The following is a 41,494-nucleotide window of genomic DNA, read 5'->3' on the forward strand; positions in this document are numbered from 1 at the left end:
ACGACTTTGGCCGCTCTATCCACGACTTTGACGATTCTATCCGTCACTTCGGCTCTTCTTTCCGTCGCTCTGACTGGTCTTTCCGTCACTCCGGCTCTTCTTTCCGTCGCTCTGACTTCTTTCCGTCGCTCTAGCTCTGCTATCCGTCACTCTGACTCCGCTTTCCGTCGCTCTGATTTCTTTCCGTCACTCCGGCTCTGCTATCCGTCGCTTTGACTGGTCTTTCCGTCACTTCGGCTCTTCTTTCCGTCGCTCTGATTTCTTCCCGTCGCTCTAGCTCTGCTATCCACCTCTTTGACTGGTCTTTCTGTCACTCCGGCTCTACTATCCGTCGCTCTGACTCTTCTTTCCGTAGCTCTGGCTCTTCTTTCTGTCGCTCTGATTTTTTTCTGCCGCTCTAGCTACCCTAATAAAACAAAAAAAGGGCATGAATTCAATATTACTATTGATTCATGCCCTTAAAATATTAATACGCTAAGCCGAATAGCGCTTTAATGTGTGTAAGATAGCGAATGTTAGACGCTTCTTTCATAAGTGTTGCTGGAAGACCTTTAAGTTGTGTGTTGCTAGCACCGATAGTCGCAACAGCGTCTTTACGGCCTAAGCTTGCAAGTGTACCCGAATTAATTGCAGAGAAAGGTTTCATCTCTTGGTTTTTGTATTGTGCGAATAGGTTGTAACCAGCGCACTCACCCATTTGCCATGCAACTTGAGCAGTTGGTGCGTATAGCGGACGTCCGCCATCAGCTGGTAATGCTACAGATGCATCACCGATTACGAATACATCATTATGAGATGTAGATTGTAAAAACTCGTTAATCGTAGCTTTACCGCGGTCAGCAGCAAGGCCCGACTCACCTACGATTGGAAGCGGAGCTACCCCACCTGTCCAAATAAGTGTATTGGCAACGATTGATTCGCGATCTTTAAGAGAGATGACGTTACCATCAACACCTGTTACAGGAGTACCAGTGATGAATTCAACACCACGTTTTGTTAAGCTTTCAGTAGCACGTTGGATAAGTACATCTGGAAGTACTGGTAAGATTTTTGGACCAGCTTCAACAAGCTTGATTTTAAGGTCAGCAAAGTTAACACCGTGTTTTGCTGCGATTTTCGGGAAGTTGTCCACGATTTCACCAACAAGCTCTACACCTGTTAAACCGCCACCACCGATAACGATCGTTGCATCTGCTTCGTCTTTTGTTTGTGCATATGCTTTAATACGGTCTTCGATATGTTTGTTAATTTTGTTTGCTTCGTTCACTGATTTAAGTACCATTGAGTTTTCTTCTAATCCAGGGATACCGAAGAATCCAGTTTGGCTACCTAAAGATACTACTAAAGTATCGTAATTTAAAGTATAACCATTGTCTAGGTCCACTTTTTTAGTGTCTACATTGAATTTTGTTACTTTAGCAATTTGTAAATCAATATCTAAACCTTTAAAGATTTTTTTTAGTGGTAAAGCAACAGCACCTTCTGCAATAGTACCACCAGCTAAACGGTGAAGTTCAGTGATGATTTGGTGTGTTGGGAATTGGTTTACAACAGTAATTTTAGCTTCATCAGCTGATAAATACTTGCGTGCAGTTAATGCAGTTAAAACGCCAGCGTAACCAGCACCTAAGATGACGATTTCTTTTGACATGATTAATTAATCCTCCGTCCTTACGTTTTGAATATATCTCAAGTCGATTCTTATTTAGCTTTACGTTCAGCGCTTACTTGTAAGAAAGCATTAACAAAACGGAAAACACCTTGAACTTGTGGGTCTTTTAACATTTTCATAAGACCGAATAAACCAATTACTTCTTGGCTTTCAGACGCACGGTCTTTCGCTTCAATTGCAGTAGCTGCAAGGTTTTTAGCTGAGCCTACTACTGGGCCTGCCATTTCCGTTACCGCACCAACAGTATCATTTTTCAGTACTTCGTCAGTTGCAACAGCTTGAGCAAACTCATATGATTTTGTTAATAACGTCATCATTTCAGTTAACTTAGGTAATTGTTCAACTAAAGTTGTAAGTGATTCCTGAACCTCAGGCTTTAATAATTGATCTAGCACATCCAATTGTTCTTGACTCACAGTTAATTGTTCAGACTGTGTTTGGTTATTCGTTTCTGACATTTTGAACTCTCCTTTGCCATCACTATCACTATTTTAATTTTATTGCTTCCATGTAAAAAAGACCATTAAGGCACTTCTTAACAGTCGTTACAGCGCGTATATCTTACAAATCACCAGTCTCAAGAGCTGGATAGCAATTTGTATAATTTGTTATTACAATGTTAACTTTATTTCGCAAAAAGTGCATCATAATTCCATCCTTATCTTGTCTTGGTGACGTTACAACCTCCATTATAAGGTTGTTTGTACATTATTTCAATGAGCTAAATCACAATTTCGACAATCTTTTCAAAATTCATTGATTTGTAACTATATATCGTAGTTAAGTTTACTTTTTGTCCCTACTGTTTAAAAATATAATATATATTTTTGAGCTCGAAGGATCATTACCATAACGTGTGGTTGATTTCCATTCCGACTGGGCGCTTTGTTGTTGCTGACGCTTCGCTTTCGCACAGAGCAAAGCTTCCTGGGGGCATCGGATGAGCCGCTTCGCTCCAGGGTCTCGGGCCAACAGATGTTTTTGCGCAAAAGCGAAGCGGCAGCGATGTTGGTCACGAAGGCGTTATCACAGGATGTGTTGGTTTTAGCCTTCGTTCCTCTATTGCTAATCCCCAACCTCCACCCCAATCAACTTATATGAGGCGTACTTTTTAACAAATGTCATCCACCATTTTAAATATCTCTGTATAACACTTTATTTTTATTTGGTCTGTTTAAACTTCCCCTTCATCCTGCATGTAATACTCAATAAGTAAAAATTTATCGCCTACATTTTTTGATTTATCGACCAACTTTTTAAGTTTATTGACTACTAATTACGATTTATCACCCAAATTGCCTCATTTATCGATAAATCATATAAAAGACCTGTTAGAAGAAAAATTCTACTAACAGGTCTATATATCAAAATTATTTAGTTGGTTTTTTCATATCCATAGAAGCCGCTGAGCTTTCAATTTTTACACGTTTTAGGAAGAAGGCAAGCACTAGCGCAAGGACTGTAACACAAGCTGCTATTAAGAATGAGTGTGTAATACCATCTAATAAAGCAGTTTGTGTAATCTGATCCTGCATTTGTTGCATTTGTTCTGGCGTTGCTGCAACACCTGATTGCGCTGCATTGGCTTTTGCTTCTGCAATTAAATCTTCGGCTGTTGCTTTTGTACGGTTATTCATGAACGTTACCATCACAGCACTACCAATCGCCCCTGCCACTTGCTGTAAAGTATTATTAATAGCTGTACCATGTGGGTTCATCATTTGTGGTAATTGGTTTAAACCGTTTGTCATAATTGGCATCATAACCATTGACATACCGAACATACGAATTGTGTACATAGACACGATAAATGTATAGCTTGAATCTAATTCTAACTTTGTTAAACCGAATGTCGCAATTGTTGTAATCGTTAAACCGATAACCGCTAGTAGACGCGGTCCAAATTTATCAAAAAGTTTCCCTGTAATCGGCGACATAATCCCCATTACAAGTGCCCCAGGAAGCATCATTAAGCCTGCTTTAAATGGATCAATTCCTCGAATCGATTGTACATAAGCAGGTGTCAAAATCATACCCGAGAACATAGCCATTGACACGATAACCGAGATAGCTGATCCCAATGCAAACATTGGATATTTATAAATACGTAATTCTAGTAAAGGCTGATCCATACGTAGTTGTTTAAATATGAAGATGATTAAAGCAAGAAGGCCAACTGAAATTGTGCCATATACCCAAGGACTTGACCAGCCCTTATCCCCTGCAGTACTGAAACCATATAGAATACCACCGAACGCAACTGTTGATAATAGTACTGATGGGAAATCTAACTGAACTTTGCGTGTCTCCATCACGTTTTCTAATTTCCAAATACCAAATAATAAACTAATAACCGCAAACGGAATAATCATTTGGAATAGCATGCGCCAATCATGGTGCTCAACAATATATCCTGATAATGTAGGACCAATCGCTGGTGCAGAAATCATAACTAAACCGAAAATCCCCATCGCTGCCCCACGTTTTTCTTTTGGGAAGCTAATTAACATTACATTCATTAGAAGTGGTGACATACTTGCGGCACCTGCTGCTTGCACCATACGACCTGCAAGTAACATACCGAAGTTAGGTGCAAAGCCAGCCATAATTGTACCGATTGTAAAGACTGACATCGCTACAATAAATAAATGTCTATTTTTAAAGCGTGTTACGAAGAATGCTGAAGCAGGTACTAAAATACCACTTACAAGCATATAACCTGTTGCTAGCCATTGTACCTTTGAATACGTTATGTCAAAATCTTTCATGATTGTTGGTAACGCAACGTTTAACAATGTGTTATTAAGAAAAGCAACAAAAGCACCCACAAATAAAATACCAATCATGCCATAGGGGGGCTTTTGCAGTGTTTGACCACTATTCATTTATATCCCTCAATTCTTTCTTGTTTTTTTCGATAAAACTTATTTTATACTCGCAGTCTACTTTTTTCAAGAATTAAGATTATATTTTTTAAAAACATTGATATATAGGCGTTTTATCTATAGAATAAGAGTATAATATTTTAAAAAAGGTGAGGTTATGAACAAAAGAAAAAGACAAATCATTACTGCTGCTCGTGCTCTTTTTATTGAAAAAGGATTCGTGGATGCGTCGATTAACGACATCATTAGTGCAGCTAAAATTTCAAAAGGTACATTTTATAATCATTTTTCTTCTAAAAATGAATGCTTAATCGCCATATTAGATGAAGGGCGTGAGGAGGCAAGTAATCGCCGCCACGAACTTCTTTACGGCAAAGATCCTACTGATTTGGAAGTATTAACACAGCAAGTTGCGGTACTCATGTATGTCAATCGAGAACATAATTTAATTCAAATTTTTGAATCGGTTTTCCATTCTCGTGATAATGAACTGAAAAAAATTATTTTAAACTATCATTTACAAGAACTGGAGTGGCTTGCCAATCGACTTGTTCAAGTTTTCGGAGAAGAAGTTAGTCCAATTAGCTACGAATGTGCTGTGCAAACACTTGGTATGATTAACCTTTCAATACGTGCTGTCTTAATTGCTGATTATAAATATATAAATCGCGAAGCCATTGTACGTGTAGCATTACGCAATATTAGCGTAATTATACCCGTTATGCTTGAATCAAAAGAAATCCTCATTAGTACGGAAATGATCAACACGATACAAAACGTCGCGAACTATAAAACTGTAGATAAGGGAACGGTCATCGAGCAATTAACAGGCTTTAAAAAAGGATTGTCTAAGAATGAAACAGCGGAAGGCTTAGAGTATGTGGAATTCTTATTAGAGGAACTACAGCGCGAAAAGCCAAAGCTCTTTATCATCGAATCACTTCTTACACCTTTCCGTAAAGCATTCGTTGGAACCGAACACGCAGAAGAGGCACGTGATATCGCTAATAGCTTATGGCGCTATGTAAAAATTGAGCGACCATCAGAGCGTTGCATCAAGTAAATTAACCACATAAACAAAAGGAGCTATATAGAAAGTCAAACACTCACGACTATCCATATAGCCCCTTTTTTTGAGCTTCTATCCTATTTAATTAATACGATAAAACAGACTCCTTAGGATTAGCGTCTGCAATTACTTAACTTGACGATCTTTCGGTCCTATCCAAAAACCAATCACAATGCTAATAGCTACTACAAGAAAAGGTGCGTACAAAATAATAAATTGATTCATTATAGTTCCCCCTATGCATGGTGATCATGTTTACCGCAAGCATAATCACGATCAAACACAAACCATTTCATTACTAAATAAAGTGAAGGTATGAGTAGAACCAATCCTCCAACAAACGCTATCACTAATGCAATTGCCATTGTTTCATTTGTAAAGCTATCATAGACTGATATATACGGATACAGTAAATACGGATAATGTGAAATACCATAACCGAAGAATGCAAATCCAAATTGGGCAACCATTAAAAAGACAGCTATGCCATAGTTTTTCTTTTTAAATAAAAGAATTAGCGTTATAAGAAATAGCACACCTGAAACCGCGAAAAGCCACCACAGATCTAACATATTTTCGTAATGCTCAGGCACATGTCCCTTTAACTCCACCATAATCCCTATTACACTTATTATGAGCGGCAAAGACCAACCGAGTGCATACTTTCTCATTAAATTAGAAGCATGTTCATCTCGCGCTCTTTTCCCATACCATGTTAGGAAAACAGCTGAAATATACAAAACTGCCACTACACTTAATAGCACAATAGACCACGTTAACGGACTGGTGAAAAGTTTAGCAATTTGTAAATGAGGTTCTTCGTTTACGATTTTTACGAACCCTCCCTCAGATATCGTTAATACAATAGATAGGGATGCAGGTATAAATAAACCAGTAATTCCGTACATCATAGTATATCCGATATGTCCGCCTTTTCCACCGTAGGATTCAAATGCATAATAACTCCCTCTAATTGCAATTAATATTAATGAGATACTGACTGGCACTAGCAAAATTGTGCCATAATAATAAGCCGTTTGAGGAAAGAAGCCTACCGTTCCAACAAAGAAAAATACAAGGAAGACATTTGTAATTTCCCACACCGGAGATAAATAGCGCTTAATAACATTTGCTAATATATGATCTTTACCAATTAAGACACTATAAGCATTAAAGAAGCCCGCTCCAAAGTCTATGGACGCAACAATGACATAGCCGAATAGAAATAACCACAGTACCGAAATTCCTAATATCTCTAAGCTCATTGCCCTGCACATCCTTCCACTTGTTGATGTTCTTCAATTTCACGTTCAATCGGATTGTTACGGAACATACGAATAAGTACTACGATACTTCCTACCGCTAATACAATGTACAGCCCTGCAAATAGTATTAGCATAGTATCGACTTGGCCACTTGTTGTAGCACCTTCCGCCGTTTTCATATAACCACGAAGTATCCAAGGCTGACGCCCTACTTCGGCAAACCACCAGCCTGCCTCAACAGCAATAAGCGATAATGGACCACCTGCCACTACTATTCTCTTAAAACTTTTTGAAGAAATAAACTTCCACCCTCGCAACTTACCTAGCACATAAATAGCTGCAACGACAATTAGTAAAGTTCCGATAACTACCATGACGTCAAACAAATAATGGATATAAAGTGGCGGCTGTTCGTCCTCAGGAAATTGATCTAAACCTTTTACTTCTGCAAAAGGATTATTATGCGCCAATACACTCAATGCGTACGGTATTTTGATAGCATATTTTACCTCTTCTCCATCTAATACTCCAAATAACATAAGCGAAGCATCCTCTTTTGTTTCAAAATGCCATTCAGCAGCAGCTAATTTTTCTGGTTGATATTCCGCTAAATACTTCCCAGAAAAGTCACCTACAATCAGTGCTGCTAGCGAAAATACTAGTCCAAGTTTCAATAAAAGATGTAATGCTTTTTTATGATACACATGCTTCGATCCTCGTAGCATACGATAAGCAGCAATAGAAGCTAATAAAAATGCTGACGTCATATAAGATGTTACTAATACATGCGCTACCTTCGTTGGCATTGCAGGATTTAGCATTGCTAATACTGGTTGAATATTTACAAGCTCTCCATCTACAAGATCAAAGCCCTGCGGTGCATTCATAAAGGCATTCACAATCGTAATAAAAACGGCCGACATAGAAGCACCAATAGCTACTGGGACCAATAATAATAGATGTCTCTTTGGATTTTTGAATCGGTCCCATGTATATAAATAAAGCCCTAAGAAAATCGCTTCAACAAAGAACGCAAATGTTTCCATAAACAATGGTAATGCGATCACCTGTCCAGCCAACTCCATAAAGCTTGGCCATAGTAGTGATAGCTGCAATCCTATCGCAGTACCAGTGACAACCCCGATTGCCACAGTAATCACAAACCCTCTTGCCCATCTTCTTGCTAGTAATAAATAGTGCTCGTCATTATTTTTTAATCCAACCCATTGAGCAATCATGATCATTAAAGGTATACCGACGCCAATTGTTGCGTAAACGATATGGAATGACAATGTTAACTCTGTTAAGGCACGACTCCACATTACAGCTGAATCATTCATTTTATTTCATCTCCTAGGTACCAAAAATTCTTCCAATGATTGAAAGAAACATTATCCCCGCTACTAAAAAACTTATAATTATTAGCTTTTTTTCATGTGACTTATAGGCAACCACTTTTTGTTTTTTCATCATAATAGATCAACCCAAATTTTAATCGCTGTCGCTAAGATGAGTACGGCCAAAATACTTTGCAAAATTTTCGTATTCATTTTTTTACCTACTTTTGCCCCAAGAGGAGCCGCCAGTAAACTTGCCACTATCATAATACCTGCGGAATAGTACTCGACTTGTCCTGTCATTAACTTACCGATTGTTCCACCAATCGATGAGATAAACGTAATAGCTAAGCTAGTGGCAATCGTCATGCGCGTTGGAATCCCAAGTACTACAAGCATTATCGGTACAAGCAAGAAACCACCTGCAGCACCAACGATCCCTGAACCAATCCCAACAATAAATGCTAAAATTGCAGCTAAAGGCTTGTTGAAAGTTACTTCATTCATTGACTTATCATCAATTTGTTTCTTAGGAATAAACATCATCACAGCTGCAATCAAGGCTAAAATACCGTATACGACATTCACACCGTTTTCAGATAAAAACTGTGATCCGTAGCTCCCAACAAAGCTACCGGCTAAAATTGCTCCTCCCATATAAATAATGAGGGGCTTGTTAAGGTAACCACCTTTTCGATATGCCCAAACGCCTGCAATCGACGCAAAAAACACTTGTACTGCACTGATTCCTGAAACTTCATGTGCTGAAAATGCTGCTAAACCAAAAAGTGGCGGTATATATAGTAGCATTGGGTATTTAATGATTGAACCGCCGATGCCCAACATACCGGACACAAATGAGCCAACGAATCCAATCAGGAAAATCACAATTATAAATGTAATATCCATCGTTCTTGCATCTCCTTTTATTCATGTGCTTTCAGTATAGTCCTGCTGCAATTTCAGACATATAGGGGTTTTCCACTATTAGCTTACTCACTGTGACAATATTAAAAATTATCTCTAAAAAATAAAAAAAGATCACTCATATTTCAAGTGATCTTAGCTTGTCGGCAAAGGAATAATTATAAAAAATGTGTATCCATCAATTTCACCTTGGCGTAATTCTAGTCGTCGCTTTGCTTGCACTCCAAGGTCTCATCGGACGCCCCCAGGAAGCTTTGCTCTGTGCGAAAGCGAAGCGGCAGCGACAAATGTTTTATCTGCGCGAAAGCGAAGCGGCAGCGACAAATGTTTTTTGTAGCGAAAGCAAAGCGGCAGCGACAAAGCGCCTAGCCGGAACATAAATCAACCCTTCATTTTGCCGAAGAGCCATATTTCAATTACATATTGCACAGCAACAAGTTGTTACATATAGTTATTTGCAAGCCCATACTGAATAAGCTCAGCTTTATTACTTAAATTGAGCTTTTGCATAATATTTGATTTATGATTTTCAACCGTTTTACTACTAATATATAGCTGCCCAGCAATTTGGATATTCGTATACCCTAGAACTGTTAACCTCATTATCTCCTGCTCACGCACAGTTAAAATGCATTGATCTTCATGCCCCTTATGTTCAAATAATTTATCCATCTGCTCTTGAGGAATACCAACGTTGTAATATATGCGACCACTATATACGGCATGGATAGCCTCGTAGAGAATTCCACCTTGACTATTTTTTAAAATATAGCCATGGGCTTCAACAGCAATCGCTTTTTGAATATAAGCAACTTCATTGTGCATTGTTAACATAATAATTTTCACGTTAGGCATTTGCTTATGAATTTCTTGAGTAGCCGTAAATCCATCTAACCCATTCGGAATGGATACGTCCATTAAAATGACATCTGGGTTTAATGAAATTGCCTGAGTGATTGCCTCCGCTCCATCACTCGCTTCACCTACAACCTCTATATCTATATAATTTTCCAATAAAAGAACAATCCCTTTACGGATTAGCACATGATCATCTACTACTAAAACACGAATCATCTAAAGTCATCCTTCCAATTAGGTACTTGAATGCTAATTTGTGTACCTTTATTGTGAGCCGAAGTAATATTAAAAAATCCGCCTAATAGTGTAATTCGCTCCTCCATATGCTTTAAACCGAGCCCTTCTTTTTTCAAGTACTGCAGATCAAACCCTACGCCATTATCTTCTATATAGAGTGATAAATTTGTAGCTTTCTTTTCGAGTCGAATGACGACTTTAGAAGCTTTTGCATATTTAATAATATTGTGTAAAGCCTCCTGCACGACGCGATAAATATTGATTTCTACAGATGGATGACAACGTTCTTCAAAATCTGTTTCTAACGATATAGCAATATCAGGATGTACCTTTTGCACTGAATCGACAAGGGTGTCTAATGTAGGTGAAATCCCTAACTGATCTATGCTATGGGGGCGAAGCTGATAGGAATACAATTTAATATCATTCATTACTTGCTCTAGCTCATTGCGTACTTCTTCGATATACGTATTTAGTTTTTCATTGTCTTTGACATAAGATTCTATCGCTTGCAATGCAACAGATATTGTATACAATGACTGACCAACGCCATCATGTAATTCTTGCGCAAGCCTTTTATGTTCTTCCTCTTTTGCCTCAATTAGCTTTTTTATAATTAGCTTTGAAATGCGAGCCTCTTCTTCCTTTAACTGAAGGGTCTGATCGCGCAATACAAGAAGAAATTCTTGCTCGTTTGTTTTACTATCTGTATACATCAGCGCCGTGCTCATTTCAACGTCTATTTTACTCCCATGATACGTCGGCATTTTCGATAAAAAATAGGGAACCTCATTATGCTCTATTAAATAACATGTATGTTCTTTTGGAGATTTTTGACGATTTTCACAAAATGAACAAAAGGGCACTCGATCTCCTATTTCCCATCCCGATAACCGCTTCGCTGAGGGATTCATCATTAAAATTTCACGGTTGTGATTCATTATGATGATGCCATCTTGAATATATTGAAATATTTGCTGTAAATATTTATTTTTCAGCTGTTCTTTCTCCAATCTAAACACACTCCTAGTATTAATTATACCTCGGCATAATTACGTCCGGAGGCTTTAGGTTTACTTGTTACTAATCCGCATACTTTGCCCTATACTTTTTCTTCCATCATGCTATAACTCTTCACTTCATGCCCCGCTTTACGAATGATACGAACACTCATATTTTTTTCTAGCTGTGTTGACGCAATAATATGAAGGGGCTTTTTGGGTAGTTCATGCATGTGACGTACTAAATAGGCAATTGGTAAATTTAATGCATTTGGTGTAGGTGATTTGTAAGAATCATTATAATCACGTACATCTACTATCACCATTCCCACTTTCAACTCTTGTAGTAAACACTCCTGTATTTGACGCACCGGGATATGCCGTTTATAAATAATTCTACCAATAAAAAGAAGGAATATACTCAAACTTACAATAATCATTTTTTAACCCCTTTTACCGAGAAAAAAGGTTGTCTAAATCCGTTTAACTTTCCATTGACGAATCTCACAACGCCTTACTAAAATCTTTGATTTAAAATGACGATTTCCACTCATCATCTTCAAAAGATGCCTCTCGGAAGTACTAAGCAAAGAAAAAAAATAGCAGACTAGACTTACTAGTATGCTATTTTTCTTTTAGAACAACCTCATTTATTTAGTCACTACCTCTTGTTGCCAAGCCATATAGCCCCCCGTTAAATTTACAATGTCATGAATGCCATTTGCTTTTAGTACACTTACAGCAATTGCAGAACGAGCACCACCTTGGCATTGAACAACAATTTTTTTAGTTGTTTGCAATTCATCTAAACGTCTAGCTAGTGTACCAACCATAATATGTTGAGCATTTTCAATATGCCCTGCATCATATTCTGTTTGATTGCGCACATCAAGCACATGGACTTTTTCACTTTCAATTAACTGCTTTGCTTCTAAAGGAGTTATATTTTCATAACTATCTAGAGAAGTAGCCTCTTCCAATACTTTCGTCACATCTCCATAGCCAACAACATTGTCGATACCTATAGAACGTAATGCTATTAAAATATCATCTAGTTGGGAAGGATTAATTAGTAAATATAATGGCTTTGTATAAGCTACTAGCCAACCAGCCCAATTTGTCATTGAATTATTGTAAGGGATGTTTAGTGTACCTGCGATAAATCCTTGCGAGAAATCTTCCGCCGATCTAGTATCAATCACTTGCTTCCCATCTGCAAGAAGTTGAGTAATCTCTTCATAGCTTGACACGAGCTTCACCGGTGGTAAGTTCTTAATAAGCTCTATTCCTACTTTATTGACACGCTTCATAACAGCGAAATAATAAGGAGGTTCCGGTTGACCATCTAGTAACGCGTCAATAAATTTTTGTTCATCATCAAATTGCATAGCCCAGCTGAATTGCTTCTCATACCCAACTGTCGAAGATGGTACAGCTCCTAATGCTTTACCACAAGCACTACCTGCTCCATGAGCCGGCCATATTTGCATGTAATCTGGTAAAGCCTTAAAACGTTCTAATGATAAAAACATCGCTTTTGCACCAGATAGTGATGTACCCTGAATACCAGCAGCCTTTTCTAACAAATCAGGGCGTCCGATATCACCTACAAAGACAAAGTCACCTGTAAAAATCCCCATTGGCTTATCTGCTACACCGCCACGATCCGTTAATAAGAAGGAGATACTTTCTGGCGTATGTCCTGGTGTATGCATGACTTTAAAAATAAGATTACCTATAGTAAATTCATCACCGTCTTTTAATAATTGATGAGGAATACCTTCTAGATTTTGATACTTCCAATCAGCATCCCCTTCGTCGGAAATATACATCTTTGTTCCAACACGGTCTGCTAACTCACGAGACCCTGCTACAAAATCCGCATGGATATGCGTTTCTAACGCTCCAACAATTTGCATCTTCTCTTTTTCTGCTAATGCAAGATAGGGTTCAATGTTACGCATCGGATCAACGATAACCATTTCTCCCTTCGCCTGACATCCCACAACATAAGAAGCGTGCGCTAATTTTTCATCGTAAAAATATCGTAATAACATGTGTAAAACTCCCCTTTATACTTAGTTTTTTTCTTTTAAAATATCTAATGCAGATTGGACATAATTAAGTGATTTTTGAACAGAAGGATCTTTCATCCATTTAACAATTGAAAAAACATTAATATGCTGAGGCTTTTCTTCTGCTCTTTGCTGTACCATTTTTAAGAAATCCAAACCTGTCTTTCCTTTTTCAACATATGGATCGGCATAGCTCTTTAAATTATTCATTGTATAGTCTGTCGTTTGTTTATCCTGAAGTACTGCTGTAACAAAATCAACGATGTTTTCTAACTGATGAATGATTTGAACAAGCTTTGGCAATTTTTCCATTAGCTGCACAATAGCCGTTATCGTTTCTGAGCCTACATTATAAGTAGAGACAAATTGCTCGTATCGATTTAATGTCTTTTCATCTGTTAGTACTGCTTTCCCAAAATCCACAACATTTTCTGCTGAGTCTATCGTTTGCTCTACATTCGGTAATTTTTCCAACAATCGTTGTAAAGAGTGTCGAACTTCTGGTTTTTCAAGCGTTTCGAGTAATTGATATAATTCCTCGCTCATACTTACCGTTGCATTAGCCACGCCTGTCGCCTCCCTTCATTCGTAATTACATAGTGCCTTTCAGCATCCCATCCCAGTACATAACAGGTAGTAAATCCTTTTTCATGAAATACATACTGGATCTTTCCACTGCCTGGTTGAAAGGCATAGATTCGACAGGCTCTTTATTGTAATCAAACTCCGCCAATATTAGTTTGTTGTAGCCTGTTACAATTGGGCAAGAAGAGTAGCCATCATACATTTGCGCCATTGGTTGTTGTCTCATTAAAGCAATAAGATTTTGTGCAACGATAGGAGCTTGCTTGCGAATAGCTGCACCCGTTTTTGATGTTGGTAGATTGGCATTGTCACCTATCCCAAACACATTGCCAAACTTTTTATGCTGCAAAGTAAATTTATCAACATCTACCCAGCCACATTCGTCTGCTAATGCACTTGTTCGTATAAACTCAGGTGAACACATATAAGGTGTCACATGAATCATGTCGTATTTAATTTCTTCTACTGTGCCAGTATCTAAATTTTCAAAAATAGCTATTTTTTCATCAGCCTTAATTTCAATCAAATTACGACGGAATCGAGTATCAATATTTTTCCGCTCTATTACCTTTTCAAGTGCTTCACGATATTTCAAAACATCGAAAATAGCTGGATTGGCCGAACCAAAAATAACGTTAATATTGTCGCGAACATTGACTCTATTAAAATGGTCTTCTGCTAAATGCATAATTTTTTGTGGAGCACCACCACATTTTACTGGCGAATTCGGATGTGTAAATAACGCTGTTCCCTCTTTAAAATTGCGGATCGTTTCCCACGTATAATCCACATGCTTAAAAGAATAATTACTGCATACACTTTTAGTTCCTAGTGCCTCTTTCAGCCCTTTAATAGCTCCCCAGTTTATTTCTATCCCACCAGCGACTACTAAAAAATCATACGTGTATGTTGTACCATCTAGTGTGATTACCTGGTTTTGATTGGGGTAAAAACTACTAACAGCCTCTTTTAACCAAACAGCTCCTTCAGGGATAACAGAAAGCATCTCACGTTCAGAGTCCCATTTATTTGCTGCACCACCTCCCACCAATGTCCAGAGTGGTTGATAATAATGTTTTTCTGCAGGATCTATGATGGCAATCTCCCCTTGAAGCGAATGAGATTGACGAAGTAAGCGTGCCGCTACTGAAATACCAGCAGTTCCTCCTCCAACGATGACTACTTTAAAAGAAGTCTTCATGTGTATATCCTCCTTATCATGCTGTCTTTCGTATACACCTTTTACACCTTAATAATAGTTTTAAGAGAGAGCCGTTCATATAGGGGTAATCCCCTAAAAACTTACACTTCAATGGTCAACATTACAAAAAGGGCAGTACAAGGTGAATGTTTCATCACTTGTACTGCCCAAATTAACAGTGTTTTACTTTACTTCTTCAATAAAAAACTAGCCATTGCCATAACGTGGAGTTGATTTCCGTTCCGACTGGGCGTTTTGCCGCTGACGCTTCGCTTTCGCGCAGATAAAACAATTGTAGCTGACGCTTTGCTTTCGCTACAGAAAACATTTGTTGTTGCTGTCGCTACGCTTTCGCACAGAAAACATCCGCTGCGCTCCAGGGTCTCGGGCCAACACGATGCTGGTCACGAAGGCGTTATCACAGGATGTGATGGTTTTAGCCTTCGTTCCTCTATCGCTGATCCCCAAGGAGTCGTCCAGTCTCCACTCCAATCAACTTATATACATGGCATTCATTTTCACAAATGCCCCCCAATTTTTGATGATATGCAAAAACCTACTACTTACATTTAAACTTTATTACAAAGACTGTACCTTCCGCTCCTGATTGGACACTAATGGTACCATCATGTAAATCTATTAACTGCTTAGTAATAGCCAATCCCAGACCTGTACCCGTTGCATCGTCCGTAGTATTAGTACCTCGATAATATCGCTCGAAGAGGTTATCGAGCTCCTCTTGAGGAATTCCTGGACCTTGGTCGGCGATTGTCAGCATAATCTCCTGGCCTATATTTTGCGCTTCTACGTTTACCTTTGTACCTTCAGGAGTATATTTTTTAGCATTGGTTATTAGATTATCTAAAATACGCTTTAATAAAAGCTCGTCCGCTTCAAGCATGACATCCCCATAAACTTTTACAGACACTTGCTCATCTGCAAATTGAGGTAACCATACGTTGAGTGGTAACAGCACTTTTTCAAGCTGTATCGCTTTATTTTTTAATTGATACGTATATGTTAAGTCTTGTATAAGAGCATCCATATACGTCGCCTTCTCCTGCATCGTAGTTGCAAAGACGCGCATTTCTTCCTTTGTCCACTCATAGTCCTCGGAAGCTAGCATTGTGGAATAACCATAAATAGAGCTTAGCGGTGTCTTTAAATCATGGGATAAGCCAGTTATCCATTCCTCCCGTAATTGCTCTGCATGCTTAATTTGCCTTTCATTGGAGGAAAGGCGTTTTGATAAATTATTTATCGATTCATCGACTGGCTGAAATAATTTAAATTTCCTCTTTAACTTCCCTGTCTTCCGATGATGGATACTTTTATCTCTTACTTTCCTGTAGTCGAACTGAGCTAGTAGCTCGATACGAGATATTACATAAACAAGCGGGCGAACAAATTGACGGGAAATGCTAACCGATAAAAAGATAATCCCTATTAACAATATAATATGTCCACCAAAGAAGACGGAAACAAATAAAACCATCGCTTTATTAAACGGCTCGTCAAACGGCTTATATGATGGGTTGGGCATCCGTACAACTAGTGTCGAGCCATCCTCTAAAGAAGCATTTTGCGAAAGCTCTTTATACTCAAAAATATCGTAATTCTCTTCCAGCAATTGAGGCTTATGGAGCTTTTTATAGCGCTCACCAATGACTTCTACACGATCCCACTGCTCATTATAGATTTCAACCGAGGCCTTCTTATCCTGTAAACGCTGGAGCAGTTCTAAAGAAACCTCTCCTTTATCCTTCCAATCCCGAACTACTTCCTCAAAAAGCGGCTGAACAGGTAAAGCCGGGAGGAATAACAAATGATATTTAGGAATCTCCCACGTGTGCATTCCTGGCCGTTTAAGAGCCATTTTTTCGTTATCTGTCATACTACATAGTTCACATGTGTCTCCCGTGTAATCAACAATGTCCATCGATTGATTGAACAAATATAATTGCCCTAAGTTCTCCCCTGCTCGCTTTACTAAATAATCAGCAATCTTAATAGATTCCCCTTTTTCTACGACAGCATCATCTTTAATTTCAGAGGAACTCATTATATGAATATCGTCACCAACATGACGATTGATAAAGATTGCAAAAAACACCAAACTTATAATAAAGCCTGTAATGATTAGTAAATAAAAAATGATGAAATAAGATACAAAACGAAGCGTTAATCTTCTAGCTGGCTTCATGAAGAAACATCTCCAGCAAGTTTATAACCAATACCCCTCACAGTAATAATGCAGGTTGGCTTACCTGGATTCTTTTCTATTTTTTCTCGCAGTTTTCGAATATGCACCATCACAGTATTATCATCAAACAAACAGTCACCCCATACGCGCTCGTAAATTTGCTCCTTCGATAACACTTGCCCTGCATTTTCACATAAATATTTCAATAAATAAAATAGCCTACCGCTAATAATTTCCTTTGTGCCATTTACAGTCACCTCTGCCGCATCGATATCGAATGTAAATCGACTGCATGAAAATAAATGACTTTCGGGTACATCTTTTCTCTTTATATATCTTGTAAGCTGGACCTTCACCCTCGCAACAAGCTCAAGTGGATTAAACGGCTTCGTAATATAATCGTCTGCTCCGTTCATAAAACCACGAAGCTTATCTGCATCACTAGCTTTTGCAGTTAAAAAGAATATAGGTGCTTCACTTTGCTCTCGAATCATATTCGCCATATCAAGTCCGCTACCATCTGGGAGCATAATATCTAATAGATAAAAATCAAAAACCTTCATTTCTATTTTCTTTTTTGCTTCTTGAACAGATTCGCAGAGAGTAATGTTTAAAAACCCTTCTTTTCTTAAAATAATTTCTATCATTTCTGCAATTGCACGTTCATCCTCTAATACTAAAATTGACGCATCTTGCATGCTATCACCTTCTTTTAAGATTTCTTTAAGGTAGTCATCATTTCATCATAAGCTTTACCAACTACACTATGTATAAGATAACCAATTGAGGAGATGAATTGCAATGACGACTAACCGCGTTACTTTCATAGATACAATCCGTGGATTTAGTTTATTTGGCATCTTAATGGCAAATCTGTTGATTTTCCAATTTGGCATGTATGGCAAAGATGAACTAAAAGATCTATCCGCCCTCGATAATGGAGCCTGGTATTTTGTGAAAATCTTTATAGAAGGATCATTTATGCCGATTTTCACCATTTTATTCGGCTTCTCTCTTATTAAACTTATAGAATCTATTCGTAGAAAAAAAGATAAGAGTCGATGGTCCATTTTTCGCCGCGCAACAGGGCTAATTGCTTTAGGTTTACTACATTCAATGTTTTTATGGGAAGGCGATATTTTATTTGCCTACGGCATTATGATATTGTTTTTAATCCCATTTATTAATCGTAAACCGAAAACTTTATTCATTTGGGCTGGTATCTTCTTATTACTTATTACTAGCTTATCATTTAGTTCCACAGAAAAAACTAAAAAAGAACAGCAAGAGTTAGCAACCTATGTAGAAAAAGCCGACAATGTATACGCTAACGGGAGCTACTTAGACATTTATAAATTCCGTGCAAATGATCTACCTCCGGGCATGGATGATGCAGGATTAGTCTTTTTCTTATTAGTTTTCCTTGCACCAATGTATACCTCTGCATTGACCCTTTTCGGCATGGGGCTTGCTAAAAAGCAAGCTTTTGTGAATATGGAAGATGAAAAAAAATGGTATAAGCTCGGCGCTCTGCTTGTTCCAATAGGACTAGCTTGTAAGAGTCTGAGTTTTATTATAGAAAGCAATTTTTCCGGAATGCTGTTAACAGGTGGGTCTGAATTATTAGCAGTTGGCTATGTCTGCCTTGCAGCTTTAATATATAAAACCCGCCCTGTACAACGTCTCGCTCCTGCCTTTGAGAGTGTCGGTAAACTATCATTAACTAATTATCTAATGCAAACCATTATTTGTACAACAGTATTTTATGGATACGGTCTAGGCTTATACGGCAAGTTAGGCGTGTTTGGCGGTATTTTATTTGGAATCGTCGTGTATAGCTTGCAATGTGTTTTCAGCCTTGCCTACTTCAAGAAATTTAAACGCGGACCATTTGAATCTGTACTGCGTGTATGGACGAATTGGTCTTGGAATGGACAGATCAAAATAAAACAGAAAGGAAGTACTTTACATGAATAGTGACGCCAAAGAGGACTTTACAGATACATGGTGGTTTTTAGGAATCTGCACTGCCGTAGCTGCTGTTTTAACACTATTTGCTTTTTAATATAACAATCAACTTTACTTGGGAACAACTATACAACAATATCTCGGAATTCGTTTTCATTCGCCCCCTACTGTATACTATGACTACACATACTATACAGCTTAGGGGGCGTTTTTTTGCTACAGCGAATTATTATTACTGGCTATAGACCACACGAATTAGGCATTTTTAATGACAAGCACCCGGGCATTGCCATCATAAAAAAAGCACTCGAAAACCGTCTGCGTATATTGATCGATGAAGGTTTAGAATGGGTCATTATTAGTGGCCAGCAAGGTGTAGAAACATGGGGTGCTGAGGTTATTCTTATGTTAAGAAAGGAATTCCCTCATTTAAAATATTCTGTTATCACTCCTTTTTTAGAGCAGGAGAAAAATTGGCAGGAACATAAAAAAGAAAAATATCAGGCATTAGTAGCTCAAGCGGACTTCGTAACGAGTGTAACGAAAAAACCATACGAGGCTCCGTGGCAATTTATCGAAAAAGACAAATTCATAATTCAAAATACAGATGGTCTGCTGCTTATTTATGATGAAGAAAATGAAGGCTCCCCGAAATATATGAAACGTCTAGCAGAAAAATATATGGAAACACACGAATATACACTTTTGATGATTACCGCTTATGATTTACAAGTAGTGGCAGAAGAAATACAGCAACAAGATTGGTAGGGAAAATATTGATATAATTTTCTGATAATTATATACTTGAACTATATTAGTCATAGACTCATGGCTCATCAAAATAGCGTGTGGTTGATCTCTGTTCCGACTGGGCGCTTTGTTGCTGACGCTTCGCTTTCGCACAGAGCAAAGCTTCCTGGGGGCGACCAGTCTCCACTCTAATCAACTTAAATTAAAATGGTATTCCTTTTAACATATATCATCCCTAACTTTAGGTGATAAATATTAAGAATTAGGTCAATGCTTTTAAAAGTATTCAAGTCTTTTTTCTACCCTTTGGTGCTAATTTTAAAAAAGGAGCTGCTAATATTTGAGTAAAAAAATCGAAATGGTTCTTGAGTCGCCGCCGGTGAATGTTTCTCATGATACGTACCGCAGAGAGTGCAGATATACACGTGGGATTCATATTGAAGAACAAGAGTTTAAAGCAATTTTGGATGCAATGTGCCACGATTCTCGCTTGTATTTTGATTTCCATAATCCACGTAGGGAGATTAAAAAAGGAACATATTTAAATGGGCACTCTGGGTTAGCGCATAATATTTATAATTACTATAAAACAAATCACAACATTGAACTGCCCGAGATTATAAACGGTAAAGATTTTTATGTAAAAATAATATAAAAATTTCATATTATTAAAGTGGGTTGTTTCTTACATAACAACCCACTTTTATGTCCGTAAAAAAGAGCTACCCTCTATATGAGAGTAGCTCTGTCTTTTTATAAATCAGATACTTGAGCACCTAATTCTTTATTATTGTACATTTCAGTGTCCAATTCTTTTGTAATACGTGCTGTTGTCACACCAGCAGTCATTGAACCACTTACATTAAGTGCAGTACGGCCCATGTCAATTAACGGCTCAACAGAGATTAATATACCTGCAAGCGCAATCGGTAAATCAAGTGCTGATAATACAAGAATTGCTGCGAATGTCGCACCACCACCGACACCAGCTACACCAAATGAGCTGACTGCTACAACTGCAATAACTGTAATGATAAACACTGGATCAAGTGGATTAATCCCAACTGTCGGTGCAATCATAATCGCTAGCATTGCAGGATAAACACCAGCACAGCCATTTTGACCAATAGATAGACCAAATGAGCCCGAGAAGTTTGCAATACCCTCAGGTACACCAAGACGACCTGTTTGTGTTTTAATGTTCATTGGTAAAGCACCTGCACTTGAACGTGAAGTGAAGGCAAATAATAATGTTTCCGCAGATTTCTTTAAGTACGTAAATGGATTTAAACCACTTAAAGTAAGAATTAGTAAGTGTACTATAAACACGATCATTAGCGCTACATAAGACGCTACAACAAACTTACCTAGGTTATAGATTGCCCCGAAATCAGATGTCGCAACTGTACGTGCCATAATTGCTAAAATACCATACGGTGTTAAACGTAAGACAATCGTTACAACGCCCATTACTAATGCATAGATGGCATCCAAGCCCTTTTTAATAGTAGCTGCAGTATCTCCATCCTTACGTGCTACACGTAAATAAGCAAAACCTAAGAATGCTGAAAAAATTACAACAGCAATTGTTGATGTAGAACGAGCACCTGTTAAATCTAAGAATGGATTTGCTGGGAATAACTCAATAATTTGAGTTGGTAAATCCGGCGCAGTTAATCCAGAAGTTTTTTCCTCTAAATACGCCCCACGCTCAGTTTCTGCAGCACCTTGCATAATATGAGAAGCATCTAAATCGAATACTGTTGCTGAAAAAATACCAACAGCAGCTGATACAGCAGTTGTACCGATTAAAATGGCTAAAATAAGAGCTGCCATTCTTCCGAAGTTTTTACCAACCTTCATTTTCGTAAAGGCAATTAAGATAGAAATAAAAATTAATGGCATCGCAACCATTTGTAGTAATTTAACATAGCCAGTACCAATAATATTGTACCAACTTGTTGTTTTAGTTAACACATCTGAATCAATACCATAAATTAAATGCAGTCCAAGACCAAGTACAATACCTAAGCCTAGAGCCGTAAATACACGATTTGAAAACTTAACGTGCTTTTTATTCATAAAATATAAAATTCCAACGAATACGAGCAAGACAGCAACGTTAAGAATAATTTGTAATGTAGACAATGAAAAGCCTCCTAAGAAGTTTAATTATAATGTAATCGAATTATATACCTATAATCCCTATAATTCAAGTATGTTTTATTTAGATTAATAATTTCCTAAAGTAAAGCGGCTTATTTCTTTTGATTATGCCCTAAAAACCAAATTTAATAAGAAATGCTTACGGAACATGTGAGCTTCTTCGCGGAAAGCGTCCGTTATGAAAAAAAGACTGTGGGCGAGCTTGCCCACAGTCTGACCTACTTCGTCTAATGAACGAGGTAGGTTTCTTTCCCATTGTCATTAACGAGATAACAACTTCCCGAAATTTTTTTACATTGTTTTTTTACACGTGTCACCGCATCTGACAATCGGTCAACAGATTCAAATTGCTGATATTGATTAGTAATAACCGCAATGGATAGCGTAGTACAAGATAGAGGCTCTAATTTACCAGCTCTATTTTGTACTTGTAAGTATGTTAAATCCTCTACATCATAAAAGCTTAAAATAAATGCATCAAATTCATCAATAATTCTTTGACAGATCATGGCAGCCTCATAATGCGGAAGAATCGCAACGAAATCGTCTCCACCAATATGTCCTAAAAAATCTTCTGTACCTACTATATTTCTTTTCAAAATATCAGTTAAATACAGTAAAATTTTATCCCCTTTATTAAAACCATACGTATCATTGTAAGATTTAAAATGGTCTAAATCAAAATATATTAAACTATATTGCGGTAGCTTTAGTGCCTCTTCTAGTTTTTCATCTATTAATTTATTGCCAGGAAGACTACTTAAAGGATTTAAAAAGCTAGCAATAGCTACTTGTGTGTCTACGAGCTTTAACAGTAGCTCCCGAATACTTACTACACCGTAATACAAGTCATTCCTTGTTACAATCACATCATCATATAGATCCTCTGAAGGTCTAGACATCGCTAATGTACTGACCTCTGTTATAGGTATATTGCGATCTACAATTAAAGGATTCTCTTTTATAATCAGCTGATTATGTCGCCCCATAAACAAATTATAGCCATAGCGTGTGCCAATTTTTTGATAGAAATGCGTACGTGTAATATGCCCAATTGGTTTGTCATCTCGAACAACGACAACACTACGTAAAGACGGATTACTTGTAAAAAGTGAATCCACCTCTATATTTTTCACAAATTCATCAATACAAGGAACATTTTCTATGACTTCCCCTATCTTCATGGTCACCCATCCTTATTTTCCCCAAATGTAATTCCTTTGCGGGTTTCCCTACCGCATAGCCTTGTGCGTAGTGGATTCCAATAGTATGTAAATAATCAAGTTCTTCCTGGCGTTCAATACCTTCTGCAATAATTTTCGTTTCAGCTTGCTCTGCGTATCTCATCAGCAATGTAACGAGCTGCTGCTGCTCGCTGTTTTTATCAATAAATTGTATTAAAGAACGGTCTAGTTTAATAAACTCTGGCTTTAAGTAAATAAGAGTTTTCAAACTATTATAGCCTGAACCCACATCATCCACTGCAATTCGATAGCCCTGTGATCGATAATGCGATAATACACGTTCAAACTCCACAAAATCTACCACTGCACTACGTTCGGTTAGCTCAAACACTACTTGCTGTGGTTTTATGCCAAGGTCCTTTAATAGCTGCAAGGTTTCACCACTATGGTAACTCTTATCTAGTAAAACATTAGGATGTATATTGACAAATACTAAAAAATTTCTGTCCATCCATTCCCCGTGTAGTCGTTCTTTGAAACGCTGTAATGAAAGATTACGACAAAAGCATTCAAATAAAAATACGCAGTCCGTTTGCCCAACAAATTCATAAAACTGATCGACACTATGAAACAATTCTGAAGGCTCTGGACGATTCAGTGCCTCAAAACCAACTGTCTGCCTCGTCTGTAAATCGACGATAGGTTGAAAATAAGTATGTAAACTCTTGTCCTGAATAATTTGCTTCAATGCTTTTAAACGTTTTATATAGAGAGTATTGTTTTGATGCTGCCCGTATAAATACTTTAAATAAGAAAATAAATTACTTGTTTTTATGCTTTGTCTCACAATAGACTCCATTCTCGCACCTCTTAAATTGGTTATTAAGATTTATTGTACGCTTTCATTGTAAAAGCACTGTGAATTTTATGTAAAAACAAGTGTCTCTAGCACTAGAAATCCTTTTCAATAGTTGACATTGCTCTATTCAAAGTAATCTTAATTACTTGATAGAGTAGTATATTTTTCATAATATATGATATATTCAATCAATTGGTTGATATATATCGTGAATAGTGTATGCTTGTAATAATAGTATTTTATTACCTTTTATAGAAATTTATTATTTTTATAGTAAAATAATAACCCATCTCCTTAAACTAAGGATGCTAATTGTAAAAACACTCATAGCGTCACAGATAACCCGATGCGCAAATCTCATCTCCAACGAAGTGCCTAGTCGGAACAAAAAATACCTCATGTTATGGCGATGATTTTTTATAATTGAAGATCTGTTCTTTATAGGGAAGCCTATTTAGATAAAAACTATTTTCAAGGGAGGATCCTGTTAATGAGTTTGTCAATTCAACAATTATTGGAGAATAAAGGAATTACACCAAAATCTGAACACCTTGAACTTCTAAAAGCACGGTGGGAAGGTATGCAATCCCTTCGTGGTAATTTAGAAGGCATCGCTATTGATGATGCTGATATCGCTATCCGTAGCATCCCTGGAGGTGACCACATTGACAACTGATTTACACTTAAAATCTGTTGAAGAATTAGCACCATTACTTGAAACTAAAAAACTCTCTCCTGTCGAGTTGACGAAAGCAATTTTAGATTTTGCTGAAGAAAGTCAGCCTAAAATTAATTCATACATGGCTTTTTATCGTGAAGAAGCCCTAGCACAAGCACAAGTGGTAGAAAAAGAAATTTTGAATGGACAGTATCGAGGAATATATCACGGGATTCCTATGGCATTAAAAGATAATTTGTACTTTAAAGATAAGATAACAACGATGTCATCAAAGATTCATAAGGACTTCGTTTCAAATTATGATGCGACGGTTGTAGAAAAGCTTCGTAATGCCGGTGTTATTTTCACAGGTAAATTAAGCATGCATGAGTACGCATGGGGCATCACGAATAATAACCCTCATTACGGACCCGTTCGAAATCCATGGGATTTAGATAAAATCCCTGGTGGTTCTAGTGGAGGCTCTGGCGCAGCAGTTGCAGCAGGGGCAAGCGTCGCATCATTAGGTACAGATACTGCTGGCTCTATTCGAATCCCTTCATCAGCCTGTGGGATTGTCGGCTTAAAGCCTACTCATGGGCGCGTAAGTAAATATGGCTGCTACCCTCTTGCTTGGAGCTTAGACCATATTGGTCCAATGACAAAGACAGTAAAAGACGCAGCCGGCTTACTTGAGATTATTTCTGGATTTGACCATAGAGACCCTACCTGTACAGACGTTCCAACAGAGAATTATGTACAGCAAATTTCGGGTAATGTGAAGGATTTAGTCATCGGCATCAACGAAGAGTATTTCTTTAACAGAGTAGATTCCGATGTGGAGAAGGCTGTTCGGGCAAGTATTCAAAGCTTAGTGGATCAAGGAGCAAAAGTTGAAATCGTTCGAATTCCATCCTTGCAATATGCAGAGTGGGCAGAGCTCGTTACTTCCCTTTCGGAGGCAGCTGCAATCCATCATTCCGATTTACAGAAAAGACCACAGGATTTCGGAGATGATATTCGTCTGTTATTTGAACTAGGTGAAATACCATCTGCCGTTGATTACCTACAGGCTCAACAGGTGCGACGACAAATCAAGCAAGAATTTACACAGATTTTTAATCAGGTTGATGTGCTTATTACGCCTACATTACCTGTAGTGGCAAGTACTATTGGTGATGACTTTGCATATTTAAATGGTGAAAAAGTTGATTTAATTGATAATATCATTCGTTTTACAGGCCCAAGTAACCTAACAGGGTTACCTGCCCTTTCCGTTCCTTGTGGCTTTAAAGGTAATTTACCAGTTGGCCTCCAAATTATTGGTCCAGCCTTTAAGGAAGGTCGTATTCTTAACGTTGGTTACGCCATTGAACAAACGAATCCAATGAAAAATAGAAAACCTAATATTTTCGCTAATATCTAAACTTAATAATGTGGAAGAATCTGCTTGCTTTACGGACTTAGTCTGTAGAACATCAGCAGATTCTTTTTAATTGGTTGGTTTATCAGCGATTCGAATTGCCTTATCAGCTTTTTCACTGGGCTTATCAGTTATAATAAGTAATAGAAGCTCAATCACAAGAAAGGTTGTTTGATAGCCTAATGAACGTAGAGAACTTTTTACAACTGCCAATTACAAAAGATTTTACAGTCGTTGCTGGTCGCAATGGTTTACATAAGCCCGTTCAAAATGTGGAAATTCTAGACTTTGAATTTTCACCCGATATTCAGACTGTGAGAGAAACGATTTTCACACCGAATAGTGTTGTTTTAAGCAGCTTATTATTCGCAAAGCAAAAACCAGAATATTTATGGAATGCCGTGAAAAGCCTTATTGAGCTAGGAGCAAGTGCTCTAGCTTATAAACCTGTTATCTATGAGGATTTGCCTGAGGAAGTGATCGTCTATGCAGATGAACAAAATTTCCCGATATTGCGATTTGGCGGAGATGAATTTTTTGAAAAGATTATTTTAGAAACGATGGCCTATGCAAAAACGCAGGATTATTCATTCTTTTTAGATACGATTATGCGACGTATCATGGAGGAAGAAGTAACTGATGAACAAATAAAGTTTATTTTACAACAAATCAATAAGCCCTTTGAAAAATATGTATTTGTTGCTAATATTCAAATGCAAGATCATGCAAATAGTCAATGGATGCAATCCCTTTTCCAATTAGAGCCTCTATTGAAATCTGGTATGATTTGTAGCTATAAAAAGAGCCTCTTTATTGTAATGACCCATCCATCACAGCAATTTCAATTCGAAAAACTTCTAAATGAATGGTTGACGATGTATGCAATCTCAACAGAATCAATGACCTTTGGCTATAGTCGTTGTCATGTAACACAAACCGAACTCCCTATTGCTGTTCGTGAAGCCTTTTACGCACGCATCATGGCTGAAATTGAAACGGCTCCTATATGCCATTATGAGAACCTTGCTTCCGATTCGTTATTAATTGAATTGCATCGTAAGGACGCTACATTCGCTATGGACTATGTAAATAGCTATCTCGGTCCCTTATTTGAGGAAAAGATTGATCCGGACTTAATGAAAACAGCCATCACCTATGTCGTAAAACGAGGAAATATTAAAGAAGTAGCCGTTGCTCATTTCTGCCATCCAAACACAATCCGTTATCGTATGTCAAAAATACGTCAGCTAGTAGCACCTTTAGAAAATGATTATGTTTTTTATGAGCATATAGCTGCAGCCGTTAAATTGTACTTATTACATAGCAAAACGAATGTTGAATGACAGCTTTGGAATAAGTACAAAAAAACGCCTGAATTTTTAGAATTAAAATCAAACTATTTTCTCCCATCTCATGCTATTCTATTGAAGTTAGGAGGAGGAATGATGAAACAATACATAGCTGATGGTATGCTATTAGTCACTGCAATCGTTTGGGGTAGCGGTTTTGTCATAACGGCTATTGCATTAGAATATTTAACAGCCTATCAAGTAATGGCAGGTAGGTTCTTATTAGCTTCAATTATACTGACAGTCTTATTTGGATATAAATTAAAAAAAGCTTCAAAATCAGTTATCTGGAAAGGTATTTTGTTAGGGACCATTTTGTATATCGCCTTTGCCCTTCAAACAGTAGGACTACAATATACAACACCATCTAAAAATGCATTTTTAACCGCTGTAAATGTCATTATTGTTCCACTAATTGCCTTTGCGGTTTACAAGCGTCGTATAGATGGCTATGAGATGATTGGTTCGATTATAGCTATTGTTGGTATTGGTTTTCTATCTTTGCAGGGCTCGCTAACAATGAACATCGGAGATGCGCTTTCCTTAGCATGCGCTGTCGCCTTCGCTTTTGATATTTTTTGTACGAACCTTTTTGTCCAAAAGGAAGATGCCATTGCTCTGACGATTATTCAATTTATCACAGCATCTTTTTTAGGTGTCTTGGTCTTAGTCAGTCAAGGCGATATCCCGTCCACTCTTGAAAAAGAAGCAATCTATTCAATCGTTTATTTAGCCATTTTTTCAACTACCCTTGCCTACCTTTTTCAAAATATTGCGAATCAATATACGTCTGCTACAAAGGCTGCGATTATCCTGTCTACAGAATCCTTCTTCGGCATGGTATTATCCGTTATATTCTTACATGAGGTATTAACAAGTCGTATGGTTGTAGGGGCAATACTGATTTTACTCGCCATATTAATTGCAGAAGTGAAGCCTGCACATCCTAAAAAGCGAATGATGAAGAGCTCTCGATAACGATTTTCGAAATAGTTTCAGTCCTACTGAAGCTATTTTTTATTAAACACGGCTAGTCATGATACTTGTAGTAATCCCTGCTACCAAAATTGTAATAATAGAAAGCAATAATGTACTAGAAGATAATAGCAGCCCCCCTATGACAATGACGATTGAATCTATCATAAAAATAAGTATCCCGACATTAATTCCGGTTTTATCACTTAAAAATTGGGCAATCAAATCTGTACCGCCAGTGCTTGTCTGAAATCTAAGCATCAAACCAACACCAAAACCCATAAGTGCCCCTCCAAATATGGCGCTATAGATGGCATCTACATGAATAAGATTCCGGACGGGCTTTAGTAAATCGATACTAAGAGAATATGCGAATAATCCATGGATACTATTGTAAAAATACGCTCTGTATTTATACCAAGAAATAACGAAAATTGGAATACTAATAATGATGATCATTAAACCTATTTTAAGCTTATATATATAGTGTAAAATAAGCGCTATTCCTACAACGCCCCCATCTAAAATTTGATAGGGTGTTAAGAATAAGTTTATCCCTAATGCTACCGCGGTACTTCCTATAAGAATGACCAAGCCTTTCGTAAAAAAATACATACAACACCCCTCCGAGACTTGCATGTTTTTATAGTATGAAAAAATCGATTTGAACATGTTATTGTTCACGTCTGTCGGTATAATAGTAGTAATATTTTTTATCGAGCTTGGTCGCTAAATTTCTCTATAAATTGTGTGAATACAAAAAATGGATCATCACCAAAACGTGTGGTTGATTTCCGTTCCGACTGGGCGCTTTCCTGGGGGCGTCCGTTGAGCCGCTTCACTCGCGATGCTCGCTCCAGGGTCTCATCTGTGACGCTAATCCCCAAGGAGTCGCCCAGCCTCCACTCCAATCAACTTATTTACATAATAGACGTTTTAACAAAGTCATCCACAACTTTTGGTGAGAACCCCAAAATGCCCTTCTGTATATAAACGGAAGGGCAATATTAGGGGAAAACTATTTGTTTTTGGCCTTCATTCGATCCAGCAAAAATCCACCTTTAAATGATTTAGGCTCGTACGAAATAATAAAAGCATTCGGTTCATAATGCTCAACAATTTGGAACAATTCCGGCTCACGGTTTCTCTTTGTTAATATTTCATATTTATAGCGGTTACTATCTCGCCCCTCACCAATGTAAATCGTGACCGCAAACCCTTCATTCCGAAGAAATTTCACAAGTTCCTCATTCTTATTTTGCGTATTAATGGTCGTATAAACATAGCCAATCGCTAATTTACGTTCAATTTTGGCCCCTAAAAATATACCTAACCCAAAGCCAACTGCATAAAAAACCATAGCTAACATACTTTGCTTCCCACTAAAAACGAGTGAAAGGCCAAATACATACACTAACATCTCCAGCATACCGAATATGGCGGCAAGGAAAGTAACATTCTTCACTAAAAGTATTGTACGTAACGTTAAAAAAGGCACATAAATTAATTGAAGTATTAAAATCAGAAATATACTTTGCATTTGTAAGAGACCTTTCAAAAGTAGTTTTATATATTTTAAATGTATGTTGAGACATCGACTTGCATTCTATTAAGATGTATTTATTTTCTAGATTCCCTAACAATTTAAATTTAAACATCTACTTTTCATAAAAAAATGTCACCTACTATAGAAGTAGATGACATTGTGTATATTATAGAAATCCTTTAAGTCTCAGTCTTCCCGATGCTTTGGCCAAATACTAATTGGGTGGGGTACTTTGCAGTGGTGGGTATTTAAAGGACACCTCCAAAAAGAAGTGCCCCATAACTACTTTTTTAAATGACTAGCAATCCGAATTCATCGGTACTTTATTTTTTATTAGTTCGTCTATGTAATACTCTTTTAACCAAACTTCTAATTTCATTCTTTCTTCTTGACACATATGTGAATTCATAGTTACTTGTAGTTCTTCAATAACTTCTTTAGCAGTTTTTAAACTCATTTATAACCAACCTTTCCATAAGATTCATGATATTCCATACCAATTTGGATTACAATACCTAATTTTCCCCTTTTATAAATATATGGACATCAAAAACAAAAATAGTGTAAAATTACACACAAAGTGCAAGATGGTATTATTTGTAGGTTTAATATCTACTTGATTTCGTAGTTTTGACAGACTTTACTAACGATAGGAGATTAAAGGAAGTAATTATATTGAGAAATACGATGGTGTTCATTCTACTGATAGTTAGCTTAAGCGTAAATTTATATATATTTGGGAAGTGGTTTCTGATTGACCAATGGTATGAAGCTACTTCAGAAGAAAAGATTATTTTAAGTGAAATGGTTCAAAAAACAGTGGATAGTGAAGATTATAAAAAGTTAGCCGAACAAGAAAAGGTCATTGCTATTGATACAAGTATTAATAAAAATAAAGGCGGTGCCTTCCCCTACTATTTTCAGGTCAGTGTTCGTACAGATGAACAGACCTACTTGTTTTCTTGTAATAATAAGCAATGTATGAAGATGGAAAACTACGGATGGACTTATTCTATATATAAAGACGAAAATCCACGACTTCCATTTAAAGAAGCTAATATTCCCCAGTAATAAAGATAAAAAAGAATAAACCTACCCAAAGCAACCCAAATAAAAATAGCAATATTCTTTTTAACTTTATTGATGAAAAATTATTAGGTAGCCCTCTTTCCGCATAAAAAAATGTCACCTACTATGGAAGCAGATGACATTTTGTATAGATTTCCTTTAAGCTTCACCATGCATAGGGTCTTCCTTACGTTGCGGCCCAATCATGTTAAATAAAATATTAAGGATAATCGCAGTGACAGAACCACAGACGATACCGTTAGATGTTAGAAGAGATACACTCTCTGGCAGTGCATCAAAAATCCCAGGTACAACTGATACACCGACACCAAGGCTGACTGCAATTGCTGCAATCATGGCGTTTTCCGCTGATTCATTCATAACAGGTACTAGCATGCCCATACCTTGTGTAATAACCATACCGAACATCGCTAGCATTGCCGCACCAAGTACTGGTGTTGGAATAATCGTTGTTAATGCTGCGATTTTTGGAAGGAAACCAAGTGCTACTAGTAAACCACCTGTGATGTAAATGACTTTACGGTTTTTTACGCCTGACATACGTGTAAGTCCCACGTTTTGTGAGAATGTTGTATATGGGAAAGCGTTGAAAATACCGCCGATAACAGAGGCTAGACCTTCTGAACGGTACCCACGTGATAAATCTTTTGAATCTAATTTTTTATTACAAATATCACTTAGTGCAAAATAAACCCCTGATGATTCTACTAAAGAAACCATTGCTACAAGCGTCATTGTAATGATTGCAGATAAATTAAATGTTGGGACCCCAAAATAGAATGGCTGAACCATGTGTAATACGGCAGCATCTGATACTGGGCTAAAATCAACCTTCCCCATAAATACTCCTAGGATTGACCCTGCGACTAATCCGATTAAAATGGAAATAGCACGAATGAAACCTGTAGAAAAACGATAAACGACTAAAATAATAACCAATGTAATAAACGCTAAAGTTACATTAGAACCAGATGCAAAATCTGCCGCATCTTGTCCACCTGCCATATTGTTTAAAGCTACTGGTAGTAAAGAGATACCGATAATCGACACAACCGAGCCTGTAACAACTGGTGGGAAGAATTTTACTAACTTACCGAAAAAACCTGCAATAATCATAACGATTATACCTGATGCAATAATAGATCCATAAATATCAGTAATTCCTTGTTCAGGATTTGTACCGATTGCAATAATTGGACTAACTGCTGTAAATGTACAGCCTAGTACTACTGGCAAACCAATACCGATCATTTTACCTGAATACACTTGTAAAAGCGTTGCGATCCCACACATCATAATGTCAATCGCTACTAAATACGTCATTTGTGTTGAATCAAAGCCGATTGCCCCACCGATAATCAGTGGTACTAAAATGGCTCCTGCATACATCGCAAGTAAATGTTGAATAGCTAGCGTCGTCGATTTAACGGTATTCATTACGCATTAGCCTCCGTAGCAAATGTTACTTTGCCATCCTCAAGAGAATCTACAATTGCTAATGATTCTACGCGAACCCCTTGCTGGCGTAATAATTTCCCACCGTCTTGGAAGCCTTTTTCAATAACAATGCCTACACCTACAACATTTGCACCAGCTTGTGCTGCGATATCAAGCAAACCTTTGACAGCTTCCCCATTAGCTAAGAAATCGTCAACAATTAGAATGTTATCATCTTCATTTAAGAAACTACGTGAAACTGAAATATCGTTCGTTTCATTTTTTGTGAAAGAATGTACTTTTGAATTATAAAGATTATCTGATAGTGTTAATGATTTACGTTTACGTGCAAACACTACAGGAGCACCGATTTCAAGCCCTAGCATCACAGATGGTGCGATACCTGAAGATTCGATCGTTAATATTTTTGTAATGACTTGATCTGAGAATCGAGTCGCAAACTCATGACCAATTTCTTTCATAAGCATTGGGTCAATTTGATGATTTAAAAATGAATCTACTTTTAATACAGATGAAGATAAAACTTTACCCTCTTGTGTAATTTTGTCGTGTAATAACTTCATTTCCTTGATAGCCTTCTTTCTTATAGTAATAACTCTTAATGAGCAACTTACATTCCGTTACAGGCAAGCGCCAGAAGCAATGCAAGTAATAAAAAAACGCTGAATACTTTGATTCCAATCATCTACGAGTGGAGCAAAGCATTCAGCGTAAAAACGTCGAAACGAATAGAAAACATCTTTTATGAAGTCTTCTAAAGCATTGCTACCCATAGTCGATTTATTTACGGTAAATCGGTAGAAACTTGCGAGCCATATTCTCGCTATTATATGAGTGAAATAGTATTAAGCTGTAAGAACTTCCTTTTATTAATACACCTTGGCGTTATTTCCAAAAATGGCACTTTATTCGGTATGTACTTGTTTCTCACACTGAATAAAGTCTGTTTTTTCGGAATTTACTATTATTTTACTAACTTTCAATTGCAAACGTTCGTGTTTTATAATCAACGTAATGATTATATCAGACTATTTTCGAGCTTGCTAGTCATTATTTTGATAAATGGAAGGGCACTGTCATAATGACGATATTTCTGTGAAATAACAGCGAAGCGCGAATTAATAGACTCGATTGATTGTGTAACATATGGTGCCATCCTTTTTTCGGTAAAAACTGTGGGATGATAACTGTTACTTGATAGCCCAATTTCGTACATTGATGTTCAACTTTATCAATAAACTTCATCAACGGTTGTGTAATACTTCGATATGGTGAATAGTATGTTACAAGCCGTATATCCGGCTGCCAAGCTTTCCATTTCTCCTCAAACGCTTTTGCGTCCGCTTGATCGAAGGCCACATAAAAGGCAATAATTTTATCAACGTTTAATGTCTGCGCGTAATGCAAAGTGTTTTCGACTACTTTCGTAATACCAGCAACAGGGACAATGAAAACATTACCCTCCACATTCGGTAATTCCACATTATCTAATCTTAGCTGTTCACCAACTGTTTTATAATGCTGTTTAATACGATGGAACGTCCAAATAATAATTGGTAAAAAGATAAACACTGGCCATACTTGAGGCAATTTTGTCACGAAAAACATCATGGCTACAACAAAGGAAATGACCGCTCCAACCGTATTGATCGTAAATTTAGCAAACCAACTTTTTGGCTTTTCTCGCCACCATTTTCGCATCATTCCAGCCTGCGCTAAAGTAAACGGAATAAACACCCCTACCGCATAAAGTGGAATCAAATGCTCAGTTGTTCCATCAAATAAAAAGATTAAAACAATGGCAGCTAAACCAAGCATCATAATGCCATTTGAATACCCAAGTCGATCCCCACGAATTTGGAATATTCTTGGGATAAAACTGTCTTTCGATAAATTGACAGCCAGTAAAGGAAAGGCCGAATAACCTGTATTCGCAGCAAGTACTAATATCATCGCTGTTGTTCCTTGTACTATATAGTAAAAAATATTACGACCTACACTTACCTCCGCAATTTGTGAGACAACCGTTTCTTTCGCATTTGGAGCAACTCCATAAAAATATGCTAGACTCACAATACCGATAAATAGCACTGCTAAAATACCGCCCATAGCCAATAATGTTTTAGACGCATTTTTTGGTGCTGGATCTCTAAAATTAGGAATAGCATTTGAAATTGCTTCCACACCAGTCAAAGCTGAGCTTCCTGATGCAAATGCTTTTAATAATATAAATAAACTAATACCTGCAACAGGTGTACCTACCTTTGGATGTAACGCTGCAGGAACTTGCCCTGTTACTACGTTATAAACCCCTACCCCGATTAACATCAGCATCACAATTACAAACAAATAAACTGGATACGCTAAAATGGATGCGGATTCTGTGACACCACGTAGGTTTAAAATCGTTAAACATATAACAAAAAACACAGCGATTACCACGTTATAAGGATGCAGACTTGGAAATGCCGAAGTAATGGCATCTGTTCCAGCCGATACACTTACCGCAACTGTTAAAATATAATCGACAAGCAATGATCCACCTGCGACTAGACCAGCATTGACACCTAAATTTTCTCGGGAAACTACATATGCTCCGCCACCATGTGGATACGCATAAATAACTTGGCGATACGAGAAAATAAGTGCTGTCAGTAACACAACTACCCCAGCAGCAATCGGTAGAGAATACCAAAAGGCAACCGTACTTACCGTCATGAGTACAATTAAAATTTGCTCAGGTCCATACGCTACTGATGACAACGCATCAGATGATAGTATGGCAAGTGCTTTTGTTTTACTAAGCTTTTGTTCCCCTAACGCATCCGATCTTAATGGTTTACCGATAATAAAACGTTTTAATGAGGATCTCATATTCAACACCTTCTAGTTTCATAGAATGTGTTTCGCATTTCTAAATCGATTACACTTTAGCATAATCGTTTTTTGTGCCATTCACCGGGGCCTTGTTTTATAAAATGAAGATACAAAAATCTACAAGTCATCACTAAATAAGACTTGTAGACGTTCATTCGTCTGCCAAGCTCCACTTTTCTGCTCTTAACGCTTACGGGGTTAGCTGTCGGATTCGGGCCTGAGTAGCCCTACCCCTCAATAAATGAAGAGATTCACCCCAAGGAATACCTATGTAATCCGTAAAAATTGGGTCCCCCGCGTCTAATTGCTTCAGCGATTTAGAAATTTGAAACTTTTATAATGATGTCATATTACGCCTGTATTTAAAAAAAGTAAAGATGAAAAGAACGGTTACAAAAAAAAATTTTCACTTGATATTTCGAATATTTTTATTACGTCCCACTACCATAACGTGTGGTTGATTTCCGTTCCAACCGGGCGCTTTCTTAGGAAGCCGCTTCGCTTGCGTTTAAGGTCACCTCTCACCGAGTCGCCCAGCCTCACTCTAATCATTCCTCAACTTTGGCGAGAATTCTTTATTATTTGAAGAATAACGCTTTAATATTGGTAGAAAATATGTGAATAACCGAAATTAGAAATCATTTAAGAAGGCCACCTTATAAGTATATTCCCTCTTTTAAAATGGCTAAGTACATTAATCCTTGGATCATTTTAAAATGAATCGAATATTTTGCTATGATGCTTCAATACATTATGATACACAAACCAAATCAAAGTCTTTTAATGGCAATTGATTTACGAAATCAAAAACATTTCGTATTAAGAAAAAAATTGAGCAAACTCCTTCACATTTTCTTCTTCTAGCTATAAAATAAGAATATATCATTTTCCCCTAGGAAACTTTATTTCACTTGCGATACTCTTTGAAATGAGGGAACAACATGGTTTACAAACGAGTGAATAAATCGTCCGCGGAGGCGGTTTTAGATGGAGATATAAAAGGTTGGCGACGAATCTTACCGTTTCTTGGCCCAGCCTTCATCGCAGCAGTTGCCTATATTGATCCAGGCAACTTCGCAACAAATATTACAGCAGGTTCACAATATGGATATTTACTGCTGTGGGTAATCGCCTTTTCCAATTTAATGGCAGTGTTAATCCAATCCTTATCGGCAAAGCTTGGTATTGCGACAGGCAAAAATTTACCCGAAATAGCACATGAAAATTTTTCTAAAAAAACTTCTATATTTTTATGGATACAGGCTGAATTGGTCATTATTGCAACAGACTTGGCAGAATTTATTGGTGCTGCACTAGGGCTGTACTTGTTATTCAACATTCCAATGTTGCCTGCAGCGCTTATTACAGCAGTCGGCTCATTTGCTATTTTAGAATTACAGCGCAGAGGCTTTAGAGCATTTGAAGCGGGCATTTCTGGTATGGTGGTTATTGTCGTATTAGCATTTGCATTCCAGACGTTTTTAGCACAGCCAAATTGGGGCGAGGTAACAATAGGCATGTTAACACCACGCTTTGATGGTGTAGATTCTATTCTACTGGCAACAGGTATTTTAGGAGCAACTGTTATGCCACACGCTATTTACTTACATTCTTCACTAACTCAAAGTCGTATCGTTGGCCGAAATGATGCTGAAAAAAAACGTATATTCCGTTTTGAATTTATTGATATTATCATCGCGATGATTGTCGCTGGTGCTATCAATATGAGTATGCTTGTTATTGCTGCAGCAGTATTCCATACTCAGGGCGTAGTAGTTGAAGACTTAGATATCGCTTATAACGGATTAAAAGAAGCGCTTGGTCCGATGGCGGCAGTGTCCTTTGGTCTTGGACTTCTTATTGCAGGTCTTGCTAGCTCTTCAGTTGGTACACTCGCAGGTGACATTGTGATGCAGGGCTTTATTAAAAAGAAAATTCCGCTCTATTTACGCCGTGCTATTACAATGATACCTCCTCTGGTGATCATTGCATCCGGCGTTAATGCGACATATGCGCTTGTCCTAAGTCAGGTTATTTTATCCTTTGGTATTGCATTTGCTCTTGTACCACTTGTTATGTTTACAAGTAAACGTGACATCATGGGAAGCCTCGTCAATCATCGTATTACAACTGTATTAGGATGGATTGTCGTAGTGATTGTAGTTGCTCTAAATCTTTATTTATTATGGCAAACGGTATTTGGTTAATAAAATGCCAGACACAAAGACCATTATTTGGCTTTGTGTCTGGCATTTTTACATGTAAGGGGTTTTTCATAACGTGGTTTAACAAATATCATCCCCTACTTTTTATGATTGGCTATTTATTTACCCTTAAATATCTATCTTCTCAATGTTTCGGAATGATAAATAGGCCACGCTTATACCGATAATAGCTAAAGTGATGGGTATGAAAATAATATCATACAAGGTGAAGTTACCTGAATTCGATGATACGGCCGATACAATTATTATAGATGATATAATAGTTGCCGGAATGGAGTATTTTCTCATACCAAAATACAATGGTATTAATGCAATGCATGATGCTGAAACTGCATTTATGATCACGGCAGGAATTCGTTGTATTATGAAAGAGAACGATAATGTTTCTGGAAGTAGCTGAAAACTCTCGCTAACAGCACAAAAAATCGCTGTTACAAAAATAGTCGATAAAATAATTGCACTAAAGGTAAAAAGAACAACAATGGCTAGCTTTGAAGCAATTAATTTTTTTCTACTTATTGGATACATAAATGCTACTGTGATGGTCTTATATTTGAATTCTCCAATAATGAATTTGGCGATTAACACGCTAGCAAAAATAATAAATACTGCCCTTACGCCTGAATCTATAAGGCCAAATGCCGTCTGATAAGTTCTAAAATCTTGATCCCCTTCTATTTTAGTAATAAATATAAGCATAAATATAACACCTAGTATTATGAAATTTGCAAAAACAGCTTTTTTTATATATGAACCAATATGATACTTTTTCATTTCTAGACGCATTAAATTAAGCACTAGCCACACCTCCATTGATTAACTTCAAGAAATAATCCTCTAATGAGCTTGTTTTTTTGCTGATGCCCTCAATTTCAATATCATGCTCAATCAATGTTTTAGATAGCACCTTTTGTGAAGCTGTCGAATCATAAATTCGAATACAATTGTCATCCATTAGTTTGAAATTAGTAATATTTAATTTACTTTCTATAATAAAGGCAGCTTTTTCCCCATCATTGACAATCACTTCAATATAATCTGTTTGACTACGATTGACAGCGTCCATTGATACTTCCTTAATTAATCTTCCATCTTTAATAACCCCAACTGTATCTGCCAATTGTTCAATTTCACCCAAAATATGACTAGAGATAATAATCGTAATTCCATACTCTTTACAAAGCATCTTGAATAGTTCTCGAAGCTCTTTAATGCCAACTGGATCTAGTCCATTAATCGGCTCGTCTAAAATAAGTAATTCCGGCTTAGTAATAATTGCACGCGCAATACCCAACCGTTGTTTCATCCCAAGAGAAAAGTCTTTTACACGTTTCTTCTCCGTGTTTGTTAGTTTCACTAGATCTAGGACATGGGAAATTTCTTTCTTGTCATAATAGCCCATATATTCACAATGTAGCTCTAACGTCTCCTGTGCAGTTAAATCTTCATAAAAAATTGGGTATTCAATAATCGTTCCCATCCTTTTCAGCACGTCGAATGAGCGGTCCATTAATTTTTCACCAAAGATTTCAATATCTCCACTCGTTGGCTTTGTAAGGTTTGTTAGCATTTTCATGACTGTCGTTTTTCCGGCACCATTAGGACCTAAAAAACCGTATATCTCTCCCTTTTTCACATGCATAGTCACAGCAGAAACGACTTCTTTCCCCTCAAACACCTTCGTAAGCTGATTTGTTTTCACAATATATGTCATGTAGATCTCTCCTTTAAATTTGCTATCCTTATTATAAAAAATGAAACTCTCTAATTTATTACTTGATTCTTACAAATTTCTTAAGCGCAGAAGAAAAGCTTGTAAAGCACTTAAAAAGCTCTACAAGCATGGCTGCTCAGTATGTCATTCGTTTTAAAGAAACTGTAAAAATGGTCTTCTCATATGGGATACTAGAAAGCTGGATGGAACCCTCCATTAATTCTACAAGGCGTTTTGTAATAGTTAAGCCAAGGCCACTCCCTTGGAAGGATTTATTTCTGGAATCCTCAAGTGTATACATTCTTTCAAAAACATTATCAATATGATATTCGTCGATCCCCTTACCACGATCCCATACATCAATAAAAATATTCGTATCATCATTTCTTACTGTGAGCCCAATGATGTTCCCTGCCGCTCCATAGGCAACTGCATTGGACAGTAAATTATTCAAAACCCTATCTAACGCTTCTTCATTGCCACGTGCATATGCGGATATCTCTGGTATTGCTATATCGATCTCTAGGCCCATAGATGTGATCATATCGTAAAATGATAAAATATTTTTCCGGCAAATTTCACTTACATTAATTTTCGTCATTGGATAGTCTGTATCTCCTGCCTCCAATTTTGCCAGGTCAAAAAATGTATGGATTATTTTCAATACTTCCAATGTTTTCGAATGAACGCCAGTGAGCAACCGTTGCCGCTCCTCTTCATTAAGTGATTGCTTCAGCTTAAGCATTTCCGTATAACCTAGTACAACTGTTAAAGGCGTTTTAAGATCATGAGAAATATTGGCCAACATCTTTTTCATAGAGCTTTCCATTTTTCGATGTGTCGCCAGTACTTTTTGGTTGTGGTCTAGCAACGCATTCATCGCAATTAGTAGCTGCTGTAATTCTTGATTAGCCGTCGACACTAAAATCTTTTCGCTCGATTGTTCGTTAATGATTGCTTGCAGTTTTTGATGCATGTATTGAATCATAGCGTTTTGTTGTTTTTTTGCTCTCACCTGAAAAATAATAATACCTAAAAGTAACACAATCATTAGTAATAGTAATATAATCATCAGTTTATCCTTCTAATTTATAGCCGATTCCCCAAAGTGTTTTAATATATAGAGGATTGGATGGATCGTCTTCAATTTTTTCGCGTAATCTTCTTATATGTACATTAATAATATTTTCATCCCCATAGTAAGCATCATTCCAAATCAATTGATAAATTTGCTGCTTTGTAAAAACTCGATTACGATTTGTCACGAATAATTTTAAGATGCCAAATTCCTTTGATGTGAGCTTTATTTGCTGTCCATTCTTCTCAACTGAAAAATTAACAAGGTCGATCGATAATTTGTCTATCTCTACAATATCTTTCTTCTCCTCTACTTGACTGGAGTATTTTGTAGCTCTACGAATTACGGCTTTAACACGTGCCGAAAATTCCAGCATCGAAAATGGCTTGGCAATATAATCATCTGCCCCTAACCCTAATCCTAATGCTTTATCAACATCACTATCCTTGGCTGACATAATGATAATTGGAAGTGATGCTTGCTCTCGTATAATCTTTAAAACTTCTAATCCATTAAGTTTCGGTATCATAATATCCAAGATCACTAAATCAAAGGGGTTGTTTAAACAGTTTTGTAATGCTTCTTCTCCATTTACTGCAGAGGTAACAAGAAACCCCTCCATCGTTAAATAGTTTTCTACCATTTCACGAATGGCTTCGTCATCTTCTACTAGTAAAATATGCTTTTGCACTTTCATGCACCTCTTTCTAATATAAAGCAGTATATATATGACTTGTCATTACTATGATCATCACCACAAAGAGGGGTTGATTTCCGTTCCAGCTGGGCGCTTTGTTGCTGTCGCTTCGCTTTCGCACAGATAAAACATTTGTTGCTGTCGCTTCGCTTTCGCACAGATA

At 37.2% G+C, this 41,494-nt stretch carries 38 protein-coding genes and 2 riboswitches; of the genes, 10 read left to right on the top strand and 28 right to left on the bottom strand.

Translation table 11 applies throughout. The features are described from left to right. Nucleotides 1-466: 466 nt before the first annotated feature. From ACQKOG_RS15955 to ACQKOG_RS15965, 3 genes are all read right to left on the bottom strand, one after another. A complete protein-coding gene (locus tag ACQKOG_RS15955; RefSeq protein WP_370080798.1) occupies nucleotides 467-1,651 on the bottom strand; it encodes an NAD(P)/FAD-dependent oxidoreductase in 1,185 nt (394 codons plus the stop codon). Nucleotides 1,652-1,701: 50 nt separating this feature from the next. Beyond that, complete coding sequence (locus tag ACQKOG_RS15960; protein ID WP_079563022.1) at nucleotides 1,702-2,130, bottom strand: DUF1641 domain-containing protein; 429 nt, start codon at nucleotides 2,128-2,130, stop codon at nucleotides 1,702-1,704. A gap of 912 nt (nucleotides 2,131-3,042) precedes the next feature. Further along, complete coding sequence (locus ACQKOG_RS15965) at nucleotides 3,043-4,557, bottom strand: DHA2 family efflux MFS transporter permease subunit (RefSeq protein WP_370080796.1); 1,515 nt, start codon at nucleotides 4,555-4,557, stop codon at nucleotides 3,043-3,045. A gap of 157 nt (nucleotides 4,558-4,714) precedes the next feature. Between ACQKOG_RS15965 and ACQKOG_RS15970 the strand changes: the two genes are divergently transcribed. After that, nucleotides 4,715-5,620 carry a TetR/AcrR family transcriptional regulator gene (locus ACQKOG_RS15970; protein ID WP_370080794.1) on the top strand — a complete coding sequence of 302 codons (906 nt, stop codon included), beginning with the start codon at nucleotides 4,715-4,717 and terminating at the stop codon, nucleotides 5,618-5,620. 132 nt (nucleotides 5,621-5,752) lie between these two features. Here the strand turns inward: ACQKOG_RS15970 and cydS are convergent, their stop codons facing one another. From cydS to ACQKOG_RS16030, 12 genes are all read right to left on the bottom strand, one after another. Continuing rightward, nucleotides 5,753-5,851, bottom strand: coding sequence for a cytochrome bd oxidase small subunit CydS (gene cydS, locus ACQKOG_RS15975; protein ID WP_386846937.1), 99 nt, complete (start codon nucleotides 5,849-5,851; stop codon nucleotides 5,753-5,755). Nucleotides 5,852-5,862: 11 nt separating this feature from the next. Next, nucleotides 5,863-6,891: a cytochrome d ubiquinol oxidase subunit II gene (locus ACQKOG_RS15980; protein ID WP_370080792.1), complete on the bottom strand. Its 1,029-nt coding sequence runs from the start codon at nucleotides 6,889-6,891 to the stop codon at nucleotides 5,863-5,865. Next, nucleotides 6,888-8,231: a cytochrome ubiquinol oxidase subunit I gene (locus tag ACQKOG_RS15985; RefSeq protein WP_370080790.1), complete on the bottom strand. Its 1,344-nt coding sequence runs from the start codon at nucleotides 8,229-8,231 to the stop codon at nucleotides 6,888-6,890. The genes ACQKOG_RS15980 and ACQKOG_RS15985 overlap by 4 nt, the downstream gene beginning before the upstream one ends. 129 nt (nucleotides 8,232-8,360) lie before the next feature. Next, nucleotides 8,361-9,137: a sulfite exporter TauE/SafE family protein gene (locus ACQKOG_RS15990; RefSeq protein ID WP_370080788.1), complete on the bottom strand. Its 777-nt coding sequence runs from the start codon at nucleotides 9,135-9,137 to the stop codon at nucleotides 8,361-8,363. 459 nt (nucleotides 9,138-9,596) lie between these two features. Continuing rightward, a complete protein-coding gene (locus tag ACQKOG_RS15995) occupies nucleotides 9,597-10,229 on the bottom strand; it encodes a response regulator (protein WP_370080786.1) in 633 nt (210 codons plus the stop codon). Beyond that, entirely contained in the window at nucleotides 10,226-11,263 is a 1,038-nt protein-coding gene (locus tag ACQKOG_RS16000; RefSeq protein ID WP_370080784.1) for a PAS domain-containing sensor histidine kinase, read from the bottom strand. Before ACQKOG_RS16000 ends, ACQKOG_RS15995 begins: the two co-directional genes overlap by 4 nt. 89 nt (nucleotides 11,264-11,352) lie before the next feature. Next, nucleotides 11,353-11,691, bottom strand: a complete 339-nt coding sequence (locus ACQKOG_RS16005) for a rhodanese (RefSeq protein ID WP_370080782.1) — start codon at nucleotides 11,689-11,691, stop codon at nucleotides 11,353-11,355. A gap of 210 nt (nucleotides 11,692-11,901) precedes the next feature. Further along, entirely contained in the window at nucleotides 11,902-13,308 is a 1,407-nt protein-coding gene (locus ACQKOG_RS16010; protein ID WP_402871126.1) for an MBL fold metallo-hydrolase, read from the bottom strand. A 21-nt stretch (nucleotides 13,309-13,329) separates the two neighbouring features. Continuing rightward, nucleotides 13,330-13,893, bottom strand: coding sequence for a hypothetical protein (locus tag ACQKOG_RS16015; RefSeq protein WP_370080779.1), 564 nt, complete (start codon nucleotides 13,891-13,893; stop codon nucleotides 13,330-13,332). A gap of 25 nt (nucleotides 13,894-13,918) precedes the next feature. Next, entirely contained in the window at nucleotides 13,919-15,112 is a 1,194-nt protein-coding gene (locus tag ACQKOG_RS16020) for an NAD(P)/FAD-dependent oxidoreductase (RefSeq protein ID WP_370080777.1), read from the bottom strand. A gap of 559 nt (nucleotides 15,113-15,671) precedes the next feature. Then, nucleotides 15,672-17,315 carry a sensor histidine kinase gene (locus ACQKOG_RS16025; protein ID WP_370080775.1) on the bottom strand — a complete coding sequence of 548 codons (1,644 nt, stop codon included), beginning with the start codon at nucleotides 17,313-17,315 and terminating at the stop codon, nucleotides 15,672-15,674. Continuing rightward, nucleotides 17,312-18,013 (bottom strand): response regulator transcription factor, encoded by a 702-nt coding sequence (locus tag ACQKOG_RS16030; RefSeq protein WP_402871131.1) that lies wholly within the window; start codon nucleotides 18,011-18,013, stop codon nucleotides 17,312-17,314. Before ACQKOG_RS16030 ends, ACQKOG_RS16025 begins: the two co-directional genes overlap by 4 nt. Nucleotides 18,014-18,116: 103 nt before the next feature. Between ACQKOG_RS16030 and ACQKOG_RS16035 the strand changes: the two genes are divergently transcribed. The 3 genes from ACQKOG_RS16035 (at nucleotide 18,117) to ACQKOG_RS16045 (ending at nucleotide 20,688) form a co-directional block, all read left to right on the top strand. Continuing rightward, a complete protein-coding gene (locus tag ACQKOG_RS16035; RefSeq protein WP_370080771.1) occupies nucleotides 18,117-19,292 on the top strand; it encodes a DUF418 domain-containing protein in 1,176 nt (391 codons plus the stop codon). Between the two features lie 204 nt (nucleotides 19,293-19,496). Further along, nucleotides 19,497-20,051, top strand: a complete 555-nt coding sequence (locus ACQKOG_RS16040) for an SLOG family protein (RefSeq protein WP_370080769.1) — start codon at nucleotides 19,497-19,499, stop codon at nucleotides 20,049-20,051. Nucleotides 20,052-20,373: 322 nt separating this feature from the next. After that, nucleotides 20,374-20,688 carry a hypothetical protein gene (locus ACQKOG_RS16045; RefSeq protein WP_402871135.1) on the top strand — a complete coding sequence of 105 codons (315 nt, stop codon included), beginning with the start codon at nucleotides 20,374-20,376 and terminating at the stop codon, nucleotides 20,686-20,688. Between the two features lie 98 nt (nucleotides 20,689-20,786). Here ACQKOG_RS16045 and ACQKOG_RS16050 read toward each other — a convergent pair whose 3' ends face one another. From ACQKOG_RS16050 to ACQKOG_RS16060, 3 genes are all read right to left on the bottom strand, one after another. After that, entirely contained in the window at nucleotides 20,787-22,115 is a 1,329-nt protein-coding gene (locus ACQKOG_RS16050; protein WP_370080887.1) for an L-cystine transporter, read from the bottom strand. A gap of 311 nt (nucleotides 22,116-22,426) precedes the next feature. Further along, a complete protein-coding gene (locus ACQKOG_RS16055) occupies nucleotides 22,427-23,383 on the bottom strand; it encodes a GGDEF domain-containing protein (protein ID WP_370080765.1) in 957 nt (318 codons plus the stop codon). After that, entirely contained in the window at nucleotides 23,343-24,242 is a 900-nt protein-coding gene (locus tag ACQKOG_RS16060) for an EAL domain-containing protein (RefSeq protein ID WP_402871138.1), read from the bottom strand. The genes ACQKOG_RS16055 and ACQKOG_RS16060 overlap by 41 nt, the downstream gene beginning before the upstream one ends. A 490-nt stretch (nucleotides 24,243-24,732) precedes the next feature. Between ACQKOG_RS16060 and ACQKOG_RS16065 the strand changes: the two genes are divergently transcribed. The 4 genes from ACQKOG_RS16065 (at nucleotide 24,733) to ACQKOG_RS16080 (ending at nucleotide 28,650) form a co-directional block, all read left to right on the top strand. Further along, on the top strand, nucleotides 24,733-24,918 hold the full coding sequence (locus ACQKOG_RS16065) for a hypothetical protein (RefSeq protein ID WP_249075639.1): 186 nt from the start codon (nucleotides 24,733-24,735) through the stop codon (nucleotides 24,916-24,918). Continuing rightward, a complete protein-coding gene (locus ACQKOG_RS16070) occupies nucleotides 24,908-26,326 on the top strand; it encodes an amidase (RefSeq protein WP_370080761.1) in 1,419 nt (472 codons plus the stop codon). The genes ACQKOG_RS16065 and ACQKOG_RS16070 overlap by 11 nt, the downstream gene beginning before the upstream one ends. A gap of 179 nt (nucleotides 26,327-26,505) precedes the next feature. Continuing rightward, nucleotides 26,506-27,666 carry a PucR family transcriptional regulator gene (locus tag ACQKOG_RS16075; RefSeq protein ID WP_402871141.1) on the top strand — a complete coding sequence of 387 codons (1,161 nt, stop codon included), beginning with the start codon at nucleotides 26,506-26,508 and terminating at the stop codon, nucleotides 27,664-27,666. Nucleotides 27,667-27,768: 102 nt separating this feature from the next. After that, nucleotides 27,769-28,650: a DMT family transporter gene (locus tag ACQKOG_RS16080; protein ID WP_402871144.1), complete on the top strand. Its 882-nt coding sequence runs from the start codon at nucleotides 27,769-27,771 to the stop codon at nucleotides 28,648-28,650. A 42-nt stretch (nucleotides 28,651-28,692) separates the two neighbouring features. Here ACQKOG_RS16080 and ACQKOG_RS16085 read toward each other — a convergent pair whose 3' ends face one another. The 3 genes from ACQKOG_RS16085 to ACQKOG_RS16095 all read right to left on the bottom strand — a co-directional run bounded on the left by ACQKOG_RS16085 (nucleotide 28,693) and on the right by ACQKOG_RS16095 (nucleotide 30,650). Further along, nucleotides 28,693-29,262 carry a YitT family protein gene (locus ACQKOG_RS16085; protein ID WP_402871146.1) on the bottom strand — a complete coding sequence of 190 codons (570 nt, stop codon included), beginning with the start codon at nucleotides 29,260-29,262 and terminating at the stop codon, nucleotides 28,693-28,695. A gap of 403 nt (nucleotides 29,263-29,665) precedes the next feature. Beyond that, nucleotides 29,666-30,187 (bottom strand): DUF2179 domain-containing protein, encoded by a 522-nt coding sequence (locus ACQKOG_RS16090; RefSeq protein WP_370080754.1) that lies wholly within the window; start codon nucleotides 30,185-30,187, stop codon nucleotides 29,666-29,668. A gap of 304 nt (nucleotides 30,188-30,491) precedes the next feature. Further along, nucleotides 30,492-30,650, bottom strand: coding sequence for a hypothetical protein (locus ACQKOG_RS16095; protein WP_370080752.1), 159 nt, complete (start codon nucleotides 30,648-30,650; stop codon nucleotides 30,492-30,494). Nucleotides 30,651-30,868: 218 nt separating this feature from the next. Between ACQKOG_RS16095 and ACQKOG_RS16100 the strand changes: the two genes are divergently transcribed. Continuing rightward, nucleotides 30,869-31,264: a hypothetical protein gene (locus ACQKOG_RS16100; RefSeq protein ID WP_402871150.1), complete on the top strand. Its 396-nt coding sequence runs from the start codon at nucleotides 30,869-30,871 to the stop codon at nucleotides 31,262-31,264. A 156-nt stretch (nucleotides 31,265-31,420) separates the two neighbouring features. Here ACQKOG_RS16100 and ACQKOG_RS16105 read toward each other — a convergent pair whose 3' ends face one another. From ACQKOG_RS16105 to ACQKOG_RS16115, 3 genes are all read right to left on the bottom strand, one after another. Further along, nucleotides 31,421-32,719, bottom strand: coding sequence for a nucleobase:cation symporter-2 family protein (locus ACQKOG_RS16105; protein WP_370080748.1), 1,299 nt, complete (start codon nucleotides 32,717-32,719; stop codon nucleotides 31,421-31,423). Continuing rightward, complete coding sequence (locus ACQKOG_RS16110; protein WP_370080746.1) at nucleotides 32,719-33,303, bottom strand: xanthine phosphoribosyltransferase; 585 nt, start codon at nucleotides 33,301-33,303, stop codon at nucleotides 32,719-32,721. Before ACQKOG_RS16110 ends, ACQKOG_RS16105 begins: the two co-directional genes overlap by 1 nt. Before the next feature lie 189 nt (nucleotides 33,304-33,492). Further along, nucleotides 33,493-33,594: riboswitch (purine riboswitch) on the bottom strand. 196 nt (nucleotides 33,595-33,790) lie between these two features. Next, nucleotides 33,791-35,614, bottom strand: coding sequence for an APC family permease (locus tag ACQKOG_RS16115; protein WP_427447366.1), 1,824 nt, complete (start codon nucleotides 35,612-35,614; stop codon nucleotides 33,791-33,793). Nucleotides 35,615-35,790: 176 nt separating this feature from the next. Beyond that, nucleotides 35,791-35,942, bottom strand: a riboswitch (cyclic di-AMP (ydaO/yuaA leader). A 616-nt stretch (nucleotides 35,943-36,558) separates the two neighbouring features. On the opposite strand from ACQKOG_RS16115, the gene ACQKOG_RS16120 reads away from it, so the two are divergent. Further along, the gene (locus ACQKOG_RS16120; RefSeq protein ID WP_427447368.1) at nucleotides 36,559-37,824 is read left to right on the top strand and encodes an Nramp family divalent metal transporter; all 1,266 of its coding nucleotides are present in this window, start codon (nucleotides 36,559-36,561) and stop codon (nucleotides 37,822-37,824) included. A 126-nt stretch (nucleotides 37,825-37,950) separates the two neighbouring features. Here ACQKOG_RS16120 and ACQKOG_RS16125 read toward each other — a convergent pair whose 3' ends face one another. The 4 genes from ACQKOG_RS16125 to ACQKOG_RS16140 form a co-directional block, all read right to left on the bottom strand. Beyond that, nucleotides 37,951-38,640, bottom strand: a complete 690-nt coding sequence (locus tag ACQKOG_RS16125) for an ABC transporter permease (RefSeq protein ID WP_370080741.1) — start codon at nucleotides 38,638-38,640, stop codon at nucleotides 37,951-37,953. Further along, nucleotides 38,633-39,556 carry an ABC transporter ATP-binding protein gene (locus ACQKOG_RS16130; RefSeq protein ID WP_415731681.1) on the bottom strand — a complete coding sequence of 308 codons (924 nt, stop codon included), beginning with the start codon at nucleotides 39,554-39,556 and terminating at the stop codon, nucleotides 38,633-38,635. Before ACQKOG_RS16130 ends, ACQKOG_RS16125 begins: the two co-directional genes overlap by 8 nt. 136 nt (nucleotides 39,557-39,692) lie before the next feature. Beyond that, nucleotides 39,693-40,628 (bottom strand): sensor histidine kinase, encoded by a 936-nt coding sequence (locus tag ACQKOG_RS16135; protein WP_427447371.1) that lies wholly within the window; start codon nucleotides 40,626-40,628, stop codon nucleotides 39,693-39,695. Between the two features lie 4 nt (nucleotides 40,629-40,632). Then, nucleotides 40,633-41,325, bottom strand: a complete 693-nt coding sequence (locus ACQKOG_RS16140; RefSeq protein ID WP_427447373.1) for a response regulator transcription factor — start codon at nucleotides 41,323-41,325, stop codon at nucleotides 40,633-40,635. Nucleotides 41,326-41,494 lie beyond the last annotated feature (169 nt).

This window comes from Lysinibacillus sp. NPDC093216 (genome assembly GCF_050280325.1).
GTDB lineage: Bacteria > Bacillota > Bacilli > Bacillales_A > Planococcaceae > Lysinibacillus.

Excerpts from the sequence above, each read along its gene's own strand:
- ACQKOG_RS16010 (WP_402871126.1), bottom strand. The coding sequence starts at position 13,308 with ATGTTATTACGATATTTTTACGATGAAAAATTAGCGCACGCTTCTTAT.
- ACQKOG_RS16020 (WP_370080777.1), bottom strand. The coding sequence starts at position 15,112 with ATGAAGACTTCTTTTAAAGTAGTCATCGTTGGAGGAGGAACTGCTGGT.
- ACQKOG_RS16115 (WP_427447366.1), bottom strand. The coding sequence starts at position 35,614 with ATGAGATCCTCATTAAAACGTTTTATTATCGGTAAACCATTAAGATCG.
- ACQKOG_RS16085 (WP_402871146.1), bottom strand. The coding sequence starts at position 29,262 with ATGTATTTTTTTACGAAAGGCTTGGTCATTCTTATAGGAAGTACCGCG.
- ACQKOG_RS15985 (WP_370080790.1), bottom strand. The coding sequence starts at position 8,231 with ATGAATGATTCAGCTGTAATGTGGAGTCGTGCCTTAACAGAGTTAACA.
- ACQKOG_RS16005 (WP_370080782.1), bottom strand. The coding sequence starts at position 11,691 with ATGATTATTGTAAGTTTGAGTATATTCCTTCTTTTTATTGGTAGAATT.
- ACQKOG_RS15980 (WP_370080792.1), bottom strand. The coding sequence starts at position 6,891 with ATGAGCTTAGAGATATTAGGAATTTCGGTACTGTGGTTATTTCTATTC.
- ACQKOG_RS15955 (WP_370080798.1), bottom strand. The coding sequence starts at position 1,651 with ATGTCAAAAGAAATCGTCATCTTAGGTGCTGGTTACGCTGGCGTTTTA.
- ACQKOG_RS15990 (WP_370080788.1), bottom strand. The coding sequence starts at position 9,137 with ATGGATATTACATTTATAATTGTGATTTTCCTGATTGGATTCGTTGGC.
- ACQKOG_RS16135 (WP_427447371.1), bottom strand. The coding sequence starts at position 40,628 with ATGATTATATTACTATTACTAATGATTGTGTTACTTTTAGGTATTATT.
- ACQKOG_RS16035 (WP_370080771.1), top strand. The coding sequence starts at position 18,117 with ATGACGACTAACCGCGTTACTTTCATAGATACAATCCGTGGATTTAGT.
- ACQKOG_RS16025 (WP_370080775.1), bottom strand. The coding sequence starts at position 17,315 with ATGAAGCCAGCTAGAAGATTAACGCTTCGTTTTGTATCTTATTTCATC.
- ACQKOG_RS16105 (WP_370080748.1), bottom strand. The coding sequence starts at position 32,719 with ATGAATACCGTTAAATCGACGACGCTAGCTATTCAACATTTACTTGCG.
- ACQKOG_RS15995 (WP_370080786.1), bottom strand. The coding sequence starts at position 10,229 with ATGATTCGTGTTTTAGTAGTAGATGATCATGTGCTAATCCGTAAAGGG.
- ACQKOG_RS16050 (WP_370080887.1), bottom strand. The coding sequence starts at position 22,115 with ATGAATAAAAAGCACGTTAAGTTTTCAAATCGTGTATTTACGGCTCTA.
- cydS (WP_386846937.1), bottom strand. The coding sequence starts at position 5,851 with ATGAATCAATTTATTATTTTGTACGCACCTTTTCTTGTAGTAGCTATT.
- ACQKOG_RS15965 (WP_370080796.1), bottom strand. The coding sequence starts at position 4,557 with ATGAATAGTGGTCAAACACTGCAAAAGCCCCCCTATGGCATGATTGGT.
- ACQKOG_RS16075 (WP_402871141.1), top strand. The coding sequence starts at position 26,506 with ATGAACGTAGAGAACTTTTTACAACTGCCAATTACAAAAGATTTTACA.
- ACQKOG_RS16130 (WP_415731681.1), bottom strand. The coding sequence starts at position 39,556 with ATGACATATATTGTGAAAACAAATCAGCTTACGAAGGTGTTTGAGGGG.
- ACQKOG_RS15970 (WP_370080794.1), top strand. The coding sequence starts at position 4,715 with ATGAACAAAAGAAAAAGACAAATCATTACTGCTGCTCGTGCTCTTTTT.
- ACQKOG_RS16055 (WP_370080765.1), bottom strand. The coding sequence starts at position 23,383 with ATGAAGATAGGGGAAGTCATAGAAAATGTTCCTTGTATTGATGAATTT.
- ACQKOG_RS16110 (WP_370080746.1), bottom strand. The coding sequence starts at position 33,303 with ATGAAGTTATTACACGACAAAATTACACAAGAGGGTAAAGTTTTATCT.
- ACQKOG_RS16120 (WP_427447368.1), top strand. The coding sequence starts at position 36,559 with ATGGTTTACAAACGAGTGAATAAATCGTCCGCGGAGGCGGTTTTAGAT.
- ACQKOG_RS16030 (WP_402871131.1), bottom strand. The coding sequence starts at position 18,013 with ATGCAAGATGCGTCAATTTTAGTATTAGAGGATGAACGTGCAATTGCA.
- ACQKOG_RS16080 (WP_402871144.1), top strand. The coding sequence starts at position 27,769 with ATGAAACAATACATAGCTGATGGTATGCTATTAGTCACTGCAATCGTT.
- ACQKOG_RS16095 (WP_370080752.1), bottom strand. The coding sequence starts at position 30,650 with ATGAGTTTAAAAACTGCTAAAGAAGTTATTGAAGAACTACAAGTAACT.
- ACQKOG_RS16060 (WP_402871138.1), bottom strand. The coding sequence starts at position 24,242 with ATGGAGTCTATTGTGAGACAAAGCATAAAAACAAGTAATTTATTTTCT.
- ACQKOG_RS16065 (WP_249075639.1), top strand. The coding sequence starts at position 24,733 with ATGAGTTTGTCAATTCAACAATTATTGGAGAATAAAGGAATTACACCA.
- ACQKOG_RS16090 (WP_370080754.1), bottom strand. The coding sequence starts at position 30,187 with ATGCAAAGTATATTTCTGATTTTAATACTTCAATTAATTTATGTGCCT.
- ACQKOG_RS15960 (WP_079563022.1), bottom strand. The coding sequence starts at position 2,130 with ATGTCAGAAACGAATAACCAAACACAGTCTGAACAATTAACTGTGAGT.